Annotated in this window: 53 protein-coding genes and 1 pseudogene (1 of these 54 running past the window's edge); 26 read left to right on the top strand and 28 right to left on the bottom strand. The window is 40.3% G+C overall.

Annotation, left to right across the window (positions count from 1 at the left end; genetic code table 11):
* Nucleotides 1-274, top strand: partial view of a hypothetical protein gene (locus H6G08_RS27225; RefSeq protein WP_190548743.1) — the 3' portion only. Its footprint begins 347 nt before the window's first position; only the last 274 of its 621 coding nucleotides appear in the window; its start codon lies off the left edge, out of view; its stop codon occupies nucleotides 272-274.
* Nucleotides 275-324: 50 nt separating this feature from the next.
* A complete protein-coding gene (locus H6G08_RS27220; protein WP_190548742.1) occupies nucleotides 325-462 on the top strand; it encodes a hypothetical protein in 138 nt (45 codons plus the stop codon).
* Nucleotides 463-642: 180 nt separating this feature from the next.
* On the opposite strand, the gene H6G08_RS27215 is transcribed toward H6G08_RS27220, so the two are convergent.
* Nucleotides 643-1,299 (bottom strand): PEP-CTERM sorting domain-containing protein, encoded by a 657-nt coding sequence (locus H6G08_RS27215; protein WP_190548741.1) that lies wholly within the window; start codon nucleotides 1,297-1,299, stop codon nucleotides 643-645.
* Between the two features lie 136 nt (nucleotides 1,300-1,435).
* On the bottom strand, nucleotides 1,436-11,287 hold the full coding sequence (locus tag H6G08_RS37755) for a LamG-like jellyroll fold domain-containing protein (RefSeq protein WP_190548740.1): 9,852 nt from the start codon (nucleotides 11,285-11,287) through the stop codon (nucleotides 1,436-1,438).
* A 384-nt stretch (nucleotides 11,288-11,671) separates the two neighbouring features.
* Here H6G08_RS37755 and H6G08_RS27205 point away from each other — a divergent pair, with 384 nt between their 5' ends.
* The gene (locus H6G08_RS27205; RefSeq protein ID WP_190548739.1) at nucleotides 11,672-13,228 is read left to right on the top strand and encodes an NB-ARC domain-containing protein; all 1,557 of its coding nucleotides are present in this window, start codon (nucleotides 11,672-11,674) and stop codon (nucleotides 13,226-13,228) included.
* Nucleotides 13,229-13,381: 153 nt separating this feature from the next.
* On the opposite strand, the gene H6G08_RS27200 is transcribed toward H6G08_RS27205, so the two are convergent.
* The 4 genes from H6G08_RS27200 to H6G08_RS27185 form a co-directional block, all read right to left on the bottom strand.
* Entirely contained in the window at nucleotides 13,382-14,884 is a 1,503-nt protein-coding gene (locus H6G08_RS27200) for a relaxase/mobilization nuclease domain-containing protein (RefSeq protein ID WP_190548738.1), read from the bottom strand.
* 2 nt (nucleotides 14,885-14,886) lie between these two features.
* Complete coding sequence (locus tag H6G08_RS27195) at nucleotides 14,887-15,252, bottom strand: plasmid mobilization protein (RefSeq protein WP_242046289.1); 366 nt, start codon at nucleotides 15,250-15,252, stop codon at nucleotides 14,887-14,889.
* A 527-nt stretch (nucleotides 15,253-15,779) separates the two neighbouring features.
* The gene (locus H6G08_RS27190; RefSeq protein ID WP_190548736.1) at nucleotides 15,780-16,319 is read right to left on the bottom strand and encodes a GNAT family N-acetyltransferase; all 540 of its coding nucleotides are present in this window, start codon (nucleotides 16,317-16,319) and stop codon (nucleotides 15,780-15,782) included.
* 128 nt (nucleotides 16,320-16,447) lie between these two features.
* A complete protein-coding gene (locus tag H6G08_RS27185; RefSeq protein WP_190548734.1) occupies nucleotides 16,448-16,930 on the bottom strand; it encodes an AAC(3)-I family aminoglycoside N-acetyltransferase in 483 nt (160 codons plus the stop codon).
* Nucleotides 16,931-17,711: 781 nt separating this feature from the next.
* Here H6G08_RS27185 and H6G08_RS27180 point away from each other — a divergent pair.
* The 5 genes from H6G08_RS27180 to H6G08_RS27160 all read left to right on the top strand — a co-directional run bounded on the left by H6G08_RS27180 (nucleotide 17,712) and on the right by H6G08_RS27160 (nucleotide 21,847).
* Entirely contained in the window at nucleotides 17,712-18,860 is a 1,149-nt protein-coding gene (locus H6G08_RS27180; protein WP_190548733.1) for a ParM/StbA family protein, read from the top strand.
* A gap of 2 nt (nucleotides 18,861-18,862) precedes the next feature.
* Nucleotides 18,863-19,429 (top strand): hypothetical protein, encoded by a 567-nt coding sequence (locus H6G08_RS27175; protein WP_242046288.1) that lies wholly within the window; start codon nucleotides 18,863-18,865, stop codon nucleotides 19,427-19,429.
* A gap of 45 nt (nucleotides 19,430-19,474) precedes the next feature.
* The gene (locus H6G08_RS27170) at nucleotides 19,475-20,245 is read left to right on the top strand and encodes a P-loop NTPase family protein (RefSeq protein WP_190548729.1); all 771 of its coding nucleotides are present in this window, start codon (nucleotides 19,475-19,477) and stop codon (nucleotides 20,243-20,245) included.
* Between the two features lie 81 nt (nucleotides 20,246-20,326).
* Nucleotides 20,327-21,109: a DUF6753 family protein gene (locus tag H6G08_RS27165; protein ID WP_190548727.1), complete on the top strand. Its 783-nt coding sequence runs from the start codon at nucleotides 20,327-20,329 to the stop codon at nucleotides 21,107-21,109.
* Nucleotides 21,110-21,298: 189 nt separating this feature from the next.
* Nucleotides 21,299-21,847, top strand: coding sequence for a hypothetical protein (locus H6G08_RS27160; protein ID WP_190548725.1), 549 nt, complete (start codon nucleotides 21,299-21,301; stop codon nucleotides 21,845-21,847).
* Nucleotides 21,848-21,925: 78 nt separating this feature from the next.
* Here the strand turns inward: H6G08_RS27160 and H6G08_RS27155 are convergent, their stop codons facing one another.
* The 3 genes from H6G08_RS27155 to H6G08_RS27145 form a co-directional block, all read right to left on the bottom strand.
* A complete protein-coding gene (locus H6G08_RS27155) occupies nucleotides 21,926-22,072 on the bottom strand; it encodes a hypothetical protein (protein WP_190548723.1) in 147 nt (48 codons plus the stop codon).
* Nucleotides 22,062-22,493 carry a hypothetical protein gene (locus tag H6G08_RS27150; RefSeq protein WP_190548721.1) on the bottom strand — a complete coding sequence of 144 codons (432 nt, stop codon included), beginning with the start codon at nucleotides 22,491-22,493 and terminating at the stop codon, nucleotides 22,062-22,064. Before H6G08_RS27150 ends, H6G08_RS27155 begins: the two co-directional genes overlap by 11 nt.
* 171 nt (nucleotides 22,494-22,664) lie before the next feature.
* Complete coding sequence (locus H6G08_RS27145) at nucleotides 22,665-23,315, bottom strand: primosomal protein (RefSeq protein ID WP_190548719.1); 651 nt, start codon at nucleotides 23,313-23,315, stop codon at nucleotides 22,665-22,667.
* 245 nt (nucleotides 23,316-23,560) lie between these two features.
* Here H6G08_RS27145 and H6G08_RS27140 point away from each other — a divergent pair, with 245 nt between their 5' ends.
* Nucleotides 23,561-25,174, top strand: coding sequence for an AAA family ATPase (locus H6G08_RS27140; RefSeq protein WP_190548717.1), 1,614 nt, complete (start codon nucleotides 23,561-23,563; stop codon nucleotides 25,172-25,174).
* A 125-nt stretch (nucleotides 25,175-25,299) separates the two neighbouring features.
* Here H6G08_RS27140 and H6G08_RS27135 read toward each other — a convergent pair whose 3' ends face one another.
* Nucleotides 25,300-29,004 carry a hypothetical protein gene (locus H6G08_RS27135; RefSeq protein ID WP_190548715.1) on the bottom strand — a complete coding sequence of 1,235 codons (3,705 nt, stop codon included), beginning with the start codon at nucleotides 29,002-29,004 and terminating at the stop codon, nucleotides 25,300-25,302.
* Between the two features lie 520 nt (nucleotides 29,005-29,524).
* Here H6G08_RS27135 and H6G08_RS27130 point away from each other — a divergent pair.
* On the top strand, nucleotides 29,525-30,724 hold the full coding sequence (locus tag H6G08_RS27130; RefSeq protein ID WP_096648249.1) for an RNA-guided endonuclease InsQ/TnpB family protein: 1,200 nt from the start codon (nucleotides 29,525-29,527) through the stop codon (nucleotides 30,722-30,724).
* Nucleotides 30,725-31,148: 424 nt separating this feature from the next.
* On the opposite strand, the gene H6G08_RS27125 is transcribed toward H6G08_RS27130, so the two are convergent.
* The 3 genes from H6G08_RS27125 to H6G08_RS27115 all read right to left on the bottom strand — a co-directional run bounded on the left by H6G08_RS27125 (nucleotide 31,149) and on the right by H6G08_RS27115 (nucleotide 34,092).
* Nucleotides 31,149-32,717: a helix-turn-helix domain-containing protein gene (locus H6G08_RS27125; protein WP_190548713.1), complete on the bottom strand. Its 1,569-nt coding sequence runs from the start codon at nucleotides 32,715-32,717 to the stop codon at nucleotides 31,149-31,151.
* Complete coding sequence (locus H6G08_RS27120) at nucleotides 32,717-32,935, bottom strand: hypothetical protein (protein ID WP_190548711.1); 219 nt, start codon at nucleotides 32,933-32,935, stop codon at nucleotides 32,717-32,719. The genes H6G08_RS27125 and H6G08_RS27120 overlap by 1 nt, the downstream gene beginning before the upstream one ends.
* A gap of 167 nt (nucleotides 32,936-33,102) precedes the next feature.
* Complete coding sequence (locus H6G08_RS27115; protein ID WP_190548709.1) at nucleotides 33,103-34,092, bottom strand: hypothetical protein; 990 nt, start codon at nucleotides 34,090-34,092, stop codon at nucleotides 33,103-33,105.
* 835 nt (nucleotides 34,093-34,927) lie between these two features.
* Between H6G08_RS27115 and H6G08_RS27110 the strand changes: the two genes are divergently transcribed.
* Nucleotides 34,928-35,380 carry a helix-turn-helix domain-containing protein gene (locus H6G08_RS27110; protein WP_242046287.1) on the top strand — a complete coding sequence of 151 codons (453 nt, stop codon included), beginning with the start codon at nucleotides 34,928-34,930 and terminating at the stop codon, nucleotides 35,378-35,380.
* 116 nt (nucleotides 35,381-35,496) lie between these two features.
* Here the strand turns inward: H6G08_RS27110 and H6G08_RS27105 are convergent, their stop codons facing one another.
* Together H6G08_RS27105 and H6G08_RS27100 are read right to left on the bottom strand one after the other, a co-directional pair.
* Nucleotides 35,497-35,652 carry a hypothetical protein gene (locus H6G08_RS27105; RefSeq protein ID WP_190548754.1) on the bottom strand — a complete coding sequence of 52 codons (156 nt, stop codon included), beginning with the start codon at nucleotides 35,650-35,652 and terminating at the stop codon, nucleotides 35,497-35,499.
* 1 nt (nucleotide 35,653) lies between these two features.
* A complete protein-coding gene (locus H6G08_RS27100) occupies nucleotides 35,654-35,797 on the bottom strand; it encodes a hypothetical protein (protein ID WP_190548707.1) in 144 nt (47 codons plus the stop codon).
* 298 nt (nucleotides 35,798-36,095) lie between these two features.
* Between H6G08_RS27100 and H6G08_RS27095 the strand changes: the two genes are divergently transcribed.
* The 5 genes from H6G08_RS27095 (at nucleotide 36,096) to H6G08_RS27075 (ending at nucleotide 40,366) form a co-directional block, all read left to right on the top strand.
* Nucleotides 36,096-36,254, top strand: a complete 159-nt coding sequence (locus H6G08_RS27095; RefSeq protein ID WP_313942888.1) for a helix-turn-helix domain-containing protein — start codon at nucleotides 36,096-36,098, stop codon at nucleotides 36,252-36,254.
* Nucleotides 36,255-36,598: 344 nt separating this feature from the next.
* Nucleotides 36,599-37,453, top strand: coding sequence for a hypothetical protein (locus tag H6G08_RS27090; RefSeq protein ID WP_190548705.1), 855 nt, complete (start codon nucleotides 36,599-36,601; stop codon nucleotides 37,451-37,453).
* A 177-nt stretch (nucleotides 37,454-37,630) separates the two neighbouring features.
* Nucleotides 37,631-38,599 (top strand): peptidoglycan-binding domain-containing protein, encoded by a 969-nt coding sequence (locus H6G08_RS27085; RefSeq protein WP_190548703.1) that lies wholly within the window; start codon nucleotides 37,631-37,633, stop codon nucleotides 38,597-38,599.
* Between the two features lie 47 nt (nucleotides 38,600-38,646).
* On the top strand, nucleotides 38,647-39,729 hold the full coding sequence (locus H6G08_RS27080) for a hypothetical protein (protein ID WP_190548701.1): 1,083 nt from the start codon (nucleotides 38,647-38,649) through the stop codon (nucleotides 39,727-39,729).
* A 109-nt stretch (nucleotides 39,730-39,838) separates the two neighbouring features.
* The gene (locus tag H6G08_RS27075; RefSeq protein ID WP_190548699.1) at nucleotides 39,839-40,366 is read left to right on the top strand and encodes a DUF4367 domain-containing protein; all 528 of its coding nucleotides are present in this window, start codon (nucleotides 39,839-39,841) and stop codon (nucleotides 40,364-40,366) included.
* Between the two features lie 101 nt (nucleotides 40,367-40,467).
* On the opposite strand, the gene H6G08_RS27070 is transcribed toward H6G08_RS27075, so the two are convergent.
* From H6G08_RS27070 to H6G08_RS27055, 5 genes are all read right to left on the bottom strand, one after another.
* Entirely contained in the window at nucleotides 40,468-40,788 is a 321-nt protein-coding gene (locus H6G08_RS27070; protein ID WP_313942883.1) for a pirin-like C-terminal cupin domain-containing protein, read from the bottom strand.
* Nucleotides 40,789-41,078: 290 nt separating this feature from the next.
* The gene (locus H6G08_RS27065; protein WP_242046286.1) at nucleotides 41,079-41,714 is read right to left on the bottom strand and encodes a pirin family protein; all 636 of its coding nucleotides are present in this window, start codon (nucleotides 41,712-41,714) and stop codon (nucleotides 41,079-41,081) included.
* Nucleotides 41,715-41,929: 215 nt separating this feature from the next.
* Nucleotides 41,930-42,286 (bottom strand): aldo/keto reductase, encoded by a 357-nt coding sequence (locus H6G08_RS38355; protein ID WP_313942881.1) that lies wholly within the window; start codon nucleotides 42,284-42,286, stop codon nucleotides 41,930-41,932.
* Complete coding sequence (locus H6G08_RS38350; protein ID WP_277877861.1) at nucleotides 42,252-42,935, bottom strand: aldo/keto reductase; 684 nt, start codon at nucleotides 42,933-42,935, stop codon at nucleotides 42,252-42,254. The genes H6G08_RS38355 and H6G08_RS38350 overlap by 35 nt, the downstream gene beginning before the upstream one ends.
* Before the next feature lie 259 nt (nucleotides 42,936-43,194).
* On the bottom strand, nucleotides 43,195-44,067 hold the full coding sequence (locus H6G08_RS27055) for an aldo/keto reductase (protein ID WP_242046285.1): 873 nt from the start codon (nucleotides 44,065-44,067) through the stop codon (nucleotides 43,195-43,197).
* Between the two features lie 114 nt (nucleotides 44,068-44,181).
* Between H6G08_RS27055 and H6G08_RS27050 the strand changes: the two genes are divergently transcribed.
* A complete protein-coding gene (locus H6G08_RS27050; RefSeq protein ID WP_190548695.1) occupies nucleotides 44,182-44,505 on the top strand; it encodes a hypothetical protein in 324 nt (107 codons plus the stop codon).
* A 110-nt stretch (nucleotides 44,506-44,615) separates the two neighbouring features.
* Here H6G08_RS27050 and H6G08_RS38345 read toward each other — a convergent pair whose 3' ends face one another.
* Both H6G08_RS38345 and H6G08_RS27045 read right to left on the bottom strand, forming a co-directional pair.
* Nucleotides 44,616-44,741, bottom strand: a complete 126-nt coding sequence (locus H6G08_RS38345; protein WP_277877862.1) for a hypothetical protein — start codon at nucleotides 44,739-44,741, stop codon at nucleotides 44,616-44,618.
* 313 nt (nucleotides 44,742-45,054) lie between these two features.
* Nucleotides 45,055-45,309: a TIGR03643 family protein gene (locus H6G08_RS27045; RefSeq protein ID WP_190548693.1), complete on the bottom strand. Its 255-nt coding sequence runs from the start codon at nucleotides 45,307-45,309 to the stop codon at nucleotides 45,055-45,057.
* A gap of 149 nt (nucleotides 45,310-45,458) precedes the next feature.
* Here H6G08_RS27045 and H6G08_RS27040 point away from each other — a divergent pair, with 149 nt between their 5' ends.
* Nucleotides 45,459-45,647: a hypothetical protein gene (locus H6G08_RS27040; RefSeq protein WP_190548691.1), complete on the top strand. Its 189-nt coding sequence runs from the start codon at nucleotides 45,459-45,461 to the stop codon at nucleotides 45,645-45,647.
* Between the two features lie 36 nt (nucleotides 45,648-45,683).
* Here the strand turns inward: H6G08_RS27040 and H6G08_RS27035 are convergent, their stop codons facing one another.
* Complete coding sequence (locus H6G08_RS27035; protein ID WP_190548689.1) at nucleotides 45,684-46,664, bottom strand: aldo/keto reductase; 981 nt, start codon at nucleotides 46,662-46,664, stop codon at nucleotides 45,684-45,686.
* Nucleotides 46,665-46,841: 177 nt separating this feature from the next.
* On the opposite strand from H6G08_RS27035, the pseudogene H6G08_RS27030 reads away from it, so the two are divergent.
* Nucleotides 46,842-46,992 (top strand): annotated as a pseudogene (locus H6G08_RS27030) (transposase); the annotation flags it as partial.
* Between the two features lie 198 nt (nucleotides 46,993-47,190).
* Here H6G08_RS27030 and H6G08_RS27025 read toward each other — a convergent pair.
* Nucleotides 47,191-48,933, bottom strand: coding sequence for a beta strand repeat-containing protein (locus tag H6G08_RS27025; RefSeq protein ID WP_190548687.1), 1,743 nt, complete (start codon nucleotides 48,931-48,933; stop codon nucleotides 47,191-47,193).
* Between the two features lie 494 nt (nucleotides 48,934-49,427).
* Between H6G08_RS27025 and H6G08_RS27020 the strand changes: the two genes are divergently transcribed.
* The 3 genes from H6G08_RS27020 to H6G08_RS27010 all read left to right on the top strand — a co-directional run bounded on the left by H6G08_RS27020 (nucleotide 49,428) and on the right by H6G08_RS27010 (nucleotide 50,672).
* A complete protein-coding gene (locus tag H6G08_RS27020; protein ID WP_190548685.1) occupies nucleotides 49,428-49,595 on the top strand; it encodes a hypothetical protein in 168 nt (55 codons plus the stop codon).
* Nucleotides 49,596-49,630: 35 nt separating this feature from the next.
* The gene (locus H6G08_RS27015) at nucleotides 49,631-49,918 is read left to right on the top strand and encodes a hypothetical protein (RefSeq protein WP_190548683.1); all 288 of its coding nucleotides are present in this window, start codon (nucleotides 49,631-49,633) and stop codon (nucleotides 49,916-49,918) included.
* 244 nt (nucleotides 49,919-50,162) lie between these two features.
* Complete coding sequence (locus tag H6G08_RS27010) at nucleotides 50,163-50,672, top strand: NUDIX hydrolase (RefSeq protein WP_190548681.1); 510 nt, start codon at nucleotides 50,163-50,165, stop codon at nucleotides 50,670-50,672.
* 180 nt (nucleotides 50,673-50,852) lie between these two features.
* Here the strand turns inward: H6G08_RS27010 and H6G08_RS27005 are convergent, their stop codons facing one another.
* From H6G08_RS27005 to H6G08_RS27000, 3 genes are all read right to left on the bottom strand, one after another.
* Nucleotides 50,853-51,632: a cyclase family protein gene (locus tag H6G08_RS27005; RefSeq protein ID WP_242046284.1), complete on the bottom strand. Its 780-nt coding sequence runs from the start codon at nucleotides 51,630-51,632 to the stop codon at nucleotides 50,853-50,855.
* Nucleotides 51,633-51,671: 39 nt separating this feature from the next.
* Nucleotides 51,672-51,845, bottom strand: coding sequence for a hypothetical protein (locus H6G08_RS37750; RefSeq protein ID WP_242046283.1), 174 nt, complete (start codon nucleotides 51,843-51,845; stop codon nucleotides 51,672-51,674).
* A 525-nt stretch (nucleotides 51,846-52,370) separates the two neighbouring features.
* Nucleotides 52,371-53,573 (bottom strand): AIPR family protein, encoded by a 1,203-nt coding sequence (locus tag H6G08_RS27000; RefSeq protein WP_190548679.1) that lies wholly within the window; start codon nucleotides 53,571-53,573, stop codon nucleotides 52,371-52,373.
* Nucleotides 53,574-53,879: 306 nt separating this feature from the next.
* Here H6G08_RS27000 and H6G08_RS37745 point away from each other — a divergent pair, with 306 nt between their 5' ends.
* The 3 genes from H6G08_RS37745 (at nucleotide 53,880) to H6G08_RS26990 (ending at nucleotide 55,232) form a co-directional block, all read left to right on the top strand.
* Nucleotides 53,880-54,131: a hypothetical protein gene (locus H6G08_RS37745; RefSeq protein WP_242046282.1), complete on the top strand. Its 252-nt coding sequence runs from the start codon at nucleotides 53,880-53,882 to the stop codon at nucleotides 54,129-54,131.
* A 136-nt stretch (nucleotides 54,132-54,267) separates the two neighbouring features.
* On the top strand, nucleotides 54,268-54,687 hold the full coding sequence (locus tag H6G08_RS38755; protein ID WP_190548677.1) for a GFA family protein: 420 nt from the start codon (nucleotides 54,268-54,270) through the stop codon (nucleotides 54,685-54,687).
* A gap of 137 nt (nucleotides 54,688-54,824) precedes the next feature.
* A complete protein-coding gene (locus H6G08_RS26990; protein WP_190548675.1) occupies nucleotides 54,825-55,232 on the top strand; it encodes a nuclear transport factor 2 family protein in 408 nt (135 codons plus the stop codon).
* A gap of 117 nt (nucleotides 55,233-55,349) precedes the next feature.
* On the opposite strand, the gene H6G08_RS26985 is transcribed toward H6G08_RS26990, so the two are convergent.
* Nucleotides 55,350-56,180 carry an oxidoreductase gene (locus H6G08_RS26985; protein WP_190548674.1) on the bottom strand — a complete coding sequence of 277 codons (831 nt, stop codon included), beginning with the start codon at nucleotides 56,178-56,180 and terminating at the stop codon, nucleotides 55,350-55,352.
* A 217-nt stretch (nucleotides 56,181-56,397) separates the two neighbouring features.
* On the opposite strand from H6G08_RS26985, the gene H6G08_RS26980 reads away from it, so the two are divergent.
* A complete protein-coding gene (locus H6G08_RS26980) occupies nucleotides 56,398-57,318 on the top strand; it encodes an AraC family transcriptional regulator (protein ID WP_190548673.1) in 921 nt (306 codons plus the stop codon).
* Nucleotides 57,319-57,671: the final 353 nt, after the last annotated feature.

Below are 57,671 nucleotides of genomic sequence, written 5' to 3'. Positions count from 1 at the left end.
TGATGTTGATGACGATAAAATTCGTAACCGTTTTTTCTTAAAGCGCAATTGGGGTGTGGTGAGATTTGCAGAAGTTCAGGTAGTGCGTCATCCTTGGAGTTGTTGTAAGGCGATCGCTCTTTTCATCGCTCGGTTGACTGGAGATGATAGTGTATTTATATTATTGCAAAGATTGGCTGATGTTCCTTTACAAAAACAGTGGACAAAGCGTGAAGCTAGACTGATGGCTAAGAACAATTATCGTCAGTCTTATTTACCAAAAATGGGAAGGTAAACCCTATGATATCAACAATTCAATTACAAAGATATTAACTAAAGAAAAAAATGAGCAAACCATGCACGATCGCTCATTACTTTGAAGCAAATCTTCAAGTAACTGTTGAGTGCGATCGCAACTGTGAAGTAACACTTTCGCCCCTGATATTCAGGGAAAAAGAAAAGTTTTTAGGGGAATTTAGCTAAATATGCTTGTAAATTAGCGATCGCTCCCATTTTGATTTTACTTGGCATGAAGCGATCGCCTGAATTTCCTTTATTTACATTTCTTGACATGATGGCGTAGAACACCCAATACCCAACATAGATGATGGGATTGGGTTTCCTTGCATTCACCCAAACCAAATTTTTTTGCTACTAATGTGGTTAAGCTTTTTTGCTATCTCTTCTCTTTAACATCACACCAAAGCTACCAGCCAAAATAGAACCAAGCGTAGTTAAAGGTTCGGGGACTGATTGAGGATTTGTCAAGGAAGCATTTGTTAATGATAATGTTGATGAGTTAACAACATCATTGACATCGATAACACCAATACCAATATTGTAGATGCCAGATGTGGCAAATGTATAGCTGAAAGGGGTACTTCCAGTTAGAGAAAAAACTAAATTGCCAATGGTGGCAAAGGCGCGATCGCTAGAGACAGTATCATAAGTTGAAAAGGAATAGTCGAAGCTGAAAACATCCCCAGCTAAGACATTTAAAGCGGTTTTAATCGCAGAACCTTCGGTGGCATCATCACCAAGTTTACCTGGATTGAGAGCTAAGAAATTTTCTAGTAAGCTGATATCGGTTGGGTCATTACCTGAGAGATTGTAGTTGTCAGCATCATCACTGCCATCAGTAAAGGCGTTTGTTAGTTTAGTTTCGGTTAAATTTGAAAAAACATCACCTGATTTGTCCCAAGTGCTGAAATCAAGACTAGCTGCAAAAGTAGGGGAGGCAATGGTGAAGCTGCTCAAACTCAAGAAGCTAACAACTATAGCCTGATGAAGTTTACTTACTATAAAAGTTGCATTCAACATCATAAAACTCCTAGAAATTGGTGAAAATGCTTGATGAGTCAATGTCTTATTTGTTATTAGTTGGGAAGACTTTACTCCAATATGGATTGAACCCTTAGCCATTCCATTTCCTTGTGGAAGGGCTAAGGGTCAAATCCTAAAATACGAAGTTGCTGGGGTTATTCAAAGTGCCAGTAGCAGCCAGGTTTACTTTGATAAAATCTCTAAAGATGTCATTACCTGTGGGGCCATCAGCATCAATTTGCACAGTGAAGTTGTTGTTGTTAGTACCCTGCACAAATTTCGCATAGCCATCGGCTATTGGGTTTGTACCTTTGTAGCCTCCTGGAACTAAGCTGTTGAGCAGTTCCGTTAAGACAATAGTATCTTTGTTAATCTCAAAATCTGTAATTGTGTCACCGCGATCGCGGATACTAGTAAAGACAAATTGGTCGTACCCTTCACCACCAGTTAGTGTATCTGCACCTTGTAAGCCGATGATGCGATCGTTTAGGGTAGTTCCAGTTAAGGTATCACGCCCTGATGTACCAGTGATTTGATTTAGCGGCTGACTGGACGGATTAACGCTCAAAGGTATAGCTGTAACTTCGCTACTAGTAGTACCTGAACCAGTACCGAATAATGAGACGGGAGTGAGGGTCAAATCTCCACCACCACCCAAATCGAAACCACCACCAAAGTCTGGTAATGTTGGTACAGAATTTTGAGCAACATTACCATTAGGATCTATAAAATTACTGGCTTGAAGAGTTCCCTGTAAATTTTCAAGTTTAATGATGGCATCACTACCTGCCTGAAACCCTGCTATACCATCATTAATAACCAAATAGCGACCACTGGTATGGCTAAATAGAGCAGCAGCATTGGGTGTAAATCCGTAAGGGAAGTTACCCATCATTAATGCTCCATCAATTGAAGAAGCATCAAGAGTTACTATTGGTTTCGCCCCCCCCACTTCATAGAAATAGAATCCAGATACAGTAGGAATTTGAAATTTGTCTTCGTTAACATTGAAGTCTGTAATAACATCAAAGTTATTAAGAAGGGAGTGTTGTAAATCGGTGTAAACAAAAACGTCTGCGCCAGTTCCTCCGGTTAGAGTATCTTTTCCAAATCCCCCGGTTAGTCTGTCATTATCAACACCACCATTTAGTATGTCATTGCCAGCACCACCATCTAGATTGTCGTTACCAACACCACCATTCAAAGTGTCATTACCGCCAATAATTGAAACAGTTTCGGTAACAACACTATTGCCCTGTCCATTGACGATACCAATATTAAGATTGCTGGTTAAATCTGTGATGGTGCTGCCAGTAGCATTATCAAAGTTCCAGTAGCTGACTAACCTCGCTTCTGTTCCTGTCAAATTTTTATTCAGGTTATTGCTAATTTCTGTGGCACTACGAGCTACATTCCAAATGCGGACTTCATCAATTGCACCGTTGACTTTAAAGGCGTTGATATCCCAAGGTGCCACTCCCATGCGTAAAGGGTTGTTATTAACACCAAGTGGATTAGAACTGGCGGTAGTTCTGCCAACTTCGATTCCATTGACATAACCAATCATGCTTCCGCCTCTTTTCCAGGTAACAGCGATGTGAGTCCACTGGTTAGAAGGGATTTGTCCAGATTCAAAAGTATTACGATTTCCTTGGGAATCCCAAAATTCTGGATTTACTCTTCCATTGACTACACCAAGAAGGTAGCCTGAGCCAACAGGAGTTTTGCCGATAATTTTTTGATTGTTAGTAGAATTGGCTAATTTGACCCATGCTTCTATGGTTATTTCTTCACTAATATTTAAAGAAGCACTATTAGCAACTGTTACATAATCATCGATTCCATCCAATTTGAGGGCTTTGTCATCATCCCCGATAAGAATGTCATCACCTGCACCACCATCTAGAGTGTCATCTCCGCCACCACCATTGAGGGTGTTGTTGCCACTGTTGCCTGTGATGACATTATTAGCAGTGTTACCTGTGCCGTTAATCGCGGCTGTTCCTGTCAATGTCAGGTTCTCGATGTTAGGCAGGTTAGCTAGGCTAAAGGTAACGCTGGATTGAATTGTATCTGTACCTTCATTGGCATTCTCGGTAATTACATCAGTGGTGCTATCTACAATGTAAGTATCATTACCTGCACCACCAATCAAGGTATCAATCCCTACACCACCATTGAGAGTGTTGTTAGCACTGTTGCCTGTGATGACGTTATTGGCGGCGTTACCTGTGCCGTTAATCGCGGCTGTTCCTGTCAATGTCAAATTTTCGATATGAGGCAGGTTTTCTAGGCTAAAGGTAACACTGGATTGAATTGTATCTGTGCCTTCATTGGCATTTTCGGTAATGATGTCAGTGGTGCTATCTACAATGTAAGTATCGTTACCTGCACCACCAATCAAGGTATCAATCCCTGCACCACCAATTAGGGTATCAGTCCCTGCATCACCATTGAGAGTGTTGTTGCCACTGTTGCCTATGATGACATTATTGGTGGCGTTACCTGTGCCGTTAATTGCGGCTGTTCCTGCCAATGTCAGGTTTTCGATATGAGGGAGGTTAGCTAGGCTAAAGGTAACACTAGATTGAATTGTGTCTGTACCTTCATTGGCATTTTCAGTAATGGTATCACTTGTATTATCGACAATGTAGGTATCATTACCTCTACCACCAATCAGGGTATCAATCCCTGCGCCACCATCTAAAATGTCATTACCATCTTCACCATAGAGGTTATCATCACCATCATTTCCTGTCAGAAAGTTATTTAAATTATTCCCTCTTAATGTGTCATTTAAACTACCACCAAGTGCATTTTTTATATTGATCAAAGTCTGCGAACCTATAGTAATACCTAAAGTCAAAGACAGATTTTCATTTATCTGCTGTCTTCCAGTAAGGCTAAGGTCTAGGTTGATGGTTTTAGTGGTAGTTGCCGCAAAATCTAGTGTATCTGTACTGTTATTACCCAGGTTAATGAGTGTGAATTTTTCCCAATCTTGTATTGATGTGGGTTCACCGTTTATGCCATATGTCCATGAGGCAGAAACGTACCTGTCGTGGAATGTTTTTAGAGCTATTTTTCCATCACCAGTATTAATAACAGTGAATTTTTCCCAATCTTGTATCTGTTTGGGAACGTTGTTTATACGATACGGCGCTGAGGTTGCAGAAACGTACCTGTCGTGGAATGTTGTTAGGGCTATTTTGCCATCACCAGTATTAATAACAGTGAATTTTTCCCAGTCATTTATTGTAGAGGGAAAGCCGTTTATATTCCATTGTTCAAACACATTTCTTGCAGAAACGTACCGGTTGTGGTGAGTTCGTAGGGCAATAATAATAGTTTCATTAATTGTGTCTGATCCTTGCCAAGTATCCGCATCAAATACATAAGTATCATCTCCTGTTCCACCGATTAGGGTGTCATCACCAGCACCACCATCAAGGGTATCATTACCCACTCCACCAATGAGGGTATCATTACCACCTAGACCACTAAGTTGATCGTCACCAGCACCACCGTCGAGTTTATTATTCCCAGCCGAAAATAGTTTCCCATCCAAAAATTGCCGATCACTACCAATAATATTGTCATTAAATTGGCTACCAATAATATGCTCAACTCCATTCAAAAAGTCCTGGTTATGGAAACCATCATCAAAAAATTGGCTACCAATCAATTCTTCAGGTCTGAAATTGATATTGATACTGACGTTGATACCGTATATTGCAGTTGAGTAATCCGCTGTATCATCACCAGCACCACCATAAAGGGTATCATTACCAGCATCTCCAATAAGGGTATCATTACCATCATTACCATAGAGGATGTCATCGTCATCACTACCATAGATGATGTCATTACCATCATTACCAGAGATGATGTCATTACCAGTACCTCCAATAAGAATATCATTACCATCATCACCAGAGATGAAGTCATCATCATCATCACCAGAGATGAAGTCATTACCACCATTACCAGAGATGGTGTCATTACCACCATTACCAGAGATGGTGTCATTATTAGCACCTCCAATAAGGGTTTCATTTGTAGCATTTCCATTTAGAGTCCTAGGTCTTTCCCAGATTTCTCCGTTATCGAAACTGATTTTTTCTATTTCTATGAGAATACTGACTTCATTTGTCTTTTGCTTATGCTCAACCTTTACATTTCCATTACTTAATATAGAGATTTGATAATTATTTTTGGCTTCAGTGAAATATGCGGTGTCATCACCAGCACCACCATCAAGGGTGTCATCACCAGCACCACCATAGAGCTTATCATTTCCATTTCCACCATAGAGCTTATCATCTCCATCTCTACCATAGAGGATATCATTTCCATCATTTCCTTTTAGAAGGTTATTTAGATGATTTCCTCGTAATGTGTCGTTTAAACTACCACCAATTGTATTTTCAATATCTATAAAAGTCTGTGAACCTATAGTTATACCTAAAGTCAAAGACAAATTTTCATTTATTTGCTGTCTTCCAGGAAGGCTAAGGTCTAGATTGATGCTTTTAGTAGTAGTTGCAGAGAAGTCTAGTGTATCTGTGTCTCGATTTCGCTCAATAACTTCTAATGTTGTGTAATTATTAAGATTCTTGTCTTGAAATGGATAATCATAATATGAATCTGCTCGAAGATACCAATTGGTATCTCCGTAATCACTCCTTCTTAATGTAATTTTATTCCCTCCCCGATCAATAACTTGAAATTTTCCTCGCTCTTGAAGATCATAACTTTGATAATACCCATAATAAACATCATTCCCAGGGTAAACATACCAATTATGAGCAGTTTGTAGCGCAATTCTTCCAGAACTCTGAGCAATAACTTGAAATTCTTCCCCAGAACCAAGTTCGTTAGATATTCTCAGGTACGACTGGAATGAGTCATAATTATTCGGAGCTTGCAGATATTTGCCATCGTATGTTTTTAAGGCTATGGTGGTTTCGTTGATGACATCTGAGCCTTGTTGAGTATCTGCATCAAATATATATGTATCATTTTCCGCCCCACCAATCAGCGTGTCATTGCCAGCACCACCATTAAGAACATTCTTTCCAGAACCGCCATTGAGAAAGTCATCGCCATCTCCACCCTCAAGGATGTCATCACCGCTCATTCCATGAATGGTGTCATTACCACCTACTCCATCAATGAACTCAGGTTTTTTATCTTCATTGGTTGTGTTGCCCCAAAGAACATCATTACCATCTGTACCCCAGGGCTTAAGTGCTAGAGGAGCAGGTGCAGTGTAAGGGTTATTAAGATTAGCCCACAGATTATTGATATTAGTTTTTGCGAGTTGAGGTAGTTCTGAACCAATTAAAGATACATTGCCATCAAAGCCAATTTTTAGTCCGACTGTCCAGCCTAAAAGTATTCCCCAGGCGGCAATATAATCATTGTAGGAGTAGCCATCATCAATATATTGGAAATAAGCACCTCCACCTCCTAATGTAAATCCGCCGATTACAGGAATAGGATCGGGTATATTAATAGTTCCTTCTGCGAAGGCATAGAAGTCGAGTTTAGTCGCATCACGTCCACGGGCAATGATGGTAGCGTCTGCCTTGAGTAATCCAAAGAGAACGTTTAAGTTAGCTTTTGCTCCAAAAGAGCCTTGATTCCAGTTGAGGAGGACTTCACCTGAGCCTGTGGCAATACTACCAAGAACACGAACATTGCCTTTTGCATAGAGAAAATCTTGGGTAATTGTTGCGCTTAAATCCAAATTAATTAATGCTTCATTAATCGGTCCACCCAGAAAATCAGGTAGACTCAAATTAATTGTTGGACCTGCGGTGATTTTAGCACTACCTTCAAAGACACCTTGACGTTGATAGTTATTGCCGGCAAATGAAATAGTTTTTGTAACCGAACTGTATGACCCACTTATGGACTGAAGATATGCTCCTGTGGTGCCAATAGGTTTATTCAGATTTTGTGCAGCAATGCCAATATATGTCAGTTGATTATTTTCCCAGCGAATGTTTGCACCAAGGTCAATTCCAGAAGGCATTTCAACTGTAGCTGCGGCTGTTAATTTGACGCTATTACCAGTCGTATCAATCAAAACGGTTGCTGTTCTTATCTTCCAGCCAGCCGCGATATTAATATTACTGGCAGATATAGAGCCAACGACCTCTACGGCACCACTATTACTAATTTTGATGTAATTATTGCCAATAAAGTCACCTGTTAGGTTGTAGAGGTCGGGCAGAATCAGTTTACCTTGAATAATGAAGACTTTTTCATTGTTAATGCTGGTGTATAGAAGGCTAATCTTCTCGCCTTTAACTCGTAATAAACCTAGAAGATTAAGATCAAGGGTTTCTTTATAAATTTTGCCACCAGTCAGGTCAAAACCATCATTATTCACCAACAGATAATCGTTACCAGTGACGCTGATTGTGCCTAATTGCTTTGGTAGTGTAATGGTGCCCTGTAATTTAAATTCTGGGTCCCAAGTGGCTCCTTCATTAGGTTTTCTATCAGGTGTAAAGTTGATGGTAGCACCGCTTACTGTGGCTCCAAATAAACCAAAATTAATGTTACTGGCGGTAATATTTTGCAGACCATTACTATCAAATATTAAAGATACACCAATATCTTGTCCACTATAAGTTTGCAGAAAGGCACTGCCAGAAAATGTATTGGTAGTTCCATTAAAATTAGCTTTAATATCACGAAGTTTCCAGTTACCTAATTGGATATCTGCTGCTGATAACTGCGCCCCTGTTAAGTAAGCTTTGTCTTTGTTTACTACTAACTTATTAGTACCTGTTAGCGTACCTTTAAGACCTTTGAGTTTAGGGATTTCAATTACCCCTTGAAGCGAAAGTTCTGGGTCCCACGATTCGCTATCTGTAGTATTTCTGTCGATGGTGGTGGTGATTGTCTGGATATCGACTGCTGCACCCAAGAAAGTAAAGTCTGTTCCTGCTGGACTACTACCTGTGATTTGGGTAATTTTACCTTGGGTAAATGCTAGTGCTAGATTAATTGGACTGCCGGGAGTTTTTAGTTTAGCGTTAACTGTAAAGCTATCGTTAGTGGAAGTTTTGTTAACATTCAGATTAATATCGTGAATTTCCCACGACCCAAATATAGGAATATTTGAGGCATAAACATTTGCCACCATTGAGAAATCAAGACCTGTGGCGGTCTTCTTAATCTTGATGTAATTTCCGCTCTGTAAATCGAATGTAGCGTTTTTGAGGCTGGGAATGGTAAATTTACCCTGAAGTGTGATTTCTTCATTAGTAAAATCGAATTTTACTTGGGCATCTAGTGCTTTAATTTCTAGTAAACCGAGAGCAACAAAGGAGGTTTCCCCTGGGAGTTTGACAAAACCACCTGTGACTTCAAGTCCGTTATTACTAATACCTATATAATCAGTACCGTTAATTGCTACTAGCAACCCATTTCCACCAACTAGGTCTTTGGGTAGTAGCATTGAACCTTGCAATCTTAGTTGAGGACTACCATTTGCATCTTCACCAAATGATAAGCCGTCAAAAGAAACTTCTATTCCACCAATTAATTTGAATGCAGAATCACTACTATCACCAGTTTCGGTAATTTTTGCCGTGAGTGTGTCTGCATTAAAATCAGTTTTCCCTTTAAATAAAACAGATTTTTGGTCATTGCCCATAGCACTATAAACTTCAGGAGCATCTGTTGTGGTAAGGGGTGTGACATCAAATTTTGTGATTTTTCCAGTAGTATCTTTGGTGAAGTTTATATTTGCATCATCAACAAATAATAAAGGTCGAGATATACCATCATAATCGTAACTTATAAACCAATCTTTATTATCAGTATTTTGTTCAAAATTAATATTTTGGAGACTTTCGGGATTATCTGCCGATAACTGAATTGTATTGTTAGGGTTAGAACCATCTAAATTTGTTATTGTTACTCCGTTACTTATTTTATAAGTAGTTGTTCCTTGAGATGAATTAGGATTAATTTCCGCAAATATTGGATAATGAGAATCACTTTTCAAAGAGTTATATAGTATTTGTTGTCCCTGAGTGTCAAACAGTTGGAGCGGGTTCAAACCATAACTAATATTTGTCATTATCAGATCGTGCTTGTTTTCCCAACCTTTGTAATCTACAAAAACTTGCCTTGTGCCACCTTTAGGACCCCAAACTTCTCGGTTTTGTGCAGTATCACCAAGATTAAAATCTCCAAGTATTATAGAATTACTATTTTGAAGCGATGTATCTCTTTTAATTAGATAATGAAATCTATTAAATGCACTATTTGGTTCATTAGCGGGATTCTCATTATGCCAAGTAAAAAAAGTGTAATTTTTTGTTCCTTTTTGTGCTGTAAACGTAATTGGAGGACGATAGTATGTATTAGGACGGCTTGAATCTGATGATAGCCAAGCATTGTCATAAAGTTTTACACCATTATCTGAGAAAACAGGCTCATTTTCTTTGTAAAATTTTACACCAGAAGTTAATTCTGAGTATTTTATGCCAAATGGATTTGTATTTTGTTGTATTTCTTGGGTCGAGAGTAGATTTCCAAGGGTAATACTATCATTACGATACAAGACGAGATAGCCAGAACGATTACCCAAATCAGTATACCTATCCTTTACAGCAAAAGGATATTCTTGGAGAACAACTTCAACCTTCCAAATATTAGGTAAAGTTTGAGCTAAAAAATTTTCTACTTCTTGTTTTAGGGCTAAAGAATTTGTTGAATTATTAAAATTTGTTGAGTTGAACTCTTGTAATACCATTACATCAATATTGTTCTGAGCAGCAATTTTAGCTATCAGACTTATACGGTCTTTTTGATTAGTTGCTACAATACCAGATACATTTTGACCAGGATCTCTGTAGAGATTCCAAGTTCCTACTCTTAGTTGATCATTATTTTCCTCAATGCCAATTTCTTCATTATTCCCTCGACCAACAGTAATTATGTCATTTTCTGTTTTTAATGCTTGTAACGCCTCATCACTCAGCTTATTCCCTTGCACCAATTCAGAAAAAATATCCCCTTCATCACCTAGTGCATCAATTTCATTAATCTGAGAATCAACAAAATGCCCAATTTCTTCTATTAATACATCAGTAATTTGGGCGATATTATCAGCATATTTATCAATAAATTCTACCGCTAAATAAATTTTTTGTGTATTATCAGAAAATGCACCATTCCCCCCAGCAATAGCACCACGATTGACAATTTTGATAGTAGGAATATCAGTAAAATCACTTTCAGCAAAATTATTAAATAATTTATCTGCTACTTCCCGATTAAAATCAGTACCAAAAGCAGTCTCTAATTTCTCGCTGTACTCTGGATCAAATCGGAACTTACTGAGATAGTCATAGCTATCCCGTAATGCTGTATCTACTATGCCGTAAATCTCCAACAAGTCCAATTCGCTGTTATTCTGAAGAGTTTCAGCAAAAACAACAGTCAGATTATCCTTTACCTTGGTTTCATCTAACTGGGTTTGACTATTTTTATAAACTTCAACAATTTCTCTGCTAATTATCGTATCATTGTTATTGTCAATAGCTTGATGATTGTTACTACTATCACCATCTCCTTGTCCAATATAATTCGTCTGTTTGCTATTAATTGTAATAGATTTAGTATCAACTAAAATTGGAGCTTTTAAAGCATTCAATGAATTAAAAGCATTTCTGTTATTTTCACTAAGTGACGGCAAACCCAAAACTATCTCATCTGTTTGTTTATGCCCAAATGCTAAAAGCAGATGATTGAGATTAGCAGACTTGAAATCATCGGCATCGAAGAAGATTCTATTTGGTAACTTATCTGACTTGGCAAACCGAGCTAATAAAAAACAGTTATTAACCACTTCTTCATCGTCCAGAATGCCAAAGAATAAATCTTGATAAAATAATATTTCTCTAGCCAACCCGATTTTATATAAGTTGTTAGGTAAAGTCTTATAGCTTTTCATAGTTTTACTCCTTGATTGTTATTGCATGGATAAATAAGCACAAAAAAATGTCTGCATTCCTAAAGCAAATTTAGGAACCAGTTTTATGTAAAAGAGAGATATATGAAGCAAAAAAGAGAATATTTAAGCATGTACCAGTAAAATTACTGATATCTTATACAAGAATATTTTGTTAATGACTAACTTCAGACCTAAAAATTACTGACTTATTCTAACTTTTAACTAAGTTTAATAACTTTTTAATATTCTTTTTCAAGAGATAATTTAAGTTAGTAATTTATAAATTGATACGATTATAATTTTTCTATGAAATATCAAATACATTAAAACGTGCTTAAACATTATTGTATGATGGTTATGTAACCAAAAATACATTAATGCCGAATGCCAAGGTCATTGAAAGTTCACGATGACTGTATCGATCAAGTCAAGGTAGCACTGATACGTAATGGCTACCCCACCCAAAAAAGCCTTGCTTATGACACAGGACTAGCTCTAGCTACAGTTAGTAAGTTCCTCACAGGAAAAGCAGTTGGTCATGCAAATTTTGAAGAATTATGTCGTAAATTACAGCTAGATTGGAGAGAAGTCTCTACACCTAAATCTCATTGTCAATTAAACGCTGTAAGTAATAATACAAAAATAATTGTAAAAAAAAACACATCTTGGGGCGCAGCAATTGATGTTTCCTCATTTTATGGACGCTCACAAGAACTGACACAGCTAAAGTCATGGATTCTAGAAGATGGCTGTCGCTTAGTGAAAGTTTTAGGTATGGCTGGGGTTGGGAAAACGACTTTAGCCACTAAATTGGCAATATCAATTCAAGATCAGTTTGAGTATGTGATTTGGCGAGCCATACAATATACTTCTTCAGCAAACGACCTTTTGATTGAATTAGTATCATTTTTGTCCAATCAGCAAGACACCAAACCCGACATCAATCTGCTGATTCATTATCTGCGTACTTTCCAATGTCTATTAATTTTAGACAACCTAGAAACAACCTTAGATGCCGACTTAACGATCAACTATCGCTCAGGTTATCAAATATATAGTGATTTAATCCGAGCGATTAGCACAACTAACCATAATAGCTGTCTAATTTTAACCTCTAGAGAAAAGCCGGCTGAAATCACAACTTTAGAGAGAACGGCTTTCAAGGTGCGTTCCCTCAACTTGGAAGGTTCTCAAGAGGTAGCCTTGCACTTACTGCAATCAAAGCAACTGCTAGGTTCAGAGAAGCAAAAACAGAAATTATGCCTTCTCTACAGTTATAACCCTTTACAAATCAATATGGTAGCTAATGCCATCATCAAGCTATTTGATAGCAAGATAGACAAGTTCCTAGAACAAAATACTTTATTGCTCAGTAACATCAGCCAATTACTTAAACAACAGTTACATCGTCTTTCTGAGCTTGAATGGCATATTATGTACTGTATAGCTATTAATCAGCAAGTAACAAGTATTGAGACTTTAGCTCAAAAGATTTGTTTAACTATTCCTAAATACCAACTTTTGAATGCCATAGAAAGATTAATTGAGCGTTCATTAATTGAAAAACAAGCTCAAGGTTATATCCAAAAGCCTGTGGTGATGGAGTATGTAGTAGAATGGCTGAAAGAGCAGATTTTAAGTGAACTAATAAATAAAGAATTTCTCCTGTTTAATCAACATCTACTGGTTACAGAAAACAGCATACATTGCGATATAAAAAATCAGACAATAGTGATTTTACGAAGCATCACCGACCAGTTTTGTAATTATTTTCCGTCCAGAATAGCTATTAAAAGACATATACAAGAAATAATAAAGGAAGTACAAACTTTTAAGCACTGCTTATCTAAATATGGAATATCCAATTTTATTCATCTCTGCAACTATCTGGAATTTGAGTTAACGACAGCAGAACAAGAGATACTCCAATATTGCCTCTAACATCTTTATGAAAGCACAACAGCGATCGCCCTAACTTCTTCAATCTCAGAACAGAGTGAATCAAGTGCGATCGCCATGTTTACATCTATGGTCGGTAGCGGCTACATATTTGGTCATGGGTTTCTGTTGATTGGCTAGGCATCGATGAGGATATTAAAGTGCATAATCTTGAGGTTCTGGTATTTGGCTAGGGGTAAATTGCGGTTTGCTGTCAGTTAATAGCTTATTCCACCCTGCTTTACCTGGAGAAACTTGTTTGGCTTGAGGTAGTTCAGCCAATATTTCAGCTATCAAGCCCTCAACTTTCTCATGATCTTTAAAAGCGATGACTACTGTATCAAGCGATCGCAAAAGTTCTAGAGGTAATTGCTCGCTATCGCCTACACTCCAATACAATGTAGGTTTGCGCTTTCCTTTGTCAACAGCTGATTCTAAGGCAATGACAGAGAGAACTTCAATCGGGTCACTTAGTAGCACTGCTCTTTTGACTGTGGTATCTGTAGCCATCCAGAAGCTACCATTTTTCGTCATCTCCGAGTTAAGGGGAATAGTGGTGAAGTTACCTGTTACTTCTAGCTGTTTGGCTTGAGTCGGAACATCATTGAGTGTGCGTTCTACAAATATTGCTTGACCTGCAAGACTTGCATAGAGCCAACCCTTTTCATATACTTCTGTGAGCAAAGAATTGGGTAAATTGTACTGCTGGCTTAGGTTTAGGCGTATTTGCTCCCAGTTTGCTGGTTCTGGTATGGGTAAGGAATTGGTCACAGAAACAGAGGACGCAGTATTTTCAACAGTTTGCTCTATTAGTTTCTTTCTGCGTTTATCATCCTGTTTTGGCACTGCTGGTGTGGGATTTTCAACAAATTGCTCCATCAGTTTTTGAATGCGTTGATCATCCCGCTTGGGGCTGTAGTTTACACCACGATACTTTTGTAAACCAGGAAAAGTGTATGCTTTACCGAGATGCGTACCACTCAAAGCTACACCGTCAAGTTGGTAACTTATGCCTTTGACTTTGCCTGTGCGAGTATAACCGACGCGGACATTAATACCTTGTTGTTGAATTTGCTCTATTAACTCTGACATTGTAGGACTGTCGTGAGTTGCTTGGTCGAGCGATCGCTGGAGTCTCACTCTAACGCTTTCCTCTCCAGTTCTGGCAAGTTGCCTACGTTCGCCAGTAGTTGGACTGTGCTTATCTTTTTCCCAACTTGGTTGCACCGATTGTAAATTGTATTCCTGCTCCAACTTGCGAATTACCGCTTCACTTCTGCGATAATCCCAGCTATCAGAAACTGTAGTGCCATCTAAGCGAATGCGACTGGCAACAATATGTATATGGTCATGTTCTCGATCAATATGACGCACTACTGTATATTGATTCATGTCAAAACCCATTGCTTGCAAATATTTTTGGGTAATTTCATGCCAAGTCTCATCATCCAAACTCTCTTGGTGAGGCAAGCTGAGAGAAGCATGATAAACAGCCCTACTAACTTTTGGGTTTAGTTGCCTAGAAAACCGGAACTCAGCCGCCAGTTCTCGTGGGTTGTTTCCTTCCATGTTCCCACCAATTTGTTTAGCTCCTTCTTTACCAAAGAGATAGTTTAGTAGTCCCCGAAAACTTTTGCCTTTAATCTGCTTGCCAATCACGCTTAATCTTGTAAATCGCCGATCAAATCGATTTCGGTAATCTCTCGTCGGACTTGCTTCACCATATCCCTAATTTGTTCTAATAATGTTCTATTTACAACAATGGGTTCTCCCATTAGTACTGAAGTATTGATTGCTTTAGTTATTTGATTGAGATTATTGCCAATTTTACCTAGCTCCCAGTAAGTTTGACCTGCCACTTTAGTGACACGCCTGGGCAATTGGTTTTTCAGAGTCTTGCTACGAAACAATTCACTAATTGTGAGATTGTTTTGTGATGCCATCTGCTGTGCTTTTTCATATTCTTTTGGAGTCAATCTAATATCTATCCTTAATGAGCGCTTTTGCATTATCAGTGCATTAGTCATTAGTTTTTTCAGTTTGACAGTATTGTTACGAGTAGTCATCAACCAACTGTCTATTTTTGAATTTGTAATGCAAAAGCAACTACAACAAATTTAATGCGATCGCTACGCACTTCAATGACTGTGGGATAGTGCTATGGGCGATCGCTTCCTTGCACCATCACTTCTAAAGCGTCAGTTCACTAATATAAATTGACAAAGACAAAATTATGTGTTAATTCGTATCTGGTAGTTAGTTACCATATCAAAGTTTCCACGGTCTTTATTTTGAGGATATCAGCGTTATTTTTAACTTAACTGTTCAAGCAGACATGATATTTTTGTTAAAATGCTGATTTATGGCTAAATATGCAGTTTTAACTTCCTTTAGAATTAAGGCTCCGAGTTCATCTACCAAAGCAGAAGGCTCACCAAATTGATGCGCCTCCTAACTAAAAAACCCAGATGAAATATTCGGAAGTTCTGCTATATATGACTGCCAATATTGTTCTAATTTCTCATCATTCATCGGAATTTTGTTGAGCGGGTAATCAATCTTTTCTGCCTAATTCAAAAGTTTGCTCAATACATAATTCACCCTTAAATTCCACCTCTTGCGATCGCACTAGGTTCATTCCCAAACGTCTAAGCAGATTAATGGATGGTTCATTTCGCATATCAGTTATACCGACAATCTTGTTCATAGCTTCAAGCTCAAACAGTGAATCAATTAGAGCTTGAACAGCTTCTTTAGCATATCCTTTACCTTGCTCATCAGGACTCAAAGTAAAACCAATTTCCACAATTGTTGGATTTTCGGCATAAATCTGCATCCCGATGTCACCAAGGAGTAAATTGGATTGCTTGTGTGCGATCGCAATTTGAAACCATTCGCCTGGTATCCCGATTACTGCTGTCTGCATTTCGTTGATAAAGAGTTTTGCTTCAGCTTCAGAGAGCATTGACCAACCTTGGAATCGAGCTACTTGAGGGTCTTGGCGGTAAGCAAGAAATCGTTCCAGATCCAGATCAATAAACCGACGGAGAATCAGCCGTTCAGTTGCTTGGGGTAGAAAATTCTCTGAAAACAAGAAAATTCTTCTCCTTTTTGCTTAATTGAGATGCGCTCAACACCTGCTAGCTAACGTTTGCGATTGCCGGACTCCTACAACTCCAGCTACTAGCTAGTATACTCCAAAGTTCCGGTGCATTCCGGTTGTTATGCATGTTCATCGCCGACCGGAACAGCAATATCGAAATGAAGCACATCTTCGCGTACCCCAAGCTTTGTGTAGAGTGCAATCGCAGGGTCATCCCCGATGTCCGCCTGCACGAAAATAACATAAGCTGCTCGCGCTACAGCGATCTTCTTTAATTCCTGGATTAATGCGGTGGCAATTCCTTCACGTCGATGCGCTGCTGCAACAGCTAGATCGTAAATATAAATTTCACTACGCTCCTGCTCAAACTTCTGGAGTTCGTAAGCGGCGATACCTCCGACTACTGATCCATTTTTTAACGCTGCAAGCGCAATGAAATAATCGCTGTTTAACAAACGTTTGAGATAGGCATTACTTGGACGAGACGAGCTATAGGTATCAACTTCATCGAAAGCCTCACCAAAGGTAATCAATAAGCCCTCCATAAGTGTCAGGTCGTTGGCGGAAAGCTGACGAATGCTAATTGGCTCGGAGAATGACATTTTCTACCTATTAATTGGAGCGGTGCAGAAAGGTGCTGGGTAAGATGCACAATTATTTATTGTACGGAAAACTTCTTTTTTAAACCCCTATTTTAGGTATTATACAGAATTTTTCCGTGTGCGATTCGTTTCTAAGTAAATTCATCGCCTAGAGTATGTATTGGGAACTTCCTCAATACGTATAACTATTCCATTACTGGATCGGTACTCTAATTTTGATTCTTTTCGTATTATCTCCCCTCTGTCACGGTGGTTGACCTACTGAGGTAGGGGAACCGTGAAAGGAGGGCAAGCTTGTTGCCGCACCTGGGAGTGCGTTTTTTCTCCCAAGAAAAAATGTCCGGACAGCAACATAGCTTGCTACTCACCGAAGGTTTTTTGGGCTACTCGAATCAACTGCTGGATGAATATGTAATGGATCTCCGATGGATTTGTATTGGATCTCTCATGGCATATTATTTGTCAATAATTTATCATTATTGCAACTAAAAATTATACATAGAATACGTATGTCATCCAAATGGATCTCTATTGGATCAACATTGTCACTGTAATGAATCTGCAATGGCTCGTTCGTGGAACTGGCATGGATCTGTGATGGCACACTTTTCTAAATCGAATTTCTTAGCAGAAAAGTAATGACTTAATTAACAGCAGCGAAAAAAAAATAACCAACTGGATAAAATTTGCCTCCAACAAAATGGTCAGTAGAGTGATGTTCACAGTCAGTATTTGCATTTAAGTTAAAAGCAGCTTTTATGGATAATCACAACCACAGTCAATGTCAAACCTGATAGTCAGTTTTGACCCTGGTGCTTCCTTGACCAAGATTGTTTACGAACTAGCAACTGAAGGCAAACCATGTTTGATGACAATGGAACCAGAGATGCTGAAGTTGCCTCAAAGTTCGATTGACGCTTATATGTCGAGTCGCAAGGGTCTTGAATCTCCTAAACCAGTAGATGAAGCCTGGGTGTCAAGTCCTGCAAATGGTGATACACAATGTACAGTAGTTGGATTCCTGGCACGGCAGTTTTCAGCATCTGCCAGACTCGATAAGCTCAAGTACGAAACCTCAATTCACAAAGCCTTGGCGGTTATTGGTGCGATCGCTCAACACAACAAATTGCCTAACAGGTTTTCACTATCACTGACCTCACTACTGCCCTATGGTGAATATCAAAATCGTCAAGCATTTGAGCAACAATTGCAATCTGCACTCAAGGATTTTAGATTTCGGGGTCAAAGATTGCGGGTGAAGCTGGAGCGATTCGAGTGCTTACCCGAAGGTGCGGGATTGGCAATGATACGCCAACGCCAGAATGGTAAAGAATGGTTCAACGCCCAAACCATCGCAGTGCTAATGTTCGGGCATCGCAATACCAGCCTTCTATTATTTGAACGGGGTAAGATGACGGCGGGTTACACCAATGGGCTGGGCTTTCACCAAATGGTAAAGCGAGTAATTGAGCGCACATCTGGGCAGGATGCCACTGTTTTAACCTCTGCCATCTATGCAGCCGGTTCAGATATCACGACTGATAACCAAGCAATTCGCACTCTGGTCAAAAGTAGAGAACCTAAAAATCTTGATTATGAATTGCAGATGATTGTTAATGCCATTGCTACTGCTAAAGCTGAGTATTGGTCTAGGCTTTACGATTGGCTGGAATCAACTTTACCTGCGGTGAACGAGGTGATTTTGAGTGGTGGCGCAGCATTGTACTTAGAGCAAGAGTTACAAGACTGCTTTCAAGAAATTTCAACTTATTGGGGTGCTGACTTACAGCAGCAGGTACAAGAAGTATTCAAGGATAAAAGTAATGATTATTGCCATACTTTCCGAGAGCAGGAAGCTTTGTCGTTTAGGTTGATTGATGCGTTTGGTTTGTTTATGCGGTTTAGAGCGCAAATCGAGAAGGTAGCATGACTATGACTAATAATAAATTACGTGAAAATCATGACACTAATAGACAGCGCAAAATTTTTAGATTTTCTTACCATCCTTACTCAAATACGGTAGACGGGCAGTTAATTGCATATTTGCAACAGGGAGATGAAGTGCGTTCTAGCAAAGAGATGGTATTGCAGGCATTACGAATGTGCTGGTTGCCTTTAGCATACAAAGCACAAGCAGATACAGGTGTAGATATTAGCGATCAAGAACTACGTCGGGTAGGGTTGATTTGTTGTCATGCCTTGGAACAACATTTGGCTTATTTGCGGATAGAACTAGGATTACCACATAAATCAAGTGATGTTTTGCCTATGCCTATAAGCACTATAACCAATCCTCAAACGCTTGCTACTATTTTCGGTCTAGATACAAGTAATTCTAGTCACAGTAATCCCGATCATAGTAGTAGCCAAAATAAAGGTAGTAGTAATAGTAATAACAATGGTAGCAGCAAGCCAAAACACAAATTTGATTCTGACTCCTTCATTCCTGGCGAGGGGTCTTTCTATGATGATACAGACAATATATTTGAGAATATTTAAGTATTTATTAATGCACATTTAGTCAAATTACAAAGGAGAGTTAAGATGGCAGCAATTCACTTCATTGATGGTGAAAAAGGTGGAGTTGGTAAGTCTTTGTTTGCACGGGTTATGGTGCAATACTGCATTGACAATAAAATATCTTATGAGTTGGTAGAAGCAGACCAAAGTAATCCTGATGTGGGCGCATTTTACCCAAATAATCATAAAAAAGCAGTTTTTAGCGAATCAGAGCGTAAAGCTTATGATGCTGATGAAATTTTTAATTCAGCACTCACAACTTCTGTGATTGTCAATTTGCCTGCTCAAGTCTACCCAGCAGTAACTGACTGGATTGAGCGTAATCAAATCCTAGAAATTACTGGAACAAATCAGGTCAAAATATATAAATGGTTTGTTTGTAGCGGTGGATATGACAGTGTTCAATTATTTATTCAATCTCTAGAACGATTTGAAAACAATATCAAGCACATATTTATACGCAATTTTGGTTTATGCGATGACTGGAGACACATAGATGGACGTAAGAATTTACAGGAATTAATCAAAAACTATAAAGTAGCTGTCATTAATTTTCCCAAGTTTAGCTATCGAGAACGGGATATCCTCGATGCTAATCTGATAAATTTTTCTGCGGCTAGAGATTATGGAGAGTTAGGTGTATTAGGTAAGCAGCGATTACACAATTTTCTCAAAAAAGCTTTTGAGGAAATTGAGAAAGCTAAAATTTGGAATCTAACCGCAGCTTCTATTACTTCCCCAACCGAAAAAGTTGATAATGCTAATGCCAACAGAAAAGTTGCTACTAAAAAGTAATCTTAATGACATCTCTCACCATCAAGCCAGATTACCAAATGAGCGTGGGAAGGGGCGAATTAACTAAAAGTAAATACAAATATGAGTAAATCTCACAAAGAAGAACTTGATTTAGACGATGAATTTTTGGATTCAGTCGCTGCTAGAGGTAAAGGACTGAGCCAAATTCCTTACCCAACTTTACTAGATTTAGCCATTCGAGGTAAAGATGATTCATTTAAAGCTAGGGTTTGGGAAATAGTAGTTCAAACTGGAGTAGACCCTGACGACCCAGCATTTCTGATGATGATTGCTACTGGCAGGCTACAAGTGCTATTGGAAGACAATCCCAAAGAAATGGAGGCAATGTTTGAACTGTGGCAAACGCAGCTTTATAACCATCTCCAGACATATGAAAAGACAGCAGTGAAAGGCCAGCAAAATGCGATCGCTCAGGCAGTGACAGCATTAATCAGACATACTGAATTTGAGCGTGCTATTCATTCAGTTCCCTCTCTAGTTGCTGCGGGAATATTGTTATTAATTGCAGCAGGAGTTGGTGGACTGGTAGGTGTAGCTGGAACGTCTTGGTATCAATTCAGTAATTTAGATCCTACTGACCCACGCCAACTAACACAAGCCCAAGCCGATGCTTTGGAATGGGCAACTAGTAATGAAGGTAAGTTTGCTCACAATCTAATGCAATGGAATCAAGATTTGCTAAGTCGTGACCAAAACGGTCAACTTGCTTGTACAAAAGATGCCAAGCGTTTGGGGGTAACACTGCAAATTGGAGCAAGTAGCAGAAAAGCCTCGTCAGGGTTCTGTACATTATGGATATCACCTACTAATCAGCGCCAATTTGTATCTAAGCCCAAAAATTAAGGGACTTTCAAGTAAAAAAATATCCTATCCCTGCGAGACGCTAAGTGTCGTTTGCTTCCCCATAAGGGTACGCATTTAGGACAGGGGAGCAAGGGAGGAACAGTCATGTTGAGTCCAGAAATTGGGATAATTGTTTTTTTGGCGTTCCCTTATTTGTCAAGTTCTCAATCGTAGAGGAGGATTCAGCAGATGTTGACCCGCAAAGTTAACTGGCTTTGGCTGCTGGTAATAGGAGGTACAGTTACAGCCTGTACCCGTTCTACTCCTGTAAATCTTAGTGACAAGGATGAGAAGAATACGACTCAAGCACAAGCTCAAATTGTACCTGATTATCCGCCGATGTATGATGTGGATGTTAAAGTTTGTGGCAACATCATTGCACCTTTAAAAAATGGAAAGCGTTGTGTCAATCAAGAATTACGTTTGTGGGGGCCAGTAGGAGAAGCAAAATTAATTCGTACTGGTATTTCTCTGCCATCAGTGTCTAGCGTAGAGCATAAATTGGCGATCGCCTCGAAAGGCTGTTATCCTGTTTATTCCCAACCTTCCCAGCAGCAGTTTTATTGGGCTAATTCCATTATTCAAGTCAACAGGGGAGGAACTGCACCCACAGTTGAAGTCAAGCCAACTCAACTTTCAAACCAGCAGATTTATGAGTTAATGACCAGTAAACTTTCCAGTCGGACAATTACAACATTTGGTGGGGTGGGGTGCGAAGCTGCATCTTCGGTAAAATAAAGCTTTTACGGTTGAGGGTGGGTGGGCAAAAAAGTTACCCTCCATTTTAGTGGGGCTGCTGTGAGAGCCAGCAGGTAGTTAAGAAGCTTCAGCCCATCTAGCTTTACGTTGTTGTTTATGAGCTTTGCGCCGCTCCCGTACTGCATTCAATTCTGTTTGTCGGATGCGGGCGGGAAATACGATGCCCTGAATTAGATAATTCAGGGCATCGTAATTAATCGTCAATTTCTATATCTTCGTCATCTTCATCTTGTTCAAAATCGTCATTTATCAAGTCATTAGAGTTGCTATTTAAACTATTGAGTCCGTCCATACGTTTAGACCGAGCAGCTTTATGAGAAGCACGTCTATCTCGAATTTCATCAAGATTATTCAAGCCATAAAGTAGGCGGGCATAATTCACCAGTTCTTTTAATGGTGTATTTACATAGTCCTTACGGAATTGGGAATTATGTTTGTCCCAATCAAACTCTTGTCCGTTAAATCTGGCTGCTGCTGCTAATTCTCTTCCTGATTCTTCCCGCAATACTTCAACTACCATCAAGTGTACTTTTTCCTGATAAGTCATCACTCGTTCTAAAGCAGGAATATGCCTTTCAATTTTACGTGATGGTTTGGCAGTTTTGCGAGCGCTGATGTTAACCATGAGATTTACTCCTTCATACTTATATTTTTCTCATAAAAACCGCATCGAAAGATGCAATTTATCTTTTTTTTATCTAACTGAATCCAGGAAAAAATAACCATGTATTGTTTGAGGTAATACATGGCTATTTCAAGTTTTATCTGTGAATTACTGAGAATAAACCGGAATTATTTATTCGTCTTCATCTTCTTCATCTAATTCGTCATCTTCATCTAAATCTTCATCAAGTTCGTCATCTAAATCGTCCTCATCTTCATCCAAGTCTTCGTCAAGTTCGTCATCTAAATCGTCAAGTTCTTCCTCTTCTTGTTCTTGGAAAGAATTACGACGTTCCAGAGAGGCGCGATTGAATTCCACTAAATCTGCTATTGCTTGCTCTGGATCAGTGCTAATAGTGTCATACAGCATACTCATGAAAATTGCCACTATTTCTGGTGCATATTTGAGTGCATCTGGTTGTCCAAACAATTTAGGAAATAATTTGGTATTCCATTTCTGCCAATCAAACTTTTTGTTACCACCTTTCTTTTTCACTTGAGCAGCAATGTCAAGTCCGAGTTTTTCACGGGCTGCATGACCGATTTTTGTGGAAACACGGGAATCTCGTAACTGTAATTTAACGCCGTATTCCTTGAAGATTAGATTCCGCAATTCTTTCAACAAGGCTAATGCCTCTTCTTGTGGTGAAGCATTCGCTACCTTTGATTTAGTTGTAGCAGATGTACCATTAGTTTTGGCAGATGTTTTAGCATTAGCTCCGTTGCGATTGTTGTTATTGGTTGTAGCTTTAGCGATTCCTTCGGAGCGCTTTGCGTAAGCCATTTTACAGCTTCCTTTAATAAAGTGAATTTTTCACCTCCTTGCCGCAATCGCGGCTTTCACATCCATTTACTTCCAATTTCAAACCTATGCGGAGCAGTTTCTGAAATTAACACTGTGCTGGAGGCGAGCGCTTTTTTTCACGTAAGAAATATAGCCAACCCGTTAGTGATAATTATCCGTGTGGCTAAAGTCCCAGTAAAAAAATTGCTCTAAAAGGGGAAAGTTAAGTAGTTAGAATCAGGTTTATGAAATTCATAACAGACTGGCCTGCTCTGGCTGACCAAAATACTGCAATTGTAGCTTTGGAGTATCATACGCCTGACAGAATACAAATATTACAACAGTTTTATCATTGGGGTGAAGAGCGTTCTCTGTCAGTCTTTGTCTGGAATCCTGGTTACTGTGGACTACAGCAATTCATTCACTATCAAGATCAGTACATCTTACAGTCAACTGACAGGGGTAAAAAAGGGGACATTATTCAGTATCTTCTGGAAGAATATCAACCAGGCATTTATTTACTGGAGGGGGTGTTAAATGAGAGTGATGGTAGCAAAATCAGTCAAAAATGTAGCTATCAATTACTCAATGCCTGTCATCAAGCTCTTTGGAGTAAACAACATCATTACTGGGTGTTATTGGAAACTTACGTTCAACTACCGCTAGAATTACAGCCTTTTATTCCCATATTGTCAAATCCACTTCCAGACAAAGAGCAGGTACAGATAGTTGTGCAGCAGTTTTGTGATACTTGGGTTGGGCGTAGCGATCATCGCCTTAAGAACTGTGGGGAATGCGATCGCTATCCAAGCCTAAAGACAACAGAAAAAACAGAAGCACTGCGATCGCTCTTTCGTGCCTGTCAGGGTTTACCCATAGGCGAGATAAATATGCTACTACAGCAATGTCTGGGTTTTACAGAACAGCTTGAGGAAATCGCCCAATTAGTGCTAGATCATAAAGTTAGCAAATTGCGGGGACGAGGTTTAGAATACATTTCCCAACCGGATGTACCTTCAGCCGGGGGATTAGATTTACTAGAGAAAAGGTTGGAAACTATTACCTATCTACTTCAAACAGAAGCAGAGCAATATGGATTGAAGTTTCCCACTGGAATGCTACTTTGGGGGCCACCGGGTACTGGTAAGAGTCTTTCTGCCAAGTTAGCGGCTAAGAAAATGGGATTGCCACTGTTAGCAGCTAATTGGGGTGTACTATTGAGTACTTCTCATCCCGATAGAGCATTAAAAGAGTTTATTGCTTTGGTAACTTCCCTTGCTCCCTGTGTACTTTATTGGGATGACTTTGATAAAGGCTTTGCTGGCTGGGACTCCAATGCAGATGGAGGTGTAGCACGGCGTTTATCTGCTGCAATACTTACTTGGATGCAAGAGCATCAAGAGCCAGTTTATACCATTGCTACTGTCAACCGCTTAGAAATGCTACCTGCGGAATTAGTGCGTCGTTTTGATGATATCTTTTTTATGGACTTACCCCATGAAGGGGCAAGATATGAAGTATTCAATCTACATCTAGCCAAGTATTTTCCAGCATTTAGAAACAATAACTCACCTTGGAATGATGACCAATGGCGTAGGTTGTTGGCAGAATATCGTATTTGCAATCCAGCAGAAATTGGTAATGCAGTCCGTCGTTGTGCTGAGGAGTCTTTTTATCAAAGTAGACCTGGGAAAATTGAGTTTGAGGATCTGCTAAAACAGCGACAAGAATTTACACCAGCTATGGAGCGAGAGTCAGAACAGATACAGGCAATTCGCAATCAGGCTATTTATGCTAAACCAGTAGCTGGTCAGGATGTTTCTCGATTTGCTTATCAGCACCGGGAGTTATTTGGGTGAGCCGAATCTAATTTTTGAAATTACAGCTTTTTTCAAGTAAATAGACCACGCGGTAGACGGCACCAGTAAGATTATTGTATCTACAAGAAGATTGTGGATGTTGCCTACAAGGATCTGTGGTTCAATTACCTGGAAACTGCTGTAAGATCCGGAGCTTGACCCATCACATCTAGTAAAAAGTCTTGATGCCAAGGTTTAGGCAGTATTGAAAGTAAAACAGTAATAATTTTCGCTTGCATTTCCAAAGTAGTTGTTTTCAAAATCAACTGACAATACTGCTGATCTAAATTTTGATAATCAGAAGAGATTTCTGACAAGTAATCATCATTTAATTGCCAATCAACAACTAACGAGGTTACGTAAATCTCAATCGAATTAGTGTCTTCTTCTAAACTATGTGATTCACGTTCAGAATTATTCCTAGTGCTATTATAAGCATCTAATAAGGATAGGAATATTTTTAGCCACTTTTTCCAACAACCACCAAACTCACTTGCTAATTTAGAAATATATCCTTGGCTAATACCAGAAACTGCTTCAACTGTGGATTGAGTAATTTTTTGTCCCTTCTCCCAAAGTTCTTTAACTGACTGCTTTATTTTCCACCAAGATTTTTCATCTTTAGAACCTGCTTCAATGGTGATTGAAGCAGCGTTAATAATTTCTATTTTCTGGTTAATAAAGCTAAGGTCATAGTCAGCACAGAAGTAGAAGTAAAGTTGTTCTTTAGTTCGATTATCCGCTCGTAATCGTCCCATACACTGTCTAATTTCAGCTTGTGTTGACCAATCTATAAAGCTATTGAATTCTTGACTATCAATAGTAGATTGTGAACTAAAATCTCTATTAGACAGAGTTAAATAAAGTGCTTCTAGTGAGCCAATATTTTGGTAGGGAATGCCAAAAGTGCCTAAAGCTGATACATCTTTAAAGTCATTTGACCCTCGACTATCTCTAAACCAACCACCATCACCTTCTTGGCAGAATTTTACAAAGTCAATGAATTTGATATCCGAGTGTTTTACTGATAATTCTGCCCGTAGTGCATTAACTCTACTTTGGCAATAGTCAGTGCGGTTTTTAGAAACTTGTCCTAGTCCTGTGATTTGAATAATTTTCAAATTTTTCTTTACTGATACCTCTTGCTCTATAGTTAAAATTTCTTCACTATTAATGCCCATCCACAATGCTAAGTATTCAGGAGAAGCTGTCGCATCTAGATAAACATTCCAAGTAGCAGCTTGTGCTATTGATATATGCCTTTCATTACGAATTGAAATGAGTAACTGACCCTGTTCTATTCGGAAATTACCTGGGATTTGTCTACCCCAGATTTGTAAAAATGGTACAACCCAATCTAGAGGAATATCTTGCTGAATTTTTTGTGTGATTTCAAAGCTTTTTTCACCAAAACGTTTTCGCAATGTTTTAGGTAAATCATTGAGATTGGCTCCATATTCCCCAGTAGTATTAAATAGATGTTCTAAATTGGGATGTAAAATTTCTGTAGCCACAGCGATGATTTCATCTAAATTATCTGGTAATTCACCAAGCATTTCTCGCACGGCTGTATCATTCCACCCGTATAATGGTTGCTTGATTTCTCCTGTCAAGCATTGACGCAGTAACATCCACATCGGCTGCAACTGAGTATTGATTTGGGGGTAGTAGACAGTTATGTGGGCAATTACTTGATTTAAGTCTTTGAGGCTAGCAGCTATCTTAGTAATTGGTTGTACTGTCCGCATTGCTTCATCCCAGAAGACACCGCTATTTGACCAATCGAAGTTATCAGTACCAGGGGCGCTATCAGGATGAGCGCGGATGCGATCGCACTTTAGAGCTTCTCTTCGCATAAAGCGATGTCCAAACCCAGCACCTGTCAGAGAACGACAAGCTTCGAGTAAATGGCAAGTACTGCAAACTGGATTTTCTGTACCTTCCTGAATTGAGATATTTTTGTTCCGTAAGGCTGCAAAGATGGAACTGCGATGGCAGTTCCCTGGTGTGTCAGCGAGTTCTCCATTTTTAGGCCATCTCAAATATTGTTTACCGTTAGGTGTGGAGTCCCATACCATTCCTGAATTGCGAACATCCAGATACTTGTAATTACGTTCGATAGTTTCTGTGGTTACATTTCTGGCATGAGTAGTGAAGTACCAAAGTTTTTCTACCCCTAAAGTTTCAGGCTGAACAATCCCTGCATCATAGCTTTTGGATGTTCCCGTGGGACTTTTGTCTAAAATATGTTTCCACCCGGCAGCAATGGCTTCCTTGTAAACTTGTAACCGTTGACCTTTCTTGAAGATTATATTGGGTGGATGCTCAAAGTCACCCCATCTAGGTAACTTCCCTGGTTTGTACTCAATTGTACGAGGAGTGATGTTTTCGCCTTCTATGTGGTCTATGCTTCGGTGTACAGGATTTTGTTTACCAAAACCGTTTTTGGGTCGATAACGCTCCACCATTCGCCGAAACCACAGCTTGAGTTTGTACAGCATTCCCCATTCTCTATCTACAGCAGCAAGAGCTTTCTGGATTGCTTCTGGACATAGGGCAAAGAAATCTTCTGGTCGTAGCGTATCGTTGTTCCAAGTTACGGCTACTTCATATCCACCTTTGCGGCAGTACTCAACACCTCTGGCATACTGGCGGATTAAATCCAAATTTTCTGTAGAGTCTAGGGCTGGACGCAACTCAATCAGCTTGTCCTCTACTCGATGGAATGAATCGATTTTGAGTAGTTTTCTGATTTGGTGATGAATATGGCATCGGTTGAGGTAAGCAGCACTGGTAATCAGTTTAATTTCGTTTTGGCGACCTGTTGCAAGCAATTCGTCAATGTCCAAATGCGCTTTAGTTTCTAATTGCCCCCAATCGCCCACCACCAGATGATATCTCCACGAACAGCATCGTTGTAATGTCTCTTCATTAGCTTTGGTGATATGAGGATTGAGTACTGCTCCAGCATCAGGCATGAGGCGAATTTTTTTAGGACGCAAACGTTTGAGGTAATCTTTGAGGGTTTTTTCACCGTAATGAGCAGCACCGGCTGTACCGATGACAGCAATGTCAGTTTGTCCAGAACGCCATAAGAAAATTGCTGTGAGTAGAGACTTAAGCGCCCCCTCACAGAGAATTACTACTCTCGCTCTTTTAGTATTGGGGTGTTTCCAGCAAAATAGTGGTAATTCTCCATTTGGTAATTGCGGTCCCGTTCCTCCCTGATTCATACCACTCAGCCAGATGTATTTGGGGTTAGTACGCAAAGTGGCAATTTGAAAGCCAGTGATTTGAAAATCAGGGTCAAGGGCTGCGATCGCTATCCCCTCCCTGCCTAAAAGCTTACCAAAGGGGGAAATGCCAGGGAGGTCGGATGTTATGCCAAGGGGAGCATAAAGACCTGGTTCCCAACTTCTTAGCCAACCTAACGTTTCTAGCCAGTGAATTTCGTCAGTACTCAATTGCCTATTCTCTTGTAGATGCAAGGCGTGTTGAGTACTCAAAGTTGTCACAGATGTTTGCAACAGCAGTCCGAATAGTTTATTGCGTTTCTCTATACTCAACCACTGCTTGACCTTGCTATTGCCTGAGTGGTATTGCTGTCGAAATTCTAGTTTCTTTTCTTGAGAGTAGTGACTGCTGTCGTCCTTAACAAATAAACCGCCCATGTCATTACGTAGCAACTTGATGAAGCGATAACCTGTGGGTGCATCCTGTTGGCTAAAACTCCGCAAGCACTCAATTAAGCCATTGGCAGGGATGGCGCAGCCGTGATGGTTGTCGCAGATGGGACAGGGATTGCGTTTGCTAGTGTACTGACGTTTCATAGACGCAACTTACTTAAGCGGGAGTGTGAATTTCCCATGTATGAGATTTACGTGCGTCTGTAAAATAGCATTTTAGCTTTTTTCGCTAATTTAGTACTTCACTATATATATAGATCAATATGATCAGATGAGTACTTTTCGTCAAAAAGCTTGCTGTATAAGCGTTTGAAAAAAGCAACTATCACACAAGGGGGCGTTATTATCACGCGAGGGGGCGTTAATTTTAGCGTGTTTGAGTACTCAGCGAAAAGCCTTACTGTCTAATGGTGTTAGACAAAATAACCCTCATGCCAGAAGGTAAATATCACATGGGGGGGGGTAATTTGAGGTGAGTAGTGAGGGTTGAGTACTCGCAGCAAAAAATCGGGCTAATACTTGTGTAGTTCCATTAAAGTCAACAGCCTACCTTAGACCGTTAACAAAAACTATGCCCAAAAGTGAACCTCCAGTCATCGAAAATTTGGGTAGAAACCCCGTCCTTATAGGACGGCTTTACACGGAACATGGTAAAATGTGAAGTATGGAAAAAGCCTACCGCTACCGTTTTTACCCAACCACCGAGCAAGAACAAATATTGCGCCGGACGATTGGTTGTGTGCGGTTGGTTTTTAACCGAGCATTGGCTGCGAGAACCGAGGCTTGGTATGAGAGACAAGAGCGAGTAGATTACGCTCAAACCTCCACCATGTTGACGCAATGGAAAAAACTCGAAGAACTGGAATTTTTGAATGAGGTTAGCTGCGTTCCACTGCAACAAGGCTTGAGACATTTGCAAACTGCTTTCACTAATTTCTTTGCTGGTAGGGCAAGATACCCCAACTTCAAAACCAAACGTAGTGGAGGTAGTGCAGAGTTTACCAAGTCTGCTTTCCGATGGAAGGATGGACAAGTCTACTTGGCAAAGTGTTCTGAACCATTGCCAATTAAATGGTCTAGGCAACTTCCAAAGGGGTGTGAACCCAGCACCATCACAGTTAGACTTGAGCCTTCTGGACGATGGTTTGTTAGTTTGCGGATTAATGATCCAACTGACGAAACTTTGCAGCCAGTCGATAGTGCTGTTGGGTTGGATGTTGGAGTGAGTAGTCTTGTTACCCTGAGTACGGGTGAAAAGATTGCTAATCCCAAAGCGTTTGACAAGCACTATCAAAAGTTGAGGAAAGCGCAAAAGTCTTTGAGCCGAAAACAGAAACTTTCTCGCAACCGAGACAAAGCAAGACTCAAAGTAGCTCGGATTCAAGCTAAAATTTCCGACTCCAGGAAAGACCATACCCACAAACTGACAACTCGACTGATTCGTGAAAACCAAACGATAGTGGTTGAGGATTTGGCGGTTAAGAACATGGTCAAGAATCCCAAACTCGCTCGTGCTATCAGTGATGCAGTATGGGGCGAGTTGGTGAGGCAACTGGAATATAAAGCCAAATGGTATGGTCGAACCTTGGTGAAGATTGACCGATGGTTTCCTAGCTCTAAACGCTGTGGGCATTGCGGTCACGTTGTGGAAAAGTTGTCGTTGAATATCAGGGAATGGGATTGCCCCAACTGCGGGACGCATCACGACCGAGATATCAACGCAGCTAAGAACATTTTGGCGGTGGGACACACCGTTGCAGTCTGTGGAGCGAACATAAGACCTGATAGGCATAAGTCTAAAGGGCAGTTGCGAAAATCCCCTGAGCGCAGTCGAAGGGGAAAGAAACAGAAACCCGAATCGTGAGGTTTGGGAATCACCGCACTTTTAGGGCGGTGAGGATGTCAACCAGCCTCCTCTGCCACGACCGTCGCGGTGGCCTTACTGGGTGTTTGTTCCGCTCTGCGCGTTTGCATATACTCTGTTCTGCTTTACTTTTATTATGGCTGCTTGGGGTATGCGCGGTGAATCGAAGCCGTGGTGGTATATGGTGGCCCAGGTGCTGGCAATACCGGGTGTGTGGTTGCCCCCTTACATCGGCGCGCCATTATGGGGTGGAATTATGGGTTTCGTCCTCATCCGACTGTTCCGGCTGATTCGGAGCCGTCGTCGCTGAGCTTGGGTCGTTATGCCGCTCAATCTAATGGTTGGGGCTGCTCTTTAAGTCTAGACGACACAGAATTTGCAAGCACTTTTTTGAGGCATTTTCCCATAAAGTCAATACGCTAGCTTAGACCAGACCCAAAACTTCTTTGAGCTTTACAGCATACTTCTCTGCAACTACCTTATCACTACCCTCAGTTTCAATATCTCTCACCCAACTCTGACTCATCCCTACCGCACGAGCAATCTCCCTTTGACTTATGCGCTTGGCTGTTCTAATCTGCCGTAAAATAGCCCCAGTAAGTTCGCTTGTTTGAGATAATTCAAAAATTTGTGGCGTAGCCTGTGCCTGGGAATGTGTTTTTACTATTTTATAGGTGCTGACTATGGTGTGTGCATTATGATTTTTTGTCTCATGTTGAGAAATTTCTTGAGCAGTTTGCTGTTTTTGAGTCTCAAATTTACTCAAATGATTTTGGCTTTGAACTGACACCTTCAAAATCAACTTTGCAGGCAACAAAACATTTTGAATATAGTTATCTGGCAATCTTTTAGTTCCAAGAAGCTCCTGATTTCGTTCTTTTGCAGATAAATTACTCAGTTCATCCGGCATTGCCCATAAAGGTCTGAGCCATAATGGGTAAGTTTTATCATCAAAGTCTATTTTGATACCAACCTTATCTTTTAAAATTAGTAATGCCTCTTCCAGATTTTCTTTTAGTCTCCAGCCGTAACGATAATCATTAATTGCTTGTTCAATTTGATAGGATGGCAAAACGTTACTCAATAAGCTATGAACTGTGTAAACACCATTCTTGTGAGCGCGACTATTCTGAATAATATACAATGCTAGACTTGTAGCTAGTTTTTGTTGATGTGGATCTAGATCAAAAACTTGCTTGGGGATAAATCCATACTGGTACAGAGCGGTTTTTGACTGCTCACCTTGGGAATTGAGGAAATTGTAAGTCCAAAGACCTGGTTGCACGCGGATTATCACTTCGCAAAGATCATCATCTTCCCCGAACAAATTTGGTTGACTATATTCCTGTACGCTCACCATCCAAAGCAAGCAACGTTCTTTGATGCAAAGGTTTAACTCTCCTTCATACCAGTGGATAACTGCACCCAAGGTCCCTACTACTACAGCTAAGTCTGCGATCGCTTTTAGTCTTTGGGATTTTGTTAGTTTTTTACTTTTATATATTTTCAGTGTTTTGATCAGTTCTGAACCTCGCAACACAAATGGTTGTTTCCAAGGTTCTGCTTGTCCTGCTGCATATGTGGCGAACACAGCATGAAGCCTTGCTGCCATTACACCATATTGTTCCAGAATTTGATGTTCGGCGCGGTCTAAGATGTATTGCGGTTGATGCTCTTGTTTATGAAGAATGTAAAACTCAATATAACGACCCTTTCCAAATGGTTTTTGGAAGTAAAGGCTGCCATTACTGTACTCACTCCAGTCTGGGTGCTTAAGGTATGCTTGAGTGGCACTAACAATTGGTGCGCCTGTTGCGGTCATCTCGTAGTTTTTGCTTGTAAACAGAGGTGGTTTTGTAAAAGGAAGGTTTTTTGGTTTTCTAAGACGCTTATTTGTTTTTGCTGTTGGTGGTACTTCTAACCCAGAAATGCTTAGTTGATAGTTTAATGATTGAGGGTTACCATACTCTATTTTATCCTGTTTAACCGACATTAGGGTTGCCCTCCCCAGCCACGCAAGATATGCGATTGAGAATTTGGGTGAGGAGTAAATGTCAGGATAATTCTCAAGGTATTATCTAATGCATTAAGCCATACTGCTTTCAATGCCAACAGTTGTAAATGATTTGAGTTGTATTTAGGAATGCCTGCTTGTTTGCCCATAAACGAAACCAAAATCATATAATTTGCTAAAGAAAAAGCAAACAGCAAAGTTTGTACTGCCACATGGCAGTAATGACCAAGTTTTGTAACTATCCTCGCTAGAATCAGTTTTTCAGGCTGAAGAGCGCCTCTGTTGGCTGTTTAAGGCTTTAGGACAACAATTTCTGTTTTGCATTACATCGAACACAGACGTGCTTGAGTTCGCCTTGCCTTTTTTAAGTAATTTCTGATACCTGAACATCGATAATATTCTGATGAATCTGCGGATTTGGGGATGTCTCTTTTTTGAGAACCGCTGCTTTCAAAAGCTTTGCAACCCAGTCAACTACAACTAAACCAGATTCTTTGGCAGCATCTTGTATTAATGGCTGCAAGTATGTAGGCAGTTGTAGAGTTAAGGTAAAGGTTTCTTGTAATGGTGGCCGAGACTTGTTGATTTCATCTGACTCTGCCCATCGATGAGTCCAGAATTCGCATTCAGCTGCCCGTTGATTACCGTCCTTTTCGATAAAGCTCAATTTCCCCAGTTGATAGCAATAGAAGCTTTGGGGATCATCAACAAACTCTCGGCTGCAATGAGCACAGTTCCAGCAGCTGCGCGCAACTGATTTTGTAGAGTTGTTAGTTGATTGTTGTTGGTTAGGAGTTTTCTTTTTCCTAGATTTGGTTACTACACTACCTTGCTGATATTCTTTAGCAACTTGGGCAACGTGGACAGATGTAACTTTGCCACTTGGAGCCGTAGAAACTGCTTTATTCCAAGCTTCCCGTTGTTTTTCGGGAGGTAGTACTGTTAGAGGACGGGCTTGGCGCTCATTGGCGGGAAGAATTTGTGCGCCATGGCGCACATTTTCATAAACCGAGGCTGCCTCTATCAGTTGATAAGCCGAACGCCGTGACATCTCCCACCGATTAATGCAATATTCCTCGAAATTCTTGTAGTCTTGCCGATATAAACGTTGATCTTGAATTTGGCGTAAGGCTTGTCCTATTTCCCAAAATGCTCTTAATCCACGTTCAACTGTAGCTTCTAACCTCCTTAGTTCTTGCGTCTCAGTTTCGCTAATAATTTCCATGTCCGATATATTTTGACTATTAGCGTTGTTTTGCTTATGGTCTTTCTTTAAATCCACTGGCTCACAATCGGGTGTGGAAGTAAGAAGATTAAGTTTATCCAAATTAATGGCAGAGCTAGAGGATGACATTGATATGTTTTTTCCTCTGACAAGGTTTAAAGTCTTTGTTTAAACTAGAGGTATACTGAACTCTGCTGCGATTAACAGATGTTTTTGTATACACATTATTTAATTTGCGTTATGCAATAGTAAGTATTGCACGGTGCAATAATAATTACATAGCTGCTTAAATTTTCTTAATATTTATAATTTGTATCCTAAAATACAGAATGTTAAAATTAGAGGTCTAGTTTAGGAGTATAAAAGTAACATATTTAGGTTCTTCCGTACCTGTTATGCCAAATTATTAGTTAAACATCAAAACTTGCTTGAAAAATATAGGTAAATAACCCCAAGCCCTGCAAAACGCCTAAAATGTTATTAAATAATGCCTATTTTTATTGTGTGGCAAGGGTTTTATGTTTATTGCGAATGAGATTTAGCATAATATGTAATGAAAAGCCCATATTTAACATTAAATCCGATTGAATTCTGATGTTGTAGGTATACTTATTGGAAAAGCGGGTCTGTATAGCCAAAATGCCTGTATCAAAACTAAGACAGAAAAAACAAGTATTATTGAAAATTCCTCAGACTGAGATAAATTAATCACTGTGCTAAGCGCTCTCCAGATTTGATGGTACTAGGCTGAAAGTAGCCCTAAGAATCTGGAGACTTAGGAAATAAATTTGTGCTTGTCTATTTCTTTACAATCAGTTGGGGTAGCTGAAACCCTTGTAAATATTAGAATTTTAGTCTTAAATTAGTTATATTAAAATTAGCAATCTAAGCCCACAGCAGCTGCCCTAGTATCCTTTAGTGGTTAGTATCCAGTGGTATAAATACTAAATTAAATTAAGTAAGTATGAAGTCTCAAGTATCATTTGCCACTTTTAATTCCGGGTCTTCTACAATGCAGGAACGCCAGAAACGATTAGCTCAGTTGGTTGAGCAGCTGTTAAAAGATGGCTGGACTCAAACGACCTTATCTGAAGCGCTGGGTGTAGATTTCACAACAGTTTATCGGTGGTTGAAAGGAAAAACTGTCCCCGAAGCTGATTCTAGGAACTTTCAGCGGTTAGCACAGGTAACTGGTGCTGATAGTGAATCATTACAACTTTATTTAGAAGGAGAAATTTCCTTATCGACATACTGCCAAGGTTTAGATAAACAAAAATTGCCAGGTATAAAAAAACGTAAAACTTTGAGTTCTGAAGAGATTAAAAGAGAAGTTTTAGCACAGATTTATTTACTCGATCCAGCAGACATTGCAGAAGTAATTTCTACAAGTGTAGCATTTTTAATTAAACGGGCTTAAGCTAATTATTGAAAATTTTGGTTGAGTAACGGGAGGAGATTCTGGCTTTACAGAAACCTATATCCTATGGGAAACACTGGAGTATGTTGACGCTGATGTTAGCCAACTACCCCAAGCTAGGCAATTCGAGTGACTTGTTGATTCACACGGGGACGGCCAAAGCGCTCCCAAGCACTTGCACCGCGCAGAAATAGTTCTATGAAGCGTAATGGCTCTGTCTGAGAGTCATACTGCAGATCTACGAAAATTCGTTCCCAATTGAGCGAAATCATCTTATGATTCAGCAACGCCTAAAAAAGATAAGGGATTGCTCATATTTTCGGCAAAACCAATAATACTGCGATCGCGATATTCTAGTCCTAGACATCGCCACAGGCTTTTTCGTATTGAAGCATGGGTACGTCTGGAAGCTGCCATGAACTAACTAACAGCCTACGGTTACTCCTTTCTTTGAGCGTAACCCTACCATTTAAACAGCACAGAGTGATCGCGTACTTTAAAAATATTATCAGTGTCTTAAAGTAGTAATTTTCTTAGTAAACCCTTCAATTACGAGTGATTACTGATGATTACTAGGTTTAAGCATAGCTAGGATGTAGCAAATAACATAGCATCCGCTACTTAAACTAGTGGGTCGAAAAGGTTCATGAATATCAAAAAACCCTTGGCTATCAAACAGCCAGAGGTAGGACAGCTTATCCGTAAGGTGTGACTTGTGGCTGGGCTAACGCAAGAACAGTTTGCAAATACTCTTGGTGTGGCTTATTCCACAATTAACCGTTGGGAAAATGGACGCTCTAAACCATCACCACTGGCGATGGAGAAGATTGAGAGAATGTTGCAGGAAATGGAAATAGGCGAACAGTTTAATTAGTTCTACGAAATCAACCAATTAGTTTTAGGGAGTAGGCCATGCTTGCTCAGTTTTGGTATGGCGATGCTTTGAGGAGGCGATCGCTTTACTTTAGCTGGCAATTCAAGATTAATATCGTCCGATAGACCTATCAAAATTATCCAGCAAAAAGACATCAAGTTAATTTGCTATTAGTAAAACCAAATTCTTAGAAGAAATATTTAGGATGTGAGCGATCAACTAATTCTTAGAGGAAATATATTAAATACAAATTGACATACTGACTGTTTCAATGCAACTAAAAATATTACTGCATCAAGGCTAAAAACATTAAAAATATTAGAGGAATTTAACGGTTTAATTTAATGCTATATAAGCAATTAAGAAGGAATTTAGTTTTAGGAATCATTGCAGCCTCTAGTGTCATGACTTCTGTTCCTGGTCTATCGCAGATTCAAGCTGATTTAAATAAATGGGTTATTTTAAGCAAAGATGTATCTTACCGAAAAGTTGAGCTTAACTGGAACTCTATTGAATTTGAGCCAAATCATCTAAGTGCTGGTTTTACTTACCGAGTTGGTAAACGTTCAGGAATGGCATTTGTTGATTGCGGTAATAATTCAGCGAGAGTTTATTATGCTTTAGCCGAAGGTTATGGCAAACGTTTTATAAATACTGGTAGAGGAACTTGGGGTACACCTAATAGTACTGCTGAGAGGAAAATGATCGATCATGTATGTGAAGAAGCAGTTAATCAAAGAAACAAACTGATTAACGAATTATTAGATTCATCTGATTGCACATCTATTCGCCAAGTAGTTACTTCTACTCCAGGAATTTTAAATCACGGTATACCAGTAAGCCTTTACTCCAAAGCTAAGAAATTCGATAAAAATAACAACGGTTATGCTTGTGAACCTGGTGAGGGGGCAAATATCTCTCAGCAACAGATAAATACAGAAACTTCGACCAAGGTAGATATAGGTTGTGTTCCTAAAAATAATCAATCTCGTATTCTCTCCACCCCTAACCCAAACGATATTCATCCTAATTGGAGGGGCGAAAGTTACATTGGAACTTCTTGGACTTTCATAATCAAAGACATAATTAAAAATGACACAGGTATTTACCTTAAAGGCGATTTATACTCTCCACGCGGAGGACTCATAAATGAAAATGTCTTTGGTATAGAAAATGAGTGGGATTGTTCTGCTAATTGAAATTATCAAATCTCCTTGATGCGTAAATCTGAGAAATATTAGTACACAATTTGTATTTCATGCGATCGCTCCCATTCAAGCGAGGAAATTTACGAAACAGGCATACTGGATATTTCAAGGCAATCCCAAATATTATCCCATTGAAGAAAATATGCGATCGCTATTCAGGAGCTAAAAATGAGAAAGAATTTTTTGTTTACATTAATATTCAGTTTGGCTGTCGTTTTATCTTTATTAACTAGCAAAGCAGTTGCTTCCTCGAATCAGCAAGAGTTACCATCAGCCCTCATAGCTGCTATTCGTCAAGACTTTTTGCAGTATCGAGAGAATTTTAGTGATTATTACAAGGACAGCAAAGACCACAGAGTTTTTTTTGTTGATCTCAACAACGATCGTGTCAAGGAAGCAATTTTATATCCAATAGGTGGACTAATTTGCAATAACCGTAGTTGTGGAATTTTTATATATACGAAAGTCGGTAATAAATATAAAAAAATATCTGCTGATGAAACTGACCGATATTCGGCTGTTGCTGGCTCAAGGAATGAACCATCAATCGGAGTTTTGACGACCAGTAACCAAGGATGGCGTGACTTAGCAACTCGATTCTTTGACTATAAAACTCGAACAGAAAAGTGGTCACGGGTTCGTTATGGAAGTCATGGATATACAGATTCGCCTCTAATTCTGGCTTCGACTCCAAGAACTATTTTGGAATATTCATCAGGTGTGAAAACAGACTTCAAAAAATTTCTAGCCAATGATACAGCATTAGGGAAGTATTCTAGATGTAAATATGTCACCAACCAAGCCCCTACTCCCTATTGTTTTAAACAAGGTGATTCCGGACGATTAATTAACGTTTTAGTTGAAGATTTAAGAAAAGCTGGTTATTATCAATACCAAAGTACAACTGTTTTTAACTCTAAAGTAGAAGCATCTGTAATTAAATTTCAAAAAGATTACCGTACCATTAAAGGTCATGAATTTGCACCTGTTTTAAAAGTAGATGGAATAGTAGGTGAAGATACTTTAATACGTCTTTGCCAAGCTGTAGGTCGTGGTTGTAGTGCTGAGTCTGATGTTAGTTGTTATATGGGTTCACCAATCCTTGTTGGTGAGTGTTTAGATAAATATAAAGAATGATTTTTTAAGGACAATTTGAAATAAATCATTAAGTGAGTAGAAAATTTATGAAACAGCAATACTTACAGCGTTTGCGTAGCGTCTCAAAACTAGCAAAACTAGCTATTTTAGGATTTAGTTTAGTTGCATTGGCAGCTAATCAGTTATCAGTATTAGCACAAACTCGACAACCTACAAATGCAGAAATCAAAAGATTACGTCAAGAACTTCAAAAGGAAATAACTTTTAGTAAAAAGAATAATTCTAGTTTCATACAAGATAATCGTACTTCTAAACAAAAACAAGATAGAGAGTCTTTTGTACGTGCTTGGTCAAAAGTTGAGCCAGGATTAGCACCTTTTTTGGGTTCTTGGACTGGATACGATCTTACCGAATATATCTACCCTTCAAATACTAAAGGTCGTGTTTGTATTATCCATTCAAATGAAGGCTATTATGGTGGTTTTTCTACTGGTATTTTATCTAATGGAGTCATACAAACCAGCACGGGTGAAGTGATATTAAAAGAAGGAGCTTACTTAGGGTCTGCATTACTCGAAAACGGTAGATTTGTAAGCAAGTATGATGCTCCTTTAAATTCACCAAAACCGCTTGAAGCAGTAAATAAATTGGAACTATATGATTTCCCACAAAAAAACACAATTATTCAACAGTTTAATGCTGCTGGTTGTACTAATTTAAAACCAGGACAGCAATCAAATATATCTATAAATAATACGACTTCTAGCAAAGAAATTCCTGGTACAGTGGTGTTTGATTACAATAGCAAGTATACACCCATAGGAAAATCTTATAGAAAAGGCGCATATATGATATATATCGTTGGAAAAAAAGACATTGAGCAAATTAATCCTAATCTTTCGTTTTCATTATTTCTTTCTCAAGACGGCTTGATTCAACCAGCTTTTATTGAAAAAGGAAAAGTTAGAGATATAGGTCAAGACTCATATCTTTTGATCAAACTAATTAAAGTTACAAAGCAAAGATATATATTACATTCTCGACACGATTACCATGAAGGCGGTGATGATTATTATGATATTGACTTGAGAAACATAAATAAGCCAATCATTAAGCAAATAGACTTAGCTACTGCTCAAAGATTGGGTAAATCTGGAAGAAATCGTTAGTTGTAATCTGACGAAAATCCAATGAAAGCAAGAAAATAATTTTATTTCCATTAATTCTCAAATTTTTAACAAATTCTTAGAAAAAAATATGCGATCGCTATTTCTAATAATGAGCTTAACAATATTAAGTACTAGCCTAGTAACACAAATAAAATCCACATTAGCTACACCAGCACCTATTTTTAGACCTATTAGTGAAATTCAAAAAAAGTTGCCAACCGATATTATTATGCGTTTGCCAGCTTATGTTCCCACACATGGAAGAAAATTTTATCCATTTTATAAGTCTAAAAATCAAATGGTATCAATTATATTGCGTTCCAGTCCTACAGAAAGTTGTGAAGAATTTTCTAACTGTATAGCCGTACACTTTTCTGTCTATAAACCTGATTCCTTAGAAGTTCGTGAATTAAAAGACAGAATACAAGTTAATCATACTGAAAATATTGTCTTAAAATCGAACGTTAGAGCTATTTATGGTTTTGAGATATTTGAATCTCATGTAGTTGATAAATATGTAATATGGGAACAAGACAAATTTGTTTTTCATATAAGTTCTGGTTATTTGTCTCGTCAAGAAATAATTAATGTTGCTAAATCAATGGCGAAAGAACCTCTAATTAGAAGTGCAAGATAATAACGGTTCTACCGCTTTATTTGCGATCGCTCCCTCATTCTCACGGGAAAAGTAGCAATAGGAGTGATCGCCCACGCCCAACCCCAACACCATGACTGATACTAAAAGGGATTAGCCTCTGTCACCACTTCTGGCAGTGGAATCAACTCTGTTTCATCTGGCACACCAGCAAAGCGGCAATCGCGCCAATCGGCTTTTGCTTGCTCTATCCGCTCTGGTCGGCTAGAAACAAAATTCCACCATTTGTAGCGTGTACCCAATGGTTCACCACCAATCACAATAAACCGAGCAGCTTCAGTAGCAGAAACCTTGACCTCGTGGACTGACTCTAGAATGGCAAGGCGATATGCCTCTAGCGGTTCATCATTAATGCTCAATCCCTCTGTAACGCTGTATAGGCGTAGATCGAAGGTTCGTGCCACCAAGTGCAGCCTATGGCTATAAACCTTATACAGCAACAGTTACAAAGATTGATACGAGCTTTAAACGTGATCGCCAAAAGATAAGTTGCACAAATAGTTTTTCTAGTGCAGAGACAGTAAAATAACTTTGCCTAAAACAGAGCTTGGAGTACTTGTAAGTGTTGGTTTAAAAGTATTATCGCTCCGTCTTGAAACTAAAAAACATTGCCTAAAAGGAGACAAACTAGGCAATGTTATTATTTGTATTTCTTATCAATTCACCCCCAAAAATTGGTCATTTTTACAAAACTTTACAAGGCTGCACCTGGTGACACGAACCTTCTATTTACGCCGTATACTGCTCTTTCTGAATAACCATTAGGAATAGTGAAGTGAGCATTGGCAGATAACACCACATCTAAATAGAGGATAGGTGAAAAAACCTTGACAGGTGACGTATGACCATGTGCAACTCCTGCAATGAGTTTGATGGTAACGCCATTCTCGTCCCAGGTGGGAAGGGTTTGGGCCGGATAATGAGCGAACCCTGGATCGATTTCTTCGTATTCAACAGGCAAAGCAATCCAGGTTTGAATGCCATGAATAGTGGCTTCGTTATGACGGTCTTTGTCAGGCGACCGTTCTGAGTGTACAATTCCCTTTCCCGCAGTCATCCAGTTTACAGCACCCGGTTGAATTTCCTGTATAGTACCTAAACTATCGCGGTGCATTATAGAACCATCAAATAAGTAAGTTAGCGTGGCAAGATTGATATGAGGATGTGGTCGGACATCAATGCCTTTGTTGGGTGGCAAAACAGAAGGGCCAATATGATCAAAAAAGATAAACGGCCCGACCATTTGGCGATGAGGATATGGCAAACTGCGGCGGGCAACAAACCCACCCAAATCTTTAACTAATGGTTCAATCAGTTGAAGTATTGCCATGAGTGATGGGGTGATTGGTGAATCCTGGAATCATCATTATAAGTATATCCACCAGAAAAACAGCTAACCTTTATGAGTCATCTGTTTATGCCATTGCTCCTGCTGCATTTACCAAGTCGTCTTGAGTCAGCACTCTTCAAGGTCGCAGTTAAAGCAGCATGATTCAGATGCATAGCGATCGCTCCTATGCCCCATCACTACACCAAACAGCGCTGTTAGCGTTCGCTGTCTAGCATCTTCATCTGATGCTCGTCGTAGCGTGTTCCTGCGATCGCTGGTGCCGGAATCGCCGCTTCGATACGGCTTAACTCCTCTGGTGATAATTCCACCTCAACGGCTTTTAATGATTCTTCAAGTTGGGTGCGCTTGCGTGCGCCGATTACAGGAATAATATTTCTGCCTTTTGCAAGTACCCAGGCAATGGCCAACTGTGAAGGGCTAACTCCTTTAGTTGTAGCAATTTGCTTTAGCTCTTCAACAAAACGCTGGTTCTGGGCAAAGTTTTCTTCTCTAAAACGCGGTAAATAGGCACGGAAGTCACCTTGAGCAGATGGGGTATGGGGTAGAACCACTCAGTAGACCTCGCGAAAGAACGCCATAGGAAGTCACGCCGATACCAAGTTCTTCTAGTACAGAAAATATCTCGGTTTCTGGACTACGACTAATCAGCGAGTATTCAATCTGAAGGTCGCTGATGGGGTGAACAGCGTGTGCGCGGCGGATAGTGTCTACTCCCACCTCTGATAAACCGATATATCGGACATAGCCAGCCTTTATTAGTTCAGCGATCGCTCCTATGGTGTCTTCAATAGGAACTTGTGGGTCTAGTCGAGCAGGGCGGTAAATATCGATGTGGTCTACTCCCAATCGGGTGAGACTATACGCTGCAAAATTTTTTACAGCAGAGGGCCGCGCATCTGTACCAATCCATCCACCATCAGGAGAGCGCATTGCGCCAAATTTCACAGAAAGCAGGGCTTTGTCTCGGCGGTCTAATAGCGCACGACCAATCAGCATTTCATTATGTCCGGTGCCGTAGAAATCACCTGTATCTAGCAACGTTACACCGTAATCAAGAGCTGCATGGATGGTGGCAATACTTTCGTTGTCGTCCGCCGTACCGTACATTCCGGACATACCCATACATCCAAGAGCCAAGGGGAAAACAGTTAGACCAGTAGAGCCGATTTGACGAAACTCGATTCTATGTTCAGTGGTCATAGTTTTTTTCCAATTGTTCTGTGTTTACCCTAAGCGAATTAGTTTCCATTTGCAACAAAGCAACGGCAAGTTTAATAGTATTTATGTACTATTAAAGCCAGAGCGCGTAGGCGTAGCCCCTTAAAGTAGACATCACTCTCAATTAATTCTTAGAGAAACCTATGCGGAATTCAAAAGTCAAGATTAAACACACAAGCGATCGCTCCCATCTGCTAATCTAGGCTATGAAAAAATATAAGCGATATCACTGTTTATGGAACTAAGTGTTTGAGGAACTGGCTTGATTGAGAAGGTTAATAGCATCTTGGTTGAGATGAAGATTGACAGCTTTGATAATATCGTTGAGTTGCTCAACCTTGGTTGCACTAACAATAGGAGCGGTAATAGTGGGATTAGCAATGAGCCACGCTAGAGAAACTTGGGTGGGAGTAGAATTATAAGTGTTTGCCACCCGATCAATTGCCTCTACAATTCGCAAACCACGAGAGTTTAAATATCTTTTTACAGAACTACCACGCAGACTAATAGACAAATCTTTTTCTGAGCGATATTTACCAGTGAGAAAGCCACTGCACAAAGAGGAATAACTAATTACACCAATTCCTTGTTCAGTGGAAATTTGTTGTAAATCCTGCTCATAACCATCTCGGTCATACAAGTTATAACGGGGTTGAAGGCTCTCGTAGCGAGGATAGCTATGCTGACGGCTGATTTCTAATGCCTTCCGCAAACGCTCTGCACTATAATTTGAAGCACCAATCGCACGTACTTTTCCCTGACGAATCAACTCTGCATAGGTTTCAAGAGTTTCTTCAAGTGGAGTAGTTTCATCGTCAATATGCGATTGATATAGATCAATATAATCAGTTTGTAACCTTTGCAATGAGTCTTCAACAGCTTGTTGAATGTGTTGACGAGAAAGCCCTTTGCCTTTAATGCCCATATCGTTGCCAACCTTAGTTGCAATCACCACTTGGTCACGATTTTTACGCTGTTTGAGCCATTTTCCTAAAATCATCTCGGACTCTCCACCAATATTTCCTTTCATCCATGTGGAATAGACATCAGCTGTGTCAATAAAATTACCTCCAGAGGCTATAAATTTATCTAAAATCTCAAATGAAGTTAGCATTAGGTAAAGTGGTAGCGAAAGTAGTTTAATTGGTAGTTGTCCATAGGCAAGCATTTATCGCAAGTATCGCACCCCATCCTTTAGCAAGATAAAACCCTAGAGGCAAATTTAAATATGTCAAAGAAAGAAAGGAGATTTAAGGCAGTTAGTTCTCTTAATGATGTAGAAATTATTATTCAAGAGCCATGTCAGGTTCGCTGGGCAGATATGGAAGGTGATAGTGATGTGAGAAAATGTCACTATTGTCAATTAAATGTTTACAACTTTTTAAGCAAGTCTCCTCATGAAATTATCAATTTAATTAATCTCCATGAAGGCAAACTTTGCGCTCAGTTTTTTGCTCGTTATGATGGGAGAATGACGATGGAATCTTGTCAGGAAAAACAAAAAAATAATGGGATTGCTAGAGGTAAAATTCAGGTGATAAAGAGACAATAATAAAAAGACTTGTGCGATCGCTCTCCTTATATCTTGCACCTTTACGTACAACCCCAGGTAAAGTCCAAAGATGCGCGATAAAGCTACCTCATTTTTATAGGTTTTTATCGCTAAATTGAGGGTTTTAGTTTTTTACTGAGTAATAAAATTACATCAATTTTTATTGGTGCGAGATGTGAGTTTCCCAATTCGTGGAGGAAAAGAGAGCGATCGCCTACAGGGGGCGGGTACACCATTGCACATTTACCATGTATTTTCTAGTACATTACTAGCCAGTTGTAGTGAAGTGATGACCGAGGGCTGTGAATTGCTTGCTGAGTGATTCTACAGCGTTGGGTTAACAACTGGCGATGAGAGGAGATACTGAGGTGTAGGGTAAACCATTCCTCGTGCTGTATCGTTCTGTTGATATCTCAATTTAATCGGCAAAACAGAGATAAGTGATGCCAAATTGCCAGAACCTTTGAACTTCAACTTTTACAAGCGTTTGCGTAAGCGCATCTCGTAAAGAGGAAACCCCAACTGATCGCACTTGTCACACATTCATGTTCATGATTTTTGATTTTGTGACTTAAACCTACCTGCAATAAACTCTCGCTTACTTAAATGTTTTGTCTTGCGTTTGGTAACTCGCTTTCGCCACATACGGAAACTGGATTCTTTCATTTGCTGCCGCATTAAGGCAATTACCTGTTTCTCTTGTAGCCCAAACTGAGTTTGAATAACATCCATTGGTGTTCTATCTTCCCATGCCATTTCAATGATGCGATCCATAGTTTGGGGATCAAGGTTTGGTAACTTCATGATGGGAGCTTGTAATTGGTCAATTCTAGCTACATCTATTTTACTTTTTGTCTTAAAGAATTACGGCGTTGCTCCCGAAAGCGGTGTGATTTAGCAACTAATAAAATCTCTTCCCTTGCTTTACCTGCTAAAATCCCTGTATCCAATCCATGTCTGACAAAGAATTTGGGCAACGCCAACCTACAAAAATCGATAAACTTATTGAATTTGCGGTACGCTATTGCCAAAAACGTAATCCAGAAGCCTTAGATACAATTTTTGACTTATTATTCTTAGAGGAAAATGGGAAAGCGATCGCCCATTCAAGCAAGGAAATTGTCCAAGCGATCGCTCACTAAAAGTAAAAGCTGAAAAAAACACTAGCCTGAGATAGATCAACGGTTAATAGTACTCATGTCAGGGTAGCGCTCGCCTGCTGCCACATTTTTGGGTGCAACTGCTTCCAGTCGATTCAACTGTTGTTCAGTCAGAGTTATTTCGGTAGCCGCCACATTCTCCTCTAAGTAAGTACGGCGTTTTGTACCAGGAATGGGCACAATATCTTCTCCTTGAGCTAAAAGCCATAAAAGCGCAAGCTGGCTAGGAGTTATTCCTTTTTCGGTGGCAATTGTCTTCACTTGCTCCACCAATTGTAGGTTCTTATAAAAATTCTCACCTTGAAAGCGAGGAGAATTTCTACGATAGTCATCAGGTGCCAGATCATCAGGACTGGTAATTGCACCTGATAAAAATCCTCTTCCTAATGGGCTATAAGCAACAAACCCAATTCCTAATTCCCGCACAGTAGGTAAAATTTCATCCTCTGGCTCTCGACTCCAAAGAGAGTATTCTGTTTGTAGTGCGGTAATCGGGTGAACTGCCTGGGCCCGTCGAATTGTTGCCGGGGCTGCTTCAGAAAGTCCCAAATAACGAACTTTTCCTTGCTGCACTAACTCTGCCATTGCGCCTACAGTATCCTCAATAGGTACATTTGGATCAACTCGATGTTGATAGTACAAATCAATTACTTCTACACCTAAACGTTTGAGTGAAGCATCACAAGCTTGATGAACATATTCAGGTCTACCATTAACTCCTTTCCAACCACCATCTTCAGTACGAACATTACCAAACTTAGTTGCTAGTATTACTTGTTCTCGGTACTTATTAATCGCCTTACCTACTAATTGCTCATTAGTGAACGGTCCATACATATCTGCTGTATCAAAAAAGTTAACCCCAAGTTCTAAAGCACGATAGATGGTAGCGAGCGCTTCTGATTCATCACGACCACCATAGAACTCAGACATTCCCATACAACCAAGTCCGATAATTGAAACCTCTAATCTTTGTTTGCCAAGCTTTCTGGTTTTCATAAAATTATCTCCCTACTCAGTAATTGGTCAGAGAAAATCAGGTCTTTCAGCATTATCCCTTTCCCTATCATTAAGCCATCTGTTATTAGAAGTATTTCTAGATATAACTAGGGCGTGTCATCAATTAGGTAAACTGGAATCAGAACTGCTGAAAAAGAATAAAAATTCTTGAAACCGATGACGCGCCGATACGCTCTTGCGTGATGACCAGTGGGAGAGAATCAAAAACCTGCTACCTGGGCGAGAGGGCTATGTGGGAGGCACGGCAAAAAATAATCGATGGTTTGTCGAAGCGGTGTTATATCTTTACCAAGCAGGCATTCCTTGGTGAGACCTACCAGCAATTCAAGCAAGGAAATTATGCGAGTGATCGCTTCTTGTTCAAGCGAGGAAAAATACCGTATGTAGGCGATCGCTTCTGGTGCATTTACCAGTCGTTTGGAGATAGCATTAGGTAAAGTGGCAGCGAAAGTAATTTGATTGTGTTGACAACTTATTCTTAGAGGAAAATAGGAAAGCGATCGCCTCACCCAATCAAAACAGGAAATGTAAAAGTGCTGCCAATAACACTACAGAAACTCAAAGCGGCAGTAGGATTGCTGGCATCACCAATAAACTCGAAGTTCTTCACAAGCATATCTGTAGATCCAAGACTTATAGTGTAGAAGCCATCCCCATTTGTGCTACCTGAGACGGTGTAAGTCCCAGTGCCAAAGAGCAGCGTATCTCTGTTATTTCCACCATCAAAGCGTCCGGTTCCAAATCCTTTGATGATGTCGTTGCCCGTTCCGAGAAGGTAAATACTATTGTCATTCTGGTTCTGATTGCCAAAGCCACCCACCAGAGCATCAACAATATCGTTGCCAGCACCAGTATCAATAGTGCCGTCATTGCTGATGCCGGGTTGTGTTGCTACTAAGCTAACACCAGTGATAATGTCGTTACCAGCACCAGTATCAATAGTGCCACTGATGCCACTGCTGTCGATAACGTTGGCGATGCCAGTGCTGCCAATACCAGTAATGATGTCGTTACCATCGCCAGTGTTGATGGTGCGGACGTTAAAGATGCCAATGTCACTGCCTCCCGTGCCCACGATCCAGTCATCGCCAGTATCGGTATCAATGTTACCGCTGTTAAAGATTCCAGTGGTAGCTCTGCCGATGCTAATGTTGGTGCTGCTTGTACCAGTAATTTTATCGTCTCCAGCGCCAGTATTGATGCTGGAGTTGATGTTGTTGAGGATACCACCGTTTCCAGTGCCAGTGATTGTGTCGCGTCCAGTACCAGTATCAATGGTGCCGTAGTTTAGGATACCGAAGCTCTTAGTAGAAGCGCCAGTGATTGTGTCGCGTCCAGCACCAGTATTAATTTTGCTTCCGTTGTAGATACCAGTGTTACCAGTGCCAGTGATTGTGTCGCGTCCAGCACCAGTATTAATTTTGCTTCCGTTGTAGATGCCAGTGTTACCAGTGCCAGTGATTGTGTCGCGTCCAGCACCAGTATCAATGATTCCTAGATTGTAGATACCGCTGTTATAGATATCGTCGTTGTTGGTGGTGCCAGTGCCAGTTGCAGTGATAATGTCGTTGCCATTGCCAGTATCGATAATGCCGTAGTTTTCGATGCCGAAGCCAGTGAGACCATTACTGCCAGTTGCAGTGATGGTGTCGTTGCCATTGCCAGTATCGATAATGCCGTAGCCGTTGCGGATGCCTGTGTGGAAGAAGCCGTGGTTAGCTGTTGCAGTTATAGTGTCGTTATCATCGCCTGTATTGATGATTCCTTGATTGTTGACGAGGCCAGTACCGCCGGTGGCAGTGATGGTGTCCTTACCATCGCCTGTATTGATGTTGCTGCTGTCGCTACGGATGCCGACATCGCCGCCGGTGGCAATGATGGTGTCGTTATCATCGCCTGTATTGATGGTGGCGTTGAAGGTGTAAATACCCATACCGAATTCGCCGCCAGAGCCAGTGATTATGTCCTTACCAGTGTCGGTATTGATGCTGCCGCCGTCGCTGCGGATGCCAAAGCTGCTGCCGCTACCATCGATTTTGTCGTTGCCAGTACCAGTATTGATGGTGCTGTCGTTACGGATGCCGATACTAAATGCGCTGTCATTACTGGCTTTAGTGCTAGTACCAGTAATTCTGTCATTACCACCAAGGGTATTGGCAATACCAGTATTGACTATTTCCGCAGTCCCTGAAGCAGGAACGATGTCAGCCTTGTTGGTAAATCTTAGCGTAAAAAGGTTAATAGCCATATTAAAAACCTTAATAACTATTAGTTTTCAACACTTCGCTAATTTAGGGGAAACTGTACTAAACGTGCATTACGGTACGAATCCTCAAAAACTCGAAATCCTGAAGTTCATGTCTATTAAGATTTGAGTGCGAGTATCAAAAGAATGGAAAATATTCGCGTTCAGCGCTCAAATTTAGTTGAACAAATTAAAAACCCCTATGCACTAAAAGTCTTTATTGTTAACACTTTTAACGATTAGTACAATTTACGTACAAAAGTTTTTCAGTACAGTCCCGCCTACCTTAAGGTTAAATAAAAATTGTGAGGAACTTGTGACGGAACTAAAAAAATAGGCGTTGCATATTTGCGGGATGAAATCAGACTTCTGGACAAAGCTGAAAGTCGATTCTTTGCGCCTTTGCGTGAGACAAAAATTATCCCATCAATCAGCAACACCAAAAAATACAGTAATTACATGAGTTCGATGAGGTCAATTGAATGTGGTAAGTTAATATGCGAATTGCTTTCATCCACACGATCAGCCGATGCGATCGCCCCCAACAAGCTTCTCACCAATTGATTGAACTTGGCGAGAACTTAGACCAAACCTGTGAAGGGCGATCGCTGAAACGAGAATTCAGTTTTTTTACCTTTGAGAAAGCGCGGATGCTCGCCTTGTAGTAAGCTACAGCTAGTATTCCACGAGTGGTGCAACTATGCTCGATGATAACGAAGAAGACCTAGAGGATGATGAACTTGAAGAAGACGAGGAGTACCCAGAAGAACTTTACCCAGTTCTGGAATTATCAGATGCGCTATTTGACCTAATCGAAAAACTTGAGAAAGTCAGCCAAAAACTTGATAACTACGAACAAGAATATATAGAAGCTGACACAGAGGTTCGTCAATCCTTTGATTTACCAAATCGAGAAATATTTAAGCGATGGAATGAATTTGTCTATGGCGCGATCGCAGAGTTAGATAATTTAGGAGAACCAATATAATTCCTGCGATATCGGTAACAAGAAGCTTAAATGAGAACTACAACCAAGTAAGCGATCGCAAGAAAGCAAAGCTATGAAGGTGTAAAAAAGGCAAACTACCGGAATATGCGACTACGGCGGGGGCTTGCGCCATTAATCCTAATTTTTTCTTAGAGGAAAATTTATGAGCGATGTCTCCAGCAACCTAATGGAAAGCTCCCAGCCCTCTATTACCTGTATATTATTTAATAAGTGTTAATTTTATATGATGCAAGATTTAGAGATACTTGACATTGTAGATGAAAATGATTGCGTTATCGGACAAAAGAAACGCTCAGAAATATATAGTCAAGGGCTGTGCAATTTTAGAGTTGTTAATGCTTTTGTCGTTAATTCATTAGGACAACTTTGGATACCTCGCCGTTCTGCACAAAAACAAATTTTTCCCCTTTGTCTTGATGTCAGCATGGGTGGTCATGTGGAAAGTGGAGAAACTTACGAAGATGCTCTGCAACGCGAACTCAAAGAAGAATTAAACCTAGATTTAAACATGGTTAATACGCAGTTTTTGGATTATTTAACACCACATGAATATCAAGTTTCTGCTTTTATGAAAGTTTATGAAATCAGATTAGATTGTGAACCAGATTACAATAAAAATGATTTTATTGAAAGTTTTTGGTTATCCCCTTCTGATTTAATAAAATGGTTGAATAAAGGTGAACCTGCAAAAAGTGACTTGCTCAAACTTGTGCAGATGTTTTATGCAAATTAAGCTCGATTCTTGAGGACTAAAATTCAAGTAAGGAAAATATAGCAGCGATCACTTCTTGTTCAAGCGAGGAAAAAACCGTATGTAGGTGATCGCTCCTCAGTATTTACCAGCCGTTTGAAGGCAGTATTACAGCATAATTCAAGCGAGGAAACTCCAAGCGATCGCCCCAATTACTTCAATTCACCGTACCCTTACACCCAATTTTGTATCCCAATGGAGGGGTTTATCAGCTTTTTGCAGGGGAGACTCCGGGATTTGACCTACAGAAACGCCGTATTTCCAATTTGGGGGACAGATAGCAATGTAACGTGCATAACCTCCTAAGCCACCTTTGAATTTAGGATACCCAATAGAAATTAACGCACCTGTTTCTGGAACTTGATCTAGATTTGCCACACCTTCTGCTTGGGTGTATCCATTTTTCAACAGCCAAGCTTCGCCTTCCAGTGTTGGAGTGCTGTCTGTATCCAGGGGTTCGTGTCCGTGAAACAAGATATGGCGTTGTAAATGTAAGAACTTGAGAGCATCAAGACTCACCCCAGGAAACTTAGTTCTTGTAGCCAGTTCGGGGTTTGGCCATGATGAAGACCAGTCAGAACGCACAAACACTACTGAGCCTTGGGGAATCCTGCCATGTTTGCGTTCCCAATCCTGAATATCTTTGACACTCAGGTGGTAATTAGGATCTGAAGCAACTTTATCTTGAATAGGAATTATTACTAAAGGACGGACAGCAAAGGTCGCTGGCAACTCATCGATAGCTGGATAATCAGGATTCCAGTGAGCCGGTGGATCTAGTTGGGTTCCTAGCTGATCGGTGGATAAATTGTAAGCAGTAGCCTCAAATCCATCCTTTTGGTAAGTGTATGGTTCACCTGTTTTTGGGTTGATAGTAGGCGCAAACTTTGATGAACCAAAACCTGACCATACAGGAATTGCTGGAGTGATAACATGAGTCAAGTCAACATATTTAGCTGACTTGAGTGAGTGCTGATAAACCTACCACAGGTCAGGCTTACGTAATGGCTGAACTGCGTTTACAGACCCAAAACCAACAATAAACAGAACAATTAAACAAACAATTCCCCAGAAAGTTTTTTGAAATGGTTGACACAAAAATCTATCTAGTTTCTGCTTGAGATGTGTTTGGTAGAACTGCGGCAGTATTGTCATTTGTTCTTTGTTATTGCTTTGAAGGATGTAAAGGATCTAATTGTTTTACCACAATTTATTATTTCAAATCTTGTAGCTCTTGGTATTTCGTCTGGGAGCATTCCTGTTTTATTTCCCCAACCTTTAAATATAACCAAATACGTATATTCAAAGACTATGAAAACCACCGACGCATTCGCCCAAGCTGGTTGCGGCAGCCATCGCTGTTCTAATTCAAGCGAGGAAAAGACGAGCGTAAGCCCCCACCCAATTCAGGCAAGGGGAAAACCCAGCAGCGTAGGTGCAGACCCTTAAAGTAGACATCGCATACAAAAAAGCCCAGTCATCTGCGAAATAATGGCTGCTGAAACTTTTGATTAATAAGGCTTTTGAGCAGTTAACACAACTTATTGCTTACTTTTTGTTTACTCCTACTCCATCCCATAATGAAAATTCTCATAATTATGAAATTTGCATTGAAGTGATGCTTTTTTGGAAAGCGCATTTTGCAATTGAAGTTTAACAATACGCTTTCCGCTATAGTAATCAATTCACCAGTTTCAAATCTTCGCGCTTGGTGTTTGAGCCAACCATCTTGATCAACTGCTGATTGAGGTAGCTTTGCGCTGACACATAAAGATTATCCCAAATTACCGGATTGCGGCAGATTTTAGTCCCAACAGTATTCCCAGCTAATTTTTCTGACACCAAGTATTTCCTGTAATAGTTAGTCCACAAATGTTGCAAAAAATCAAGAGCGAACTCATCAAAAGGAATAATCCAATTGTACTGTTCGTCCAAAAATACACGGTAGGCAGCAACAATGGGCATAGCAATATCAGCAGGTGCGCTAAACCCAAAGGAATATCGGCTATCTGGCAAGAGCGTATTCTTGCGTGGGTCGATTGAGGCGAGGTCAATGATTCCTTTTTTTCTGGGCTTGGTGATATGTTCCTCAATAGTCGTAAATAATTGTTGTTCAATCCACAATGCTTTTGGCAGTAGCGGCAGTAATTTCGATAGTCTTTGTCTTTCTGCTTCGCTCAAGGACGGTGTATTACTGACAGGTGGGTGCTTGGTTCTACTCTTGCTGTCTGGGTTGTATTTGTTTCTGTCCAAGCAATTCATCAACTTAATCAAATGGTTGACGTTGCATTGGGGACTTTTGGGCGCACCGCTTTGGTTTTGGTAGTAGGCAATGCGGAATTTGGTTTTTTGGTCACGTTCTAGTTGCACTAGAAATTGTTTGATGAATTTGTAGTCACCCCTAGCGTTTACCTTTGAGCGCGCATCTACAGGGGCAGATGTATTGGATGCTAAGGCGATATCTTTGGCTTCATCCTCACTTAAGCCAATATGAATGGTAACTTTGACTCTGGCTTTGGAGATGTCAAAGTTGTAGCCTCTGGCCTGTTGAAAAGCCAAAACCGTATGCCCCCCGTTAATGATGCCATCACTACCGCCTTCAGGTGCCTCAAGGATTTCTAACTCTAGCTGTGTCTTTTTACTGTTAGGCTTAACCTTATTTGCACACAGCACGATTCCGCTATGCCGCTCAAAGAATTTTTCGGGTTCAGTGGTCAATGAGTCGTAGATTTGTCTGTAAGTGGAACTTTTGCGGTTAGGTTCTCTGATATTTGGCTCTAATGGAAGGTCAGTGGGAAAGTTGTCTACATGGGCGGTAGCGACAATGCAGTTAGAATTTGCATTGAAATACTGATCTACTTTTAAAGCCCAAATTTTTGGCATAGTCTTCTTGTGTAATTTTGCAGGTGCTCTTAAAGAAGAATACAAAATTCCACAAGTATTGGAAAACATTGCCCTGATGTGGGTTGATTAAGCCAAGATTGGTAATTGAGGGTAAAAAGGCGATCGCATCAATTAAGGTAAGTAGAGCGATTCCGGGGATCTCGGGTGACTAAACGTAAGTTCAGCAAGCAGCAGAAAGAACAACGGTAGTGGTTTAAGGACTTGAAACTTCTAACAGAGCAGCTAATATCAATTTGTTGGGTAAATTCAAATCCAACTTAATTGAGTCCCTATTGACGATAGACAATGCCAAGCAAGGTAATCAACGTTAAAGAATACACAGTTAGAGCGCATAAACGCGAGATTCACAGTCGCATTTTCAACTTTGTGTGTAAGCAGTGCGAACAACCAACACAGCGTGAAACTTATGGGCCACGACCACTCTACTGTGAAAAATGCCGTGCGCCACAAGCACCAAAGAAATCTTCAGTGCGTCCTAAGAAGAAAGCACTGCCAAGACCTATGACTTACAAGAGTGATATTGATATAACGAAATAAGATTTAGAAAAAGATTATACGAAAAGTTTCCGTATAATAAATAGTTAGCCATCTTCCGTCACTGAGAGTTGTTACTAGCGAAAGTTTCTTAGTCAGTGGCACAGGTTAGGTATGCGAAAGTTGAACAAGGAGGTAGATGAACAACTCTAGCATTCAGGGTAGTTGCCTTTGTGGAACGGTGAAATTTGAAGTGAACCCACCGTTCCAAAAAATGGTTCATTGCCACTGCTCAAGGTGTCGCAAAGGCACGGGCACAGGCCATGCCACAAATCTAACCGTTGAACCCAGCCAGTTCCGATGGCTTAAAGGAGAGGAAGTCGTCACACGTTATGACCTTCCCACGGCAAAGAGCTTCGGCAAATGGTTTTGCAGCCATTGCGGGTGCCCGGTTCCACGACTAACGCGCAACGGCAAGATCGTGGTTATTCCGGCCGGCTCGTTGGATACAGCACCGCCTATCACTCCTACGGATCACATTTTCTGGGCATCCAGAGCAGCGTGGGGTTGTGCTAGCGGAGGGCTGGCAACTCATACCGAGTATCCAGAGTCATGGTAGAGCAAGGATCTGCCTAACAAAGTGTTTTAGCCTATGTCTGTAGCGAGTAAAAATCACCTAGTGATATTTAGAACAGCAAATATTTTTAAGTTGATGACATGCTTAAACAACTTTGCAATTTATGAATACAAGTAGCTATGACTAGCGAAAATCATCAAATTCTAGAAATTACGAAAAATTATCTCAAAGATATTGCAGAAGGTAAAACAGCGGATGAACTTGCTATTTATTATTCTGAGTCAGTAAAGCAAATAGAATACCCTAATCGCCTATTTCCTGAAGGAGCAACCAGAAATTTAAACGATTTAAAGGAAGCTTTTCTAAGAGGTAAATCAGTTCTGATAAGTCAGAATTATGATATTCAAAGGTCTTATGTTGTTGGTAACACAGTAATTTTAGAAACAATATTGACAGCAGAAATTGCTGTTCCAATCGGGCAAACTCCTGCCGGAGGAAAAATGAAAGCTTATTTTGCACAGTTTATCGAATTTGAGGATGGCAAGATAATCTGTCAAAGAACTTATGACTGTTTTGAACCGTTCTAAACCCAGAAGTTTCTGATTTGAGTCGTTATGTGCCTTAAGTCCTCGGTAGGATCTAATGTCGCCACCGAGAACTTGAAAACATTTATTCGCTATCTTTCCTTCACGCGCCTGCGCCCACTATCTGTAATCAGTAGATTCAGCTAGAGCACGCCACTGAGCTGTTTCCTGCTCGACGTAAGCGTTTTTAAGAGCAATGACTTGTAGGGTGTCTGTACCGAGAGGTAACCGTAGAGGTGGTGTATCTGCGTTGACGATCTGTAGCATCGCTTGGGCGAGCTTGGTGGGGTCTCCCAGTTGTTGATGGTTCCGTTCAAATGCCATTTGCCGAGTTTTACCGACAGTCTGAGCGTAATCTGGAATTTGCATTGCAGTTCGCTGGAGCGAGCTGCCATCGAGAAAATTGGTTCGGAAGTATCCCGGCTCGACCACAGTTGCATGGATGCCCAGAGGCGCTAACTCACCATGCAGAGCTTCGGTAATGCCCTCAACGGCAAATTTGGTTGAGCAATAGATGCCCCACCCTGGATAGGATTGATAGCCCCCGACAGACGACAGGTTAATAATGTGTCCTCTTCGGTGCTGGCGCATACTGGGCAATACCGCGCGGGTTACATTCAACAGCCCGAAGACATTGGTGCGGTATACCCGCTCAACCTCGTCTGCACTGGTTTCTTCGATGCCGCCCAGTACACCGAATCCGGCATTGTTGACTAACACATCGATCTGCTCAAAGCGTTCCAGTCCTGCTGTAACTGCCGCTTGCACCTGAGCCTCGTCGGTAACATCCATACTCAGTGTCAATACATTGGGGTTTGACTCGAATTGATCCAGATCGGTCTTGTTACGGGCGGTGGCAATTAATTGGTCTCCTGCTGTCAAAACGGCTTTTGCGATTTCGGCTCCAATTCCACGGGAAGCACCTGTAATGAACCATGTTTTCTGAGTCATTGGTTGATCTCCTTGATTGCCTTATCCTTTCATTGCCTTTCTGGTATGCGTTCATCATAGGCTTTATAAACAAGGCTATAAATACATAAACCTTGCAGGTTATTGCCTAATCCTCTCAAGCGGGAGGGTGATGCTCAAAAGAATCCTCTATAATATGCACAGTCAAACGGTGAGATAGTTCTCACGACAAGTCGCTAAGCGTTTACAAGAACCTGGTATGGCAGATGAATCCCTAAAGACCGAAACCACGATGGATGCTTGTCAAGAACTGACGAAATTAGTGACCCGCCACACGGATGGCAGGGGAGATGGGATTCATTCAACGGCGATCGCTCAGTTGGAATTTATCCGGGAATCAACTGCACCTACAGCAGTCTGCGCTGTGTATGAACCGACGTTTTGCATTATTCTTCAGGGTAAAAAAGAAACCTTACTGGGCAAGGAAACCTATTACTATGGTGCTGCTCAATATCTTGTTGCCACAGTCGATCTACCGCTTAGTGGAAATATTGTCGCAGCGACACCGAATAAGCCGTATCTATGCTTTAAGCTAAGCTTGGACGCGACTGGGCTTTGGGAGATTATCGATCAAATACAGTGCAATCGAGATCAAAAAGAAAGTTCAGTCAGAGGCTTATTTGTAAGCGATGCAAATACCCGGTTGATTGATTGTGCCACCCGACTCACCCGGCTTCTGGATACGCCCCAGGATATTCCATTCCTGGCACCGATGATCATTCGCGAAATCTACTACCGTCTTTTGATGGGCGATCAAAACGAAGCAGTTTGGCAGATTGCGACCTCTGGCAGCCATATGCAGCGCGTTGCAGAGGTGATTAAACAGATTAAAGCTGAGTTTACAAAAACATTGCGCGTTGATGATTTGGCAAAGCAAGCGAGTATGTCTCCTGCATCATTTCATCGGCACTTTAAGGCAGTGACCTCAATGAGTCCGTTGCAATATCAAAAGCAGTTGAGGTTATTGGAAGCCCGTCGTCTAATGCTGGCTGAAAATGCGGATGCAACCTATGCGGCGTACCAAGTGGGTTATGAAAGTCCTTCTCAGTTCAGCCGCGAATATTCCCGTATGTTTGGCGCGCCACCAATGAAGGATATTGAGCGTTTACGAATTGCCTGAGTATTGACAACGAGAGCGATCACTCTCGTTTTTTTACTGCATTAGAGACTTTTCAAACATCCTCTAAGCTCGACTTTATCCATTTTTACGAAACCCAAAACCCGACGCAGAAACCATTGCGGGACGGTAGTTTTAGTTTTCGAACAAAATAGCAAATCAGTGACATGGAAAAAATATTTGCTAAAAAACCAGAATTTTTGCCGGATAAGTAAAGCCGAGTTCTTAATTTTAGATAAAGTCGAGCTTAGAGGATGTTTGAAAAGTCGGACAGATTGTAAAAAAGCTCTCTCGGTATACGCTGTGAATAGATAGTAGACAGCACCGAGAGAGCAACATGAGTAAAGCATATCCCA

It is taken from the genome of Calothrix anomala FACHB-343 (assembly GCF_014696435.1).
GTDB classification, from domain to species: domain Bacteria; phylum Cyanobacteriota; class Cyanobacteriia; order Cyanobacteriales; family Nostocaceae; genus Aulosira; species Aulosira anomala_A.
This window is presented reverse-complemented; position numbering and strand designations above follow the sequence as displayed.

Excerpts from the sequence above, each read along its gene's own strand:
- H6G08_RS27220 (WP_190548742.1), top strand. The coding sequence starts at position 325 with ATGAGCAAACCATGCACGATCGCTCATTACTTTGAAGCAAATCTTCAA.
- H6G08_RS27215 (WP_190548741.1), bottom strand. The coding sequence starts at position 1,299 with ATGTTGAATGCAACTTTTATAGTAAGTAAACTTCATCAGGCTATAGTT.
- H6G08_RS37755 (WP_190548740.1), bottom strand. The coding sequence starts at position 11,287 with ATGAAAAGCTATAAGACTTTACCTAACAACTTATATAAAATCGGGTTG.
- H6G08_RS27205 (WP_190548739.1), top strand. The coding sequence starts at position 11,672 with ATGCCAAGGTCATTGAAAGTTCACGATGACTGTATCGATCAAGTCAAG.
- H6G08_RS27195 (WP_242046289.1), bottom strand. The coding sequence starts at position 15,252 with ATGACTAATGCACTGATAATGCAAAAGCGCTCATTAAGGATAGATATT.
- H6G08_RS27185 (WP_190548734.1), bottom strand. The coding sequence starts at position 16,930 with ATGTCATTCTCCGAGCCAATTAGCATTCGTCAGCTTTCCGCCAACGAC.
- H6G08_RS27180 (WP_190548733.1), top strand. The coding sequence starts at position 17,712 with ATGTCAAACCTGATAGTCAGTTTTGACCCTGGTGCTTCCTTGACCAAG.
- H6G08_RS27175 (WP_242046288.1), top strand. The coding sequence starts at position 18,863 with ATGACTAATAATAAATTACGTGAAAATCATGACACTAATAGACAGCGC.
- H6G08_RS27170 (WP_190548729.1), top strand. The coding sequence starts at position 19,475 with ATGGCAGCAATTCACTTCATTGATGGTGAAAAAGGTGGAGTTGGTAAG.
- H6G08_RS27165 (WP_190548727.1), top strand. The coding sequence starts at position 20,327 with ATGAGTAAATCTCACAAAGAAGAACTTGATTTAGACGATGAATTTTTG.
- H6G08_RS27160 (WP_190548725.1), top strand. The coding sequence starts at position 21,299 with ATGTTGACCCGCAAAGTTAACTGGCTTTGGCTGCTGGTAATAGGAGGT.
- H6G08_RS27150 (WP_190548721.1), bottom strand. The coding sequence starts at position 22,493 with ATGGTTAACATCAGCGCTCGCAAAACTGCCAAACCATCACGTAAAATT.
- H6G08_RS27145 (WP_190548719.1), bottom strand. The coding sequence starts at position 23,315 with ATGGCTTACGCAAAGCGCTCCGAAGGAATCGCTAAAGCTACAACCAAT.
- H6G08_RS27140 (WP_190548717.1), top strand. The coding sequence starts at position 23,561 with ATGAAATTCATAACAGACTGGCCTGCTCTGGCTGACCAAAATACTGCA.
- H6G08_RS27135 (WP_190548715.1), bottom strand. The coding sequence starts at position 29,004 with ATGAAACGTCAGTACACTAGCAAACGCAATCCCTGTCCCATCTGCGAC.
- H6G08_RS27130 (WP_096648249.1), top strand. The coding sequence starts at position 29,525 with ATGGAAAAAGCCTACCGCTACCGTTTTTACCCAACCACCGAGCAAGAA.
- H6G08_RS27125 (WP_190548713.1), bottom strand. The coding sequence starts at position 32,717 with ATGTCGGTTAAACAGGATAAAATAGAGTATGGTAACCCTCAATCATTA.
- H6G08_RS27115 (WP_190548709.1), bottom strand. The coding sequence starts at position 34,092 with ATGTCATCCTCTAGCTCTGCCATTAATTTGGATAAACTTAATCTTCTT.
- H6G08_RS27110 (WP_242046287.1), top strand. The coding sequence starts at position 34,928 with ATGAAGTCTCAAGTATCATTTGCCACTTTTAATTCCGGGTCTTCTACA.
- H6G08_RS27105 (WP_190548754.1), bottom strand. The coding sequence starts at position 35,652 with ATGATTTCGCTCAATTGGGAACGAATTTTCGTAGATCTGCAGTATGAC.
- H6G08_RS27100 (WP_190548707.1), bottom strand. The coding sequence starts at position 35,797 with ATGGCAGCTTCCAGACGTACCCATGCTTCAATACGAAAAAGCCTGTGG.
- H6G08_RS27090 (WP_190548705.1), top strand. The coding sequence starts at position 36,599 with ATGCTATATAAGCAATTAAGAAGGAATTTAGTTTTAGGAATCATTGCA.
- H6G08_RS27085 (WP_190548703.1), top strand. The coding sequence starts at position 37,631 with ATGAGAAAGAATTTTTTGTTTACATTAATATTCAGTTTGGCTGTCGTT.
- H6G08_RS27080 (WP_190548701.1), top strand. The coding sequence starts at position 38,647 with ATGAAACAGCAATACTTACAGCGTTTGCGTAGCGTCTCAAAACTAGCA.
- H6G08_RS27075 (WP_190548699.1), top strand. The coding sequence starts at position 39,839 with ATGAGCTTAACAATATTAAGTACTAGCCTAGTAACACAAATAAAATCC.
- H6G08_RS27065 (WP_242046286.1), bottom strand. The coding sequence starts at position 41,714 with ATGGCAATACTTCAACTGATTGAACCATTAGTTAAAGATTTGGGTGGG.
- H6G08_RS38350 (WP_277877861.1), bottom strand. The coding sequence starts at position 42,935 with ATGACCACTGAACATAGAATCGAGTTTCGTCAAATCGGCTCTACTGGT.
- H6G08_RS27055 (WP_242046285.1), bottom strand. The coding sequence starts at position 44,067 with ATGCTAACTTCATTTGAGATTTTAGATAAATTTATAGCCTCTGGAGGT.
- H6G08_RS27050 (WP_190548695.1), top strand. The coding sequence starts at position 44,182 with ATGTCAAAGAAAGAAAGGAGATTTAAGGCAGTTAGTTCTCTTAATGAT.
- H6G08_RS38345 (WP_277877862.1), bottom strand. The coding sequence starts at position 44,741 with ATGGTGTACCCGCCCCCTGTAGGCGATCGCTCTCTTTTCCTCCACGAA.
- H6G08_RS27045 (WP_190548693.1), bottom strand. The coding sequence starts at position 45,309 with ATGAAGTTACCAAACCTTGATCCCCAAACTATGGATCGCATCATTGAA.
- H6G08_RS27040 (WP_190548691.1), top strand. The coding sequence starts at position 45,459 with ATGTCTGACAAAGAATTTGGGCAACGCCAACCTACAAAAATCGATAAA.
- H6G08_RS27035 (WP_190548689.1), bottom strand. The coding sequence starts at position 46,664 with ATGAAAACCAGAAAGCTTGGCAAACAAAGATTAGAGGTTTCAATTATC.
- H6G08_RS27025 (WP_190548687.1), bottom strand. The coding sequence starts at position 48,933 with ATGGCTATTAACCTTTTTACGCTAAGATTTACCAACAAGGCTGACATC.
- H6G08_RS27020 (WP_190548685.1), top strand. The coding sequence starts at position 49,428 with ATGCGAATTGCTTTCATCCACACGATCAGCCGATGCGATCGCCCCCAA.
- H6G08_RS27015 (WP_190548683.1), top strand. The coding sequence starts at position 49,631 with ATGCTCGATGATAACGAAGAAGACCTAGAGGATGATGAACTTGAAGAA.
- H6G08_RS27010 (WP_190548681.1), top strand. The coding sequence starts at position 50,163 with ATGATGCAAGATTTAGAGATACTTGACATTGTAGATGAAAATGATTGC.
- H6G08_RS37750 (WP_242046283.1), bottom strand. The coding sequence starts at position 51,845 with ATGACAATACTGCCGCAGTTCTACCAAACACATCTCAAGCAGAAACTA.
- H6G08_RS27000 (WP_190548679.1), bottom strand. The coding sequence starts at position 53,573 with ATGCCAAAAATTTGGGCTTTAAAAGTAGATCAGTATTTCAATGCAAAT.
- H6G08_RS37745 (WP_242046282.1), top strand. The coding sequence starts at position 53,880 with ATGCCAAGCAAGGTAATCAACGTTAAAGAATACACAGTTAGAGCGCAT.
- H6G08_RS38755 (WP_190548677.1), top strand. The coding sequence starts at position 54,268 with ATGAACAACTCTAGCATTCAGGGTAGTTGCCTTTGTGGAACGGTGAAA.
- H6G08_RS26990 (WP_190548675.1), top strand. The coding sequence starts at position 54,825 with ATGACTAGCGAAAATCATCAAATTCTAGAAATTACGAAAAATTATCTC.
- H6G08_RS26985 (WP_190548674.1), bottom strand. The coding sequence starts at position 56,180 with ATGACTCAGAAAACATGGTTCATTACAGGTGCTTCCCGTGGAATTGGA.
- H6G08_RS26980 (WP_190548673.1), top strand. The coding sequence starts at position 56,398 with ATGGCAGATGAATCCCTAAAGACCGAAACCACGATGGATGCTTGTCAA.